38 protein-coding genes, 2 tRNA genes and 1 pseudogene are annotated in these 47,932 nt (G+C 19.4%); 24 read left to right on the top strand and 17 right to left on the bottom strand.

Annotated features, from left to right (window positions below; genetic code table 11):
• The 3 genes from rho to GJT95_RS01175 form a co-directional block, all read left to right on the top strand.
• Positions 1-815: transcription termination factor Rho (rho, locus tag GJT95_RS01185; RefSeq protein ID WP_169785960.1), on the top strand; the 815-nt coding region annotated here is incomplete at its 5' end.
• A 254-nt stretch (positions 816-1,069) separates the two neighbouring features.
• Positions 1,070-1,142 (top strand) — tRNA-His (locus tag GJT95_RS01180).
• Between the two features lie 10 nt (positions 1,143-1,152).
• A tRNA-Pro gene (locus GJT95_RS01175) sits at positions 1,153-1,226 on the top strand.
• Positions 1,227-1,239: 13 nt separating this feature from the next.
• On the opposite strand, the gene ribB is transcribed toward GJT95_RS01175, so the two are convergent.
• The gene (gene ribB / locus GJT95_RS01170) at positions 1,240-1,887 is read right to left on the bottom strand and encodes a 3,4-dihydroxy-2-butanone-4-phosphate synthase (protein ID WP_169785959.1); all 648 of its coding nucleotides are present in this window, start codon (positions 1,885-1,887) and stop codon (positions 1,240-1,242) included.
• A 121-nt stretch (positions 1,888-2,008) separates the two neighbouring features.
• On the opposite strand from ribB, the gene GJT95_RS01165 reads away from it, so the two are divergent.
• Positions 2,009-3,238 (top strand): multifunctional CCA addition/repair protein, encoded by a 1,230-nt coding sequence (locus tag GJT95_RS01165; RefSeq protein ID WP_169785958.1) that lies wholly within the window; start codon positions 2,009-2,011, stop codon positions 3,236-3,238.
• On the opposite strand, the gene uppP is transcribed toward GJT95_RS01165, so the two are convergent.
• Positions 3,235-4,044 carry an undecaprenyl-diphosphatase UppP gene (gene uppP, locus GJT95_RS01160; RefSeq protein ID WP_169785957.1) on the bottom strand — a complete coding sequence of 270 codons (810 nt, stop codon included), beginning with the start codon at positions 4,042-4,044 and terminating at the stop codon, positions 3,235-3,237. The genes GJT95_RS01165 and uppP overlap by 4 nt on opposite strands.
• Before the next feature lie 21 nt (positions 4,045-4,065).
• A complete protein-coding gene (gene tsaD, locus GJT95_RS01155) occupies positions 4,066-5,088 on the bottom strand; it encodes a tRNA (adenosine(37)-N6)-threonylcarbamoyltransferase complex transferase subunit TsaD (RefSeq protein ID WP_169785956.1) in 1,023 nt (340 codons plus the stop codon).
• A 135-nt stretch (positions 5,089-5,223) separates the two neighbouring features.
• Between tsaD and rpsU the strand changes: the two genes are divergently transcribed.
• From rpsU to rpoD, 3 genes are all read left to right on the top strand, one after another.
• Positions 5,224-5,439: a 30S ribosomal protein S21 gene (gene rpsU / locus GJT95_RS01150; protein ID WP_168821790.1), complete on the top strand. Its 216-nt coding sequence runs from the start codon at positions 5,224-5,226 to the stop codon at positions 5,437-5,439.
• Positions 5,440-5,484: 45 nt separating this feature from the next.
• The gene (gene dnaG / locus GJT95_RS01145) at positions 5,485-7,230 is read left to right on the top strand and encodes a DNA primase (protein ID WP_169785955.1); all 1,746 of its coding nucleotides are present in this window, start codon (positions 5,485-5,487) and stop codon (positions 7,228-7,230) included.
• 88 nt (positions 7,231-7,318) lie between these two features.
• On the top strand, positions 7,319-9,118 hold the full coding sequence (rpoD, locus tag GJT95_RS01140) for an RNA polymerase sigma factor RpoD (protein WP_169785954.1): 1,800 nt from the start codon (positions 7,319-7,321) through the stop codon (positions 9,116-9,118).
• A gap of 65 nt (positions 9,119-9,183) precedes the next feature.
• Here the strand turns inward: rpoD and map are convergent, their stop codons facing one another.
• Positions 9,184-9,963 carry a type I methionyl aminopeptidase gene (map, locus tag GJT95_RS01135; protein WP_169785953.1) on the bottom strand — a complete coding sequence of 260 codons (780 nt, stop codon included), beginning with the start codon at positions 9,961-9,963 and terminating at the stop codon, positions 9,184-9,186.
• 159 nt (positions 9,964-10,122) lie between these two features.
• On the opposite strand from map, the gene rpsB reads away from it, so the two are divergent.
• From rpsB to tilS, 11 genes are all read left to right on the top strand, one after another.
• Complete coding sequence (gene rpsB / locus GJT95_RS01130; protein ID WP_425482514.1) at positions 10,123-10,839, top strand: 30S ribosomal protein S2; 717 nt, start codon at positions 10,123-10,125, stop codon at positions 10,837-10,839.
• Between the two features lie 2 nt (positions 10,840-10,841).
• On the top strand, positions 10,842-11,648 hold the full coding sequence (tsf, locus tag GJT95_RS01125) for a translation elongation factor Ts (RefSeq protein ID WP_169785952.1): 807 nt from the start codon (positions 10,842-10,844) through the stop codon (positions 11,646-11,648).
• A 62-nt stretch (positions 11,649-11,710) separates the two neighbouring features.
• Entirely contained in the window at positions 11,711-12,439 is a 729-nt protein-coding gene (gene pyrH, locus GJT95_RS01120; RefSeq protein ID WP_169785951.1) for a UMP kinase, read from the top strand.
• 34 nt (positions 12,440-12,473) lie between these two features.
• Complete coding sequence (locus GJT95_RS01115) at positions 12,474-13,028, top strand: ribosome-recycling factor (RefSeq protein WP_169785950.1); 555 nt, start codon at positions 12,474-12,476, stop codon at positions 13,026-13,028.
• 67 nt (positions 13,029-13,095) lie between these two features.
• Positions 13,096-13,833: a polyprenyl diphosphate synthase gene (uppS, locus tag GJT95_RS01110; protein ID WP_169785949.1), complete on the top strand. Its 738-nt coding sequence runs from the start codon at positions 13,096-13,098 to the stop codon at positions 13,831-13,833.
• Between the two features lie 73 nt (positions 13,834-13,906).
• Positions 13,907-15,259 carry an RIP metalloprotease RseP gene (rseP, locus tag GJT95_RS01105; RefSeq protein ID WP_169785948.1) on the top strand — a complete coding sequence of 451 codons (1,353 nt, stop codon included), beginning with the start codon at positions 13,907-13,909 and terminating at the stop codon, positions 15,257-15,259.
• Positions 15,240-17,750 (top strand): outer membrane protein assembly factor BamA, encoded by a 2,511-nt coding sequence (gene bamA / locus GJT95_RS01100; RefSeq protein WP_169785947.1) that lies wholly within the window; start codon positions 15,240-15,242, stop codon positions 17,748-17,750. The genes rseP and bamA overlap by 20 nt, the downstream gene beginning before the upstream one ends.
• Positions 17,751-17,762: 12 nt before the next feature.
• A complete protein-coding gene (locus GJT95_RS01095; RefSeq protein ID WP_169785946.1) occupies positions 17,763-18,287 on the top strand; it encodes an OmpH family outer membrane protein in 525 nt (174 codons plus the stop codon).
• Between the two features lie 47 nt (positions 18,288-18,334).
• On the top strand, positions 18,335-18,766 hold the full coding sequence (fabZ, locus tag GJT95_RS01090; protein ID WP_169785945.1) for a 3-hydroxyacyl-ACP dehydratase FabZ: 432 nt from the start codon (positions 18,335-18,337) through the stop codon (positions 18,764-18,766).
• A gap of 66 nt (positions 18,767-18,832) precedes the next feature.
• Positions 18,833-22,351 (top strand): DNA polymerase III subunit alpha, encoded by a 3,519-nt coding sequence (dnaE, locus tag GJT95_RS01085; protein WP_169785944.1) that lies wholly within the window; start codon positions 18,833-18,835, stop codon positions 22,349-22,351.
• Positions 22,352-22,391: 40 nt separating this feature from the next.
• Complete coding sequence (gene tilS / locus GJT95_RS01080) at positions 22,392-23,726, top strand: tRNA lysidine(34) synthetase TilS (RefSeq protein WP_169785943.1); 1,335 nt, start codon at positions 22,392-22,394, stop codon at positions 23,724-23,726.
• Here tilS and GJT95_RS01075 read toward each other — a convergent pair.
• The 3 genes from GJT95_RS01075 to GJT95_RS01065 all read right to left on the bottom strand — a co-directional run bounded on the left by GJT95_RS01075 (position 23,701) and on the right by GJT95_RS01065 (position 27,075).
• Positions 23,701-25,455, bottom strand: a complete 1,755-nt coding sequence (locus tag GJT95_RS01075) for a proline--tRNA ligase (RefSeq protein WP_169785942.1) — start codon at positions 25,453-25,455, stop codon at positions 23,701-23,703. The two genes, tilS and GJT95_RS01075, sit on opposite strands and share 26 nt — an antisense overlap.
• A 26-nt stretch (positions 25,456-25,481) precedes the next feature.
• On the bottom strand, positions 25,482-26,396 hold the full coding sequence (locus GJT95_RS01070) for a homoserine O-succinyltransferase (RefSeq protein WP_169785941.1): 915 nt from the start codon (positions 26,394-26,396) through the stop codon (positions 25,482-25,484).
• Positions 26,397-26,502: 106 nt separating this feature from the next.
• Positions 26,503-27,075 (bottom strand): NifU family protein, encoded by a 573-nt coding sequence (locus tag GJT95_RS01065; RefSeq protein ID WP_169785940.1) that lies wholly within the window; start codon positions 27,073-27,075, stop codon positions 26,503-26,505.
• Positions 27,076-27,254: 179 nt separating this feature from the next.
• Here GJT95_RS01065 and GJT95_RS01060 point away from each other — a divergent pair, with 179 nt between their 5' ends.
• The 6 genes from GJT95_RS01060 (at position 27,255) to dapE (ending at position 34,022) form a co-directional block, all read left to right on the top strand.
• Positions 27,255-28,034, top strand: a complete 780-nt coding sequence (locus GJT95_RS01060; protein WP_169785939.1) for an inositol monophosphatase family protein — start codon at positions 27,255-27,257, stop codon at positions 28,032-28,034.
• 106 nt (positions 28,035-28,140) lie between these two features.
• Entirely contained in the window at positions 28,141-28,413 is a 273-nt protein-coding gene (locus GJT95_RS01055) for a BolA/IbaG family iron-sulfur metabolism protein (RefSeq protein WP_169785938.1), read from the top strand.
• Between the two features lie 60 nt (positions 28,414-28,473).
• Complete coding sequence (gene clpP / locus GJT95_RS01050) at positions 28,474-29,073, top strand: ATP-dependent Clp endopeptidase proteolytic subunit ClpP (protein WP_246225743.1); 600 nt, start codon at positions 28,474-28,476, stop codon at positions 29,071-29,073.
• A 74-nt stretch (positions 29,074-29,147) separates the two neighbouring features.
• On the top strand, positions 29,148-30,407 hold the full coding sequence (gene clpX, locus GJT95_RS01045) for an ATP-dependent Clp protease ATP-binding subunit ClpX (RefSeq protein ID WP_169785936.1): 1,260 nt from the start codon (positions 29,148-29,150) through the stop codon (positions 30,405-30,407).
• 79 nt (positions 30,408-30,486) lie between these two features.
• Positions 30,487-32,820: an endopeptidase La gene (gene lon, locus GJT95_RS01040; protein ID WP_169785935.1), complete on the top strand. Its 2,334-nt coding sequence runs from the start codon at positions 30,487-30,489 to the stop codon at positions 32,818-32,820.
• A gap of 38 nt (positions 32,821-32,858) precedes the next feature.
• Entirely contained in the window at positions 32,859-34,022 is a 1,164-nt protein-coding gene (gene dapE, locus GJT95_RS01035) for a succinyl-diaminopimelate desuccinylase (RefSeq protein ID WP_169785934.1), read from the top strand.
• Positions 34,023-34,045: 23 nt separating this feature from the next.
• Here the strand turns inward: dapE and GJT95_RS01030 are convergent, their stop codons facing one another.
• The 10 genes and pseudogenes from GJT95_RS01030 to GJT95_RS00985 form a co-directional block, all read right to left on the bottom strand.
• Positions 34,046-35,332, bottom strand: coding sequence for a glycoside hydrolase family 28 protein (locus tag GJT95_RS01030; protein WP_169785933.1), 1,287 nt, complete (start codon positions 35,330-35,332; stop codon positions 34,046-34,048).
• Between the two features lie 125 nt (positions 35,333-35,457).
• Positions 35,458-36,882, bottom strand: a complete 1,425-nt coding sequence (lpdA, locus tag GJT95_RS01025; RefSeq protein WP_169785932.1) for a dihydrolipoyl dehydrogenase — start codon at positions 36,880-36,882, stop codon at positions 35,458-35,460.
• A 52-nt stretch (positions 36,883-36,934) separates the two neighbouring features.
• The gene (locus GJT95_RS01020) at positions 36,935-38,407 is read right to left on the bottom strand and encodes a 2-oxo acid dehydrogenase subunit E2 (protein ID WP_169785931.1); all 1,473 of its coding nucleotides are present in this window, start codon (positions 38,405-38,407) and stop codon (positions 36,935-36,937) included.
• Between the two features lie 8 nt (positions 38,408-38,415).
• Positions 38,416-41,085: a pyruvate dehydrogenase (acetyl-transferring), homodimeric type gene (aceE, locus tag GJT95_RS01015; RefSeq protein ID WP_169785930.1), complete on the bottom strand. Its 2,670-nt coding sequence runs from the start codon at positions 41,083-41,085 to the stop codon at positions 38,416-38,418.
• A gap of 165 nt (positions 41,086-41,250) precedes the next feature.
• Complete coding sequence (parE, locus tag GJT95_RS01010) at positions 41,251-43,170, bottom strand: DNA topoisomerase IV subunit B (protein WP_169785929.1); 1,920 nt, start codon at positions 43,168-43,170, stop codon at positions 41,251-41,253.
• Positions 43,171-43,297: 127 nt separating this feature from the next.
• Complete coding sequence (locus GJT95_RS01005; protein ID WP_169785928.1) at positions 43,298-43,387, bottom strand: cytochrome bd oxidase small subunit, CydX/CbdX family; 90 nt, start codon at positions 43,385-43,387, stop codon at positions 43,298-43,300.
• A 17-nt stretch (positions 43,388-43,404) separates the two neighbouring features.
• Positions 43,405-44,553 carry a cytochrome d ubiquinol oxidase subunit II gene (cydB, locus tag GJT95_RS01000; protein ID WP_169785927.1) on the bottom strand — a complete coding sequence of 383 codons (1,149 nt, stop codon included), beginning with the start codon at positions 44,551-44,553 and terminating at the stop codon, positions 43,405-43,407.
• Between the two features lie 9 nt (positions 44,554-44,562).
• A complete protein-coding gene (locus tag GJT95_RS00995) occupies positions 44,563-46,143 on the bottom strand; it encodes a cytochrome ubiquinol oxidase subunit I (protein WP_169785926.1) in 1,581 nt (526 codons plus the stop codon).
• A gap of 87 nt (positions 46,144-46,230) precedes the next feature.
• Positions 46,231-47,406: a dihydrolipoyllysine-residue succinyltransferase gene (sucB, locus tag GJT95_RS00990; protein WP_169785925.1), complete on the bottom strand. Its 1,176-nt coding sequence runs from the start codon at positions 47,404-47,406 to the stop codon at positions 46,231-46,233.
• A gap of 29 nt (positions 47,407-47,435) precedes the next feature.
• Positions 47,436-47,932: pseudogene (locus GJT95_RS00985) on the bottom strand (2-oxoglutarate dehydrogenase E1 component); the annotation flags it as partial.

The raw sequence follows: 47,932 nt of genomic DNA, 5'->3' as shown, positions 1-47,932 counted from the left end.
GAGGTAATGGTTCTACAGAAGATTTAACTGCTCGTGTATTAGATTTAGCTTCACCTATAGGACGAGGACAAAGAGGTTTAATAGTAGCTCCTCCAAAAGCAGGAAAAACTATGTTATTACAAAATATTGCACAAAGCATTGCATATAATCATCCAGATTGTGTATTAATAGTTTTACTTATTGATGAACGTCCAGAAGAAGTTACTGAAATGCAACGATTAGTAAAAGGTGAAGTAATAGCATCAACTTTTGATGAACCTCCATCTAGACATGTTCAAGTTTCTGAGATGGTTATTGAAAAAGCAAAAAGATTAGTAGAACATAAAAAAGATGTTATTATTTTATTAGATTCTATGACTCGTTTAGCAAGAGCATATAATACTGTTGCACCTGCATCTGGTAAAGTTCTAACGGGGGGAGTAGATGCAAATGCATTACATCGTCCTAAACGATTTTTTGGAGCTGCAAGAAATGTTGAAGAAGGAGGAAGTTTGACAATTATAGCAACAGCATTAATTGATACAGGATCAAAAATGGATGATGTTATTTATGAAGAATTTAAAGGAACTGGTAATATGGAATTACATCTATCACGTAAAATAGCAGAAAAAAGGGTATTTCCTGCTATAGATTATAATAGATCTGGAACAAGAAAAGAGGAATTATTAAGTTCTACTGAAGAACTACAAAGGATGTGGATTTTAAGAAAAATAATTCATCCTATGAATGAAATAGATGCAATGGAATTTTTAATAAATAAATTATCAATGACAAAAACTAATTATGATTTTTTTAACATGATGAAACGATCTTAATTAATTATATTAATATTTTATTAAAATTTTTTTTAAACAAAAATTTTTAATATAAATAAATATTCATTTAAATATATTATTTAAAAAATTTTTATAAAAAAACTAGACATTTAAGAAATGAATTTGTAATATCAATATTATATAAATTACACTTATACTTAGTTAGATGAAGTACGTCTTCTTGAATAGAAATTTAAGGTTCAATTTTGTTAAAGTGTAAAAATGAATTATTAATTTTTATATTTAAAATTGTGGTGGTTATAGCTCAGTTGGTAGAGCACTGGATTGTGGTTCCTGTTGTCATGGGTTCAATTCCCATTAACCACCCAAAATTTTACGGCGAGTAGCGCAGTTTGGTAGCGCAACTGGTTTGGGACCAGTGGGTCGGAGGTTCAAATCCTCTCTCGCCGATAAAAATAATTTATTACTTATTAAAATTATTTTTAATAAAATATTTTTTTATATCATTAATTGTAATAACTATCATTTTATTTTTTTTTGCAAAAGATATAGCATCAAATTTATTTGCCATAGTTCCATTTTTATTAGTTAATTCACATAATACACCAACAGGTTTCATATTTGCAATTTTTAATAAATCTATTGTTGCTTCAGTATGTCCTTGTCTTTTTAAAAGTCCCCCATTCACAGCTCTTAATGGAAAAACATGTCCTGGTTTATTTAAATCTGTAGGAACTACATTATCAGCAATAGCAGTTTTTATAGTTGTAAATCTATCTTTTGCAGATACTCCAGTAGAAATACCTATTGCTGCTTCAATACTAACAGTAAATCCTGTTTTATAAAAACTAGTATTTTTTTTTACCATCATAGGTAATTTTAATTTTTTACGTAAATATTCTGTAATACATAAACAAATAATACCACTACCATTTCTAATAGAAAAGGCAATATTATCTATAGAAATATTTTCTGCTGCAAAAACAATATCACTTTCATTTTCTCTTTTTTCATCATCTAAAATTAAGATTCCTTTTCCCTTTTTTAATAAATTAATAGCATTTTTAATACGTGTTTCAATATCACCAAATTCTATATTAAGTAAATTCATAAAATAATATTCAAATTTTAATTTAATGATATTATATATTAATTTAATAAAATTAAAAAAATAATATATTTTGATAAACAATAAATTTTTTATATTTTAAAAAAATTTTAGGAGTCATAAATTGAAAATATACTTAGTTGGTGGAGCTATACGTGATCATTTATTAAAAATTAATGTAAAGGATAAAGATTGGGTTGTTGTAGGATCTAATATAAAATTAATGTTAAAATTAGGTTTTAAATTAGTTGGTAAAGATTTTCCTGTTTTTTTACATCCTAAAACATATGAAGAATATGCATTAGCTAGAACTGAACATAAATTTGGACATGGTTATAAAGGATTTAAATATTATGCTACGCCTACTATTACTTTAAAAGAAGATTTATTACGTAGAGATCTTACTATTAATGCTATTGCACAAAATAATTCAGGAAAATTTTATGATCCATATAATGGATTACAAGATATAAAAAATTGCATATTAAGACATGTCTCATCATCATTTAAAGATGATCCTTTAAGGGTTTTAAGAGTAGCTAGATTTGCTGCTAAATTAAAATATTTAAATTTTAAAATTCATGATAGTACATTAAAATTAATGAAAATTATGAGTAATTCTGGAGAATTATTATATTTAAAACCTGAAAGAATTTGGAAAGAAACATATAATGCACTTCAATCAAAAGATCCTCAAATATATTTTCAAGTATTAAAAAAATGCAATGCTTTATCTGTTATTTTCCCAGAAATAAATCAATTATATGGTGTACCTGCTCCATTAAAGTGGCATCCAGAAATTGATACTGGAGTACATACAATGCTTACATTAAAAATTATTTCTAAACTTACGAAAAATGTATCAACAAGATTTGCTGCATTATGTCATGATATAGGTAAAGGATTAACTCCTAAAAAATTATGGCCTAGACATCCAGGACATGGTGTAGCTGGCATACCATTAATTAAAAAATTATGTAAAACATTAAAAATACCTAATAATATTAAAAAATTATCTATATTAGCAGCTCAAATACATGATATTATTCATGATATACATAATCAAAAACCAGAAGATATATTAAATATATACAATATAATTGATGCTTGGCGTAAACCTGAAAGAGTAAAACAAATTGCATTAATAAGTGAAGCTGATGCAAGAGGTAGATTAACATTAGAATCAATAAAATATAAACAAGGTAAATATTTTATTGATATGTATCAATTTATTTCTACATTAAATATTAAAAATATAATTAATAATATTAATTTAAAAGGGATTAATATAAATAAAAAAATTCAAAATGAAAGATTAAAATTATTAAAATGTTTTTTAAAATCTAAATACTAATTAATATTTAATAATATAATTAATATTAAAAATATACGATATATACTAAACCATATTAAAGAAATATTATTTATTACATAAATAAATTTTTTTATTATAAATAAACTAATTATAAATGAAATAAAAAATCCTATAAATAATATTTTAAAATTATTAAAATCTATGATTAAATAATTTTTATATAATTCCAATAAATTGGCACTTAAAATAACAGGTATAGATATAATAAAACAAAAATTAATAGCAACAGAACGTTTTATTCCTAATAATAAACTTATAGATAATGTTGATCCTAATCTAGAAACACCAGGTAATAAAGCTAAACATTGGAAACATCCAATTATAAAATTTAAATCATATGAAATATGATCTATATTATCAATATTATATATTTTAGGTTTATATATTTCAGAAATTAATAATAACATTCCTCCTAAAAATAATCCATATATTATATATATAATATTATTAATTGCTATAATTTTATAATAAAAAATTAATCCTATAAAAATTACTGGTAAAGTAGATATTACTATATTAAATATATTAATTGTTTTTTTATTATAATTCTTATAATAAATTGTATTTAATATAATTTTAATAATTTTTTTCCAAAAAATAATTATAATTGCTAATATTGATCCTAATTGTATTATAATTTCAAAAATTTGTAAATTTTTATTATTAACAATATTTAATATTTTAGAAAAAATAATTACATGAGCACTTGAAGATATTGGTAAAAATTCAGTTAAACTTTGTACTATGCTTAATATTATAACAGAAAAATAATTTAATGTTATCATAATAATTTTAAATATTAAAATTTATAATAAAAAATTATCATCTAAGGATAATTTAGGATTAATAATAATATTATTAAGTATATACTTTTTTTTCTTTAAAAAAAGTTTTTTTGATCCTATATAAGCAATCATTCCTGCATTGTCTGTACATAATTTTTTATTACTATAAAATAATTTAATATTATATTTTTGAAAATTTTGATAAAAAATTTTTCTTAATTTTTTATTTGCACTAACTCCTCCAGCAATAACTAACTGATTTATATGATATTTTTTTAAAGCCCATAAGCTTTTTATATATAGAGTGTCTATAATAGCATCTTCAAATGCGTATGCAATATTTGCTTTAACTTGAAAATTATTTAAATTTTGTTTTTTTATAAAATTTTGTACAAAAGTTTTTAATCCAGAAAAACTAAAATCCAAATTATTTTTTTTAGATATCATTGGTCTAGGAAAAAAAATTTTTTGGGGTATACCATGTTTAGATAATTTAAATAAATTTTTACCCCCAGGATAATCTAATCCTAATAATTTAGATATTTTATCTAAAGTTTCACCTACTGCATTATCTATGTGTTTTCCTAAAATTTTATATTTTCCAAATTTATATACATATATTAATTGTGTATGTCCACCAGAAATTAATAAACCAATAAAAGGAAAACATGGTTTTTTTTTTTGTAACATTATTGAAAATAAATGACCTTCTATATGATTTACTGGAATAATAGGAATATTTAATGCAAATGCTAAAGTATGAGAAACAATTGCTCCTATTATTAAAGAATTTATTTGTCCTGGTCCAGCAGTATAAGCTATAGCATCAATATTTTTCAAATTTTTTTTAATTTTGAATAAAGATTTTTTAATTAGTGGAATAATTTTTTTTAAATGATTCCTAGCGGCTAATTCAGGTACTATACCTCCATATTTAGAATGAATTTTTTGTGTATAAATATTATTACATAATATACCTTTTTTATCATCATAAATAGATACTGATGTATCATCACATGATGTTTCTATACCCATAAAAAGCATATTTCTCCTTAAAATTATAATTTTTTTTATGAATAAAATAAAAAATTATTTATATAATTTAAATTATATATTATAATGTGTTGTTAAAACAATATAAAATTATAATATTGTAATCATAAAATAAAAGGATATTATATGCCGGTTATTAAAATACGTGATAATGAACCATTTGATTTAGCTTTAAGACGTTTTAAACGTTCATGTGAAAAAGCAGGAATTTTATCAGAAGTTAGACGTAGAGAATTTTATGAAAAACCAACAACAGCAAGAAAAAGAGCAAAAGCTTCTGCAATAAAAAGACATATAAAAAAAATATTAAGAGAAAATTCTAAAAGAATTCGTTTATATTAAAAATTATTTATTTTTATAAAAAATAAAAAATTAAAAATTATTTTTATGGTTAAATATATATCTCGTATATTTATTAATAATCTATTAGATCAAGTTGATATTGTAAAATTAATTATAAATAAAATTAAATTAAAAAAAAAAGGTAAAAATTTTTTTGGAATTTGTCCCTTTCATATAGAAAAAAATCCTTCATTTGTTGTTAATTCTGAAAAACAATTATATCACTGTTTTGGTTGTGGTGCACATGGTAATATTATTGATTTTGTTATGAATTATGAAAACTTATCTTTTCTTGAAAGTATAAAATTATTATCAGATATATTTAATATACCAATTAAAAATGATAAAAAATCTTTTCTCTTTAAAAAAGAAATTAAAAATAATATTTATTATCAAATAATGTTCAATTTAAGTTTTTTTTATAAAAATTATTTACTTAAACCTTTGGGTAAAACAGCATTAAAATATTTATTAAATAGAGGATTTAGTTTATATATTATAGAATATTTTTCTATTGGTTTTTCTCCTTTATATTGGGCTAATAAAATATTTCATAATACAAAAAACACAGAAATTTTATTGAATAAATTAAAAATTTTAAAATTAAATAAAAGTAATCATAATTACTATGACATTTTTTATAATCGTATCATATTTCCTATCAGAAATATACATGGATTTGTAGTCGGTTTTGGTGGTAGAGTTCTTAATAATAAAGAACCTAAATATTTAAATTCTTCAGAAAATAATATTTTTTATAAAAGTAATGAATTATATGGATTATTCGAAATAAAGAAAGAAAATAATATTATAAAAAAAATAATGGTAGTAGAAGGTTATATTGATGTAATTAGTCTATTTCAATTTAATATAAAATACGCAGTTGCCGTATTAGGAACTGTAATAACTAATTTTCATATACAAAAATTATTTAACATAACAAATAAAATTATTTATTGTTTTGACGGAGATAAAGCAGGTATAGAAGCACAATGGAACTCTTTAAAAAAGAGTTTACCTTTTTTAATAAAAGGGAAACAAGTACATTTTATGATATTACCTGAGGGAGAAGATCCTGATAGTTTAATTAGAAAAGAAGGGAAAAATCTTTTTGAAAAAAGAATTAACAATACTTTATCATTTTCAAAATTTTTTTTTAAAAGATTATTTTTAAAATCTGTTTTTTCTTCTTGTGAAGAAAAAACAGATTTTGTATATAAAGCTTTATCATTTATAAAATTAATTCCTGATAATTTTTTTCAAATTAATTTAATACAAAAATTAGGAGAAAAAATAGGAATATTAAATTTTCTAGATATATATAATTTATTAGGTAATAAAAAAAAAAAAATTATAAATAATAATTTTAAAAAAACTACTATTCGTAGATTATTAAGTTTATTAATACAAAATCCTAAATTAATTAAATTAGTACCTGAATTTAAATATTTTAAAAATTCGAATATAAATGGTTTATTTTTTTTTATAAAATTTGTAAATTATTATAAAAATCAACATATAACAACTACTGAAATAGTAGAACAATATAGAGGGACAAAATTAAATAAAATTATTAAAATTTTAATAACATGGAATCATATGATTCCTAATCATCAAATAGAAACATTTTTTATATATTTAATAAAGAAATTAAAAATAAATATTTTAGAAAATAGACAAGATTATTTAATATCTTTAGATAGAAAACAAGGATTAAATAATAAAAAAAAACAAGAATTATGGTCTTTAAATAAAATTTTAATTAAAAAAAAAAATAATTTAAAAATTTAAATAAAAAATAATTAAAATATTATAAATAATATATTTTTTAAATAAATAATTTATTTAAATTTTAATAAATAATATTATGGAACTATTTATGGATTATAACTCAAAATTACAGTTTAAACTTCTCGTAACTAGAGGTAAAGAACAAGGTTATTTAACTTTTTCAGAAATTAATGATCATTTACCTGATAGAATAATTAATTCTGATCAAATAAAAAATATTATTCAAATGATAAATGATATAGGTATTCAAGTAATGGAAAAAGCTCCTGATGATGATGATTTAATTTTAAATAATAATAGAAATAATACGACAGAAACAGAAGATGCAGTACAAGTATTATCTAATGTAGAATTAGAAATGGGTAAAACTACAGATCCAATAAGAATATATATGCGTGAAATGGGTACTGTAGAATTATTAACAAGAGAAGGAGAAATTAGTATTGCGAAACGCATAGAAGAAGGTATTAATCAAATACAATTTTCAATAGCTGAATATCCTAAATCTGTTGAATATTTATTAAAACAATATAAAAAAGTTAAATCTGGAGATATTCGTTTATCAGATTTAATACATGGTTTTATTAATGATAATTTTGAACAAAATATTATATCTTCTCATAAAAAATTATCTAATAATATACAAACAGAAAATAATGAAAATATTATAAATAATCAATTAGCTAAAAAAAAATTTTCAAAATTAAAAAAACAATATTATAAAACATTAATTTTTATAAAAAAAAAAGGTAAATATCATAATAAATCATTAAATGAAATTAAAAATCTTTCAAAAATTTTTAAACAATTTCGTTTAGTATCTAAAGAATTTAATTATTTAGTAAATAAAATACGTTCTATAATATCTAAAATACATATAGAAGAACGTAACATAATGAATATTATATTTAAATACTATCATATATCAAAAAAAAATTTTATTTCAATATTTTATTGTAATGAAATAAATAAAAAATTATTTTTTAATAAATTAAAACATTTTCAATATAAAAAAAAATATAATATATATGAAAAAAAATTATTTTTAACTAAATTTAATAATTATATAACTAAATTAATAAATATTGAAAAAAAAACTGGATTAACTATTTTACAAATCAAGAATATTAATAAAAAAATTATTATAGGTGAAACAAAAGCTAAAAAAGCAAAAAAAGAAATGATTGAAGCTAATTTAAGGTTAGTAATTTCTATAGCTAAAAAATATACAAATAGAGGATTACAATTTCTTGATTTAATTCAAGAAGGTAACATAGGCTTAATGAAAGCAGTTGATAAATTTGAATATAGAAGAGGATATAAATTTTCTACATATGCCACATGGTGGATCAGGCAAGCTATAACACGATCCATTGCAGATCAAGCAAGAACTATAAGAATTCCTGTACATATGATTGAAACTATTAATAAACTTAATCGAGTTTCTAGAAAAATATTACAAGAATTAGGTAGAGAACCTACACCAGAAGAACTATCAAAACATATGTTTCTTCCTGAAGATAAAATTAGAAAAGTATTAAAAATAGCAAAAGAACCTATTTCAATGGAAACTCCTATAGGAGATGATGAAGAATCACATTTAAGTGATTTTATTGAAGATAATACTCTAGAATTACCCTTAGATTCTGCAACTTCAGAAAGCTTAAAAGTAGCTACATATAATATTCTTGCTAGTTTAACTCCTAGAGAAGCAAAAGTATTAAGAATGAGATTTGGTATTGATATGAATACAGATCATACTTTAGAAGAAGTAGGTAAACAATTTGATGTCACTAGAGAAAGAATCAGACAAATAGAAGCAAAAGCATTAAGAAAATTACGACATCCTAGTCGATCTGAAATATTAAAAAGTTTTTTAGATAATTAACTAATATAATTTATATATGATTAAGTAATTAATATCTTAATTACTTAATTATATCAAATTTTTTTTTAAAAATATATTTTTTCTTTTTTTCTAATAGTTAATACTTTACTACCGATATCAGTAATAAGTACTGTATGTTCATATTGAGCTGAATTAGTTTTATCTATAGTTTTTACTGTCCAATTGTCATTTGTTAGATATACGTCATGATTTCCAATATTAATCATAGGTTCAATTGTAAATACCATGCCAGGTCTTAGTATGATACCATAATCATATGATTTATAATGTAAAATTTGGGGATCTTCGTGAAAATTTTTACCTATACCATGTCCACAATAATTTTTAACAACAGAAAATTTTTTAGATTCTACATATTTTTGTATTATTTGACCAATTTTATATAATCTAATACCAGGTTTTAAAATATTAATAGCTTTATATAAACTTTTTTTAGCAGTTAAACATAATAATTTAGATATTTTAGAAACATTATTTCCTACCAAAAACATTTTTGATGTATCTCCATAGTAATTATTATATAATACTGTTACATCTATATTTACAATATCTCCATTTTTTAAAATTTCTTTTTTACTTGGTATGCCATGACATACAACATCATTTATAGAAATACATACAGATTTAGGAAATCCTTTATATCCTAAAGTAGCTGATTTAGCTTTTTGAGTTTTTGTAATATAGTTATGACATATATTGTTTATTTCTTCAGTACTAATTCCTGGTATTATATAAGTTTTAATCATTTCTAATACTTTAGCTGCTAATTGACAAGATGTATAAATTTTTTTTATCTCTTTAGAATTTTTAATGAATATTTTCATTATTTTCTTTTATAAAATATTAATTATATAAAATATTATATTATATACTTAAATCTAATAATTATGAAAATAATTAAATTAAGTTTATTTAAGAATAATTTTGTATAAATATTAATTATGTAATATTATTTTAGTTATATATAAAATAAGGATAATATAATGTCTATATCTGTTGATGAAATGTTTAAAGTAGGAGCTCATTTTGGTCACCAAACACGTTATTGGAATCCAAAAATGAAAAAATTTATTTTTAATTATAAAAATAAAATACATATTATTAATTTAGATAAAACTATTCAAATGTTTAATATTGCATTAAAAGAATTAAAAAAAATTACTTCTCGTAAAGGCAAAATTCTATTTATTGGAACAAAAAAAGCAGCATCTAATCTTATAAAGGAGACAGCTATTAATTGTAATCAATTTTTTATTAATCATCGTTGGTTAGGAGGAATGTTAACTAATTGGAAAACTGTTAAAAAATCTATTAAAACATTAAAAGAATTAGAATTACAAAGTAAAGATGGAACATTTAAAAAATTAACAAAAAAAGAAGCTTTAATACGTAATAGAAAACTACTAAAATTAGAAAAAAGTTTAGGTGGTATAAAAAATATGGGAGGATTACCAGATGCTATATTTGTTATTGATATAAATCATGAAAAAATTGCAATAAATGAAGCTAAAAAATTAAATATTCCTATATTTGCTATAGTAGATACTAATTCTAATCCTGAAGGGATTAATTTTGTTATTCCTGCTAATGATGATGCTATTCGTGCTATAAAATTATATTTATATTATGTAACTAAAACTATATTAAAAAATAAATTTAAATTAAATAATAATTTAAAATTAAAATTAATTAGGAGATAATATTGAAAATTGATATTAATAAAATTAAAGAATTAAGAAATATAACAGGTATTAGTATTATAGAATGTAAAAAAGCATTAATAGAAACAAAAGGTAATATACATAATGCAATAAATTATATAAAAAAATATCTTAAAATAGAATCTATTAAAAAATTAAATAATGAAACGAAAGAAGGATTAATTTTAGATTATGTAGTAAAAGATTTCGGAATATTATTAGAAATAAATTGTCAAACAGATTTTGTTACAAAATCAACACATTTTATTAATTTTGGTAATGAAATTTTAAACTATGTTATAAAAAATAATCAAAAAAATATAAATACAATAAAAAAAATTTTTGATCAAAAAAGAATAGAATTAATTGGTCTTTTAAAGGAAAATATATTTATTAATCGTTTAGAATATATTAAAGGTAATTTTATAGGAAAATATATACATCATAGTAGACGTATTGGTATTATTATTAAATCTGATATTAATAATCAATTACTAATGAAAAAAATTTCTATGCATATAGCTATGTTAAAACCAGAATATATACAAGAAAAAGATATTCCTTCTACTATTATAAATAAAGAATATGAATTACAAAAAAATATTGCAATTAAAAAAAATAAACCTAAAATAATTATTAAAAAAATTATAGAAGGACGTATAAAAAAATTTATAAATAATATTACATTATATAATCAAAAATTTTTATTAGATAATAATAAAACAATATTTAATGTTTTAAATGAAAATAAAATGAAAATTTTAAGTTTTTTGTGTTTAGAAATTGGTACAGATTTAATTAAAAATTAATTATTTTATTTATATAAATTAATTAATTATATTTTATAAAATATATAATAAATAAGTGTCTTATGAATACTAAAAAAAAAATAGTTTATAATCGTATTATATTAAAAATTAGTGGAGAATTTTTACAAGGTAAAAATCTATCGGGTATAGATAATAAATTATTAGATTATATTATACAAGAAATAAAAAGTGTTTTACCTTTAGGTATTGAAATTGGCATAGTAATAGGAGGTGGAAATTTATTTAGAGGTAGATATTGTAATGAAAATAATAATGTAAAAAGAGTTTTAGGTGATCAAATTGGTATGATATCAACTATAATTAATGGTTTATTATTATATCATTCTATTAAAAATAAATTAATAAATGTATATTTAATGTCTTCTTTACCAATACAAGGTATTTGTGAAGAATATAATGCTTTTAAAGCAATTGACTTAATCAAAAATAACATAATTATATTAACCGGGGGTATTGGTAATCCATTATTTACTACAGATACTACAGCATGTTTAAAAGCTATAGAATTAGAAGCTGATGCTGTATTAAAAGCAACTAAAGTTGATGGAGTATATTCTAAAGATCCTGCAAATTATTCAAATGCTAAATTTTTTAATATAATAAATTATGATTATGTAATAAAAAAAAAAATAAAAATTATGGATAATACTGCGTTTCTTTTAGCGCGTGATTATAATATACCTATACACATTTTTAATATTCGAAAACCTGGTTCTCTTTATAAAATTTTAACTGGTAACATTATAGGAACAATAATAAAAAATTATTAAATAAATAAATTTAGTTTAAATAAAGGATAATTATATGGATAACAATATTATTATTGATAATAAAAAAAATATGCAAAAATGTTTAGATGCATTTATAAAAAAAGTTAACATTTTATCACAAAATAGATTATCTCCTTACTTATTAAATCATATTTGTTTAAAATTAAATAAAAAATTAATACCTATTAATCATATATCTTCTATAGTTTTAAAAAATAATTTTACTCTTAAAATTACACCATTTGATTCTACAATAAAAAAAAATATAGAAAAAAGCATTATACTTTCAAATTTAGATGTAACAACTAAAATTATCGGGAATAATATATATGTATATATACCTTCTATTACAGAATCTAGAAAGATAAAAATTATTAAAAATCTAAAAATAGAAGCTGAACAAAATAAAATTAATATTAGAAATATACGTAGAAAATCTAACCATAAAATTAAAAATTTATTAAAAAATAAACAAATTGATGAAAATCAAGAAAAAATTTTGTATAATAAAATTCAAAAACAAACAGTATCTTATACTAAAGATATTCAAGAATTTTTAAAAAAAATAGAAAAAAAACTATTATGTTAGTTTTTTTTTATTAAAATATAAATTATTTTTTATTTATTTATTAAATAAAATTTTAAATTTCAAAAAAATGAAAAAAAAATTTTTAAAAAAAAATATTGATCATATTTATTATTATCCTAAACATGTTGCTATTATTATGGATGGTAATAGAAGATGGGCAAAAAAAAATAAAAAATTAAAATTTTTAGGACATAAAGAAGGAATAAAAACTGTAAAGAAAATTATTAGTTTATCTTTAAAATATAAAATTAAAGTATTAACTTTATATGCTTTTAGCAGTGAAAATTGGAAAAGATCTGATCAAGAAATTAAATTTTTAATGAATTTATTCCAAAGAATTTTAGATATAGAAACAATAAATTTAAAAAAACAAGATATATGTTTAAAAATTATTGGTAATATAAATCAATTAAATTTTTCTTTACAAAAATCTATTACTAAAGCAGAACTTTTAACAAAAAATAATCATAAGTTACTATTAAATATAGCCATAAATTATGGTGGTCGTTGGGATATAATTAATAGTGTAAAAAAAATAGCTTTTAAAATTTATAAAAAAATATTACATCCTAATGATATTAATGAAAATATGATAAGTAATTATCTTTGTTTAAATAATATTTTTCCTGTAGATCTAGTAATCAGAACTGGAGGTGAATATCGCATTAGTAATTTTTTAATCTGGCAAATTGCCTATTCAGAATTATATTTTACTCAAACATTATGGCCTGATTTTAATGAATATGATTTTAAACAAGCACTTAATTCTTTTAAAAAAAGAAATCGCCGTTTTGGTGGAAATTAAATAAGTTATTTTTTATTAAAAATTTTATATATCATTATTAGAAAAATTAATATTAATTTTAGGAGTTATGATTTTGATAAATATTTTATATAATATTATAATATTTTGTATTACTATAAGTAGTCTAATTATAATTCATGAATATGGACATTTTTTTATAGCACGTTTTTTTAATACTTATGTCGAATGCTTTTCGTTAGGTTTTGGTAAAAAAATATTTCAGTATCGTGATAAATATGGAACAAATTATATAATAAGATTATTACCTTTTGGTGGGTATGTAAAAATGCCTGAATCGGTAAAAAATAATAATATAAAATATATTAAAAAATTTAAGTTATTATTTTTTTATCAATTAAATTTTTTTAAACAAATACTTATTATATTAGCAGGACCTTTTGCAAATATTTTTTTTGCAATATTTATTTATTTTATAATTTTTTTAATAGGATTACCCATAAAAAAAAATATTATTAATGAAATTAATTATATGTCTGTTGGAAATCTAATTAATTTAGAATCTAATATTGAAATTAAAAAAATTAATAATACTAAAATTAGTAACTGGAATAAGTTAAATATAAAATTAATTAAAAATATTCGTCAAAAAAATAAAATAAATATAGAATTTCATAAAATAAATTCTTCTTTGATTAAAAAAAAAGAATTAAATTTTGATAAAAATTTTCTTAGTTTTATTAATGAAAAAAATTTAATTACAATATTAGGAATATTACCTCAAGAATTAAAAATTTATCCTATTATTAATTATATAATACCAGGATCACCTGCAGAAAAAGCTAATTTAAAAATTGGAGATAAAATTATAAGTATAGAAAATATAAAATTTATAAATTGGTATAATTTTCAAAAAATTATTTATAATAATCCTAATAAAATAATTCATTTAAATATTAAAAGAAAAAATAATAATATAAATTTAAATATTTTATCTTTAACTAAAAAAAATCATGTTGGTTTTTTAGGATTTCTACCCAAAGTAGATAGAAATAAAAATAAATTATATTTTCAATATAAAATAAATTTTACCAAAGCCCTAATAAAATCATTAAATCAAACTTTCAAAATAGTAAAATTAATTCTTAATACTTTTTTATTTTATAATAAAAATAATATTTCTAAATTAAGTGGACCTATTTCTATAGGACATATTGCAAGTATATTATTTCGAAATAAAATTTTATATTATTTCGTATTTTTAGCAATAATCAGTATTAATTTAAGTATAATTAATTTATTTCCTTTACCAATATTAGATGGTGGACAATTATTATTTTTAATTTTTGAAAAAATAATTAATAAAAAAATACCAAATAAAATTAAACAATTAATATATATTTTTAGTATAATTACTTTAATAATAATTATGGGGATTGCATTTATAAATGATTTTCATCGATTTTAAAAAAAAAATTTTAATAAACATTATTTATTATTATAAATTTCTATTTATTTTTTTCTTTATTTTTAATACAAATATTTTTTGTTATGCAAATAGTTTAAATAGAAAAAATAATTGTGTTAATCAAGTTATTTTTTTTGGTTTAAATAAAATAAAATTACAAAATGATGAAATATATTCATATATAACAAAAAATTGTTTTTCTGTAAAAGAAATATTTAATATATTACAAGTAACGTATTTACATAAAATAATAAATAGTATTAATATTATTCAATACAAAAATTTCATATTTGTTAAAATTTTAGAAAAACCAATTATTAATAATATTAAAATTAAAAATAATAAAATTATTAATAATAATCTTATTTTTTTTTTATTAGATAAATTAAACATAAAAAAGAATAATACATTAAATAATGATTCATTATTCCTATTTAAGAAAAATATAAAATTAATTTTTTTAAAAAATTCTATATTTTTTACTTATATAAAAATAAAAATAAAAAAATATTTAAATAATAAAGTTGATATAGAAATTTTATTTAAAAAGTTTAATTATATAAATATTAATACAATTAATTTTGTAGGTAATAAAATTTATAAAACTAATTTTTTATTAAACTATTTAAATATTAATAATAAATTTTTCTTTTTTTTTACAAAAAAAAAGAAATATAAAATTAATAATATTAATCATATTTTAGATCAATTAAATAATTTTTATATAAATCAAGGATATTTAAGATTTGAGATACAAGATATTATACAAAACTCATCATATGATAAAAAAAAATTTTTTTTAACGATAAAAATTAAAGAAAACCAACCGTTTTATTTTAAAAAAATATTAATAAAACTCGATACAAATAAGTATTTAAAAAAACCAATAAAAAATATAATTAATATTATTCCAGGAAAAATTTATAAGACTGATACAGTTATAGGATTAAAATATAAAATAAAAAAATTTTTAAAAGAAAATGGATTTTTAAATCCTAAAGTAATGATACAATCTATTATAGATAGAAAAAAAAACACAGTAAATATTATAGTTTATATAAAAACTAATAATAAATATTATATAAGAAAAATAGATTTTGTAGGGAATAATTATACTAAAGATTTTCTTTTAAGAAATGAATTATTACAATCAGAAGGTGATTTATTAAATATTAAATTAATAAAAAAAACAAGAGAGAAATTATTATCTTTGGGATACTTTAATAGAGTAGAAATTTTTTTATATAAAAATAATGATTTAAAAAATACATTAAATGTAATATTTAAAGTTGATGAAAAAAATGAAGGTTTTTTAAGAACAGGATTAGGCATAATTAAAGGTGGATCATTAGGATTAAATACTATTTTACAACAAAATAATTTTATAGGTACTGGATATGATATAGATATTGATTTTCATAAAGATTTTTATCACTATTATTTAGAAATATTTATTATGAAAAATCATGCTTTTTTTAAAAAAATTAATTCTGGTATAAAAATATTTTTGAATTCTATAAACGAAAACGATAATTTTTTTTATAATTATATAAATAAAAATAAAGGATTTTTAGGAATATTTAAATTACCAATTAATCATAAATTTTTTATAGAAAGTAATATTGGATTTATTAAAAATAAAATTAGTAATATTGAACCACAATTATCATTATGGAATTATCTTAGATATATAGGATATCAAAAATATAATAAATCATATAAATATTATTTATTAGATGAATTCGTAATTCATTATAAATTTATATTTAAAAATTTAGATAATTTTAATTATCCATCAAATGGTATTTTAAGTTCTTTAGATACTTATTTTTCCATTCCATGGTATAGTAAAAATCGTTATTATAAAATTATTTTTAATTATTTACAATATTTTCCTTTATTTCATTTACAAAAATTACAAAATAATTTACAAAATAATGATTTTATTATTTTTTTATTTAAAAGTAATTTTAGTTATGGTAATGGTTTTTTAGGTGGTAAATATCCTTTTTACAAAAATTTTTATTTAGGTGGATCTAATTCTATTAGAGGTTTTCAAATCAATACTATTGGTCCTAAAGGTGTATATTATTCTTCAACAGAATATAATTGTAGTGATAAAAAAACTATTTGTTTATCGAATATGCCAATAGGTGGTAATGTTTTATTTTATATAAATAATGAATTAATTATTCCTTTATCTTTTATAAAAAATAAATTTATAAAACAGATAAGATCTTCTATTTTTTTAGATATAGGTAATTTAATTGATACTACATGGAAAAATAATTATTTATTTAAATTATATAAAATTCCTAAATTTAATCTTTTTTTTCAAATAAGATCTTCTATAGGTTTATCTTTTCAATTTCATACTTCATTTGGTGATATAATTATTTCTTTTGCATATCCAATTAAAAAATATAAAATGGATAAAATTCAATTTTTTCAATTTAATTTTACTCAAAATGGGAATAATTATTTAAAATAGGAATATTTAAATATGAAAAATTTTTTTAAATTTACATTATTAATTTTAATTTTTTTTAATTTAACTAACAATCAAGCTTATTGTTGTACAAAAATAGTAGTAGTTAATATTGCTAAAATTTTTGATATAATACCTCAAAAAGAAAAGATAACCAAAAAATTAGAAAAAGAATTATATTCTGATTTTTTAGTTGTTAAAAAAATGAAAAAATTATTTTTATCTAAAATAAAACGATTAGAAAATAAAAATTTATCTAAAAAATCAAGAGAAAATTTAGAAAAAGAAATAAAATATGAAAAAAAAATTTTAATGAAAAAAATAAAATTTTATACAAAAAAGAATCATCAAAAACAAGAAAATGCACGTAATAAAATATTAATTTTTATTCATAAATTAATAAATATTATTGCTGAAAAGGATAATTATAATATTGTTTTAGATATTTCTTCAATAGCATATATTAAAAATATTAAAGATATAACAAATGATGTAATTAATTTAGCAATTCAACAAAATAATATTTTATTTATATTATAAATATAATAAAATTAAATTAAAAATTTATATGTATAATAAGAATTATTATGTTGAATATTAATGAAATTTTATCTATTTTACCACATAGGTATCCATTTATTTTAGTAGATAAAATTATAGCATTCAAAAAATTTAAATATTTGAATGCTATAAAAAATATTTCTATTAATGAGCCTTTTTTTCAAGGACATTTTCCTAAAAATCCTATTTATCCCGGAACATTGTTATTAGAATCTATGATTCAAACTACAGGATTATTAATTTATAAAAGTAATAAAAATCAAAAAAAATTTATGTATTATGTAGCTGGTATTGATCAAGTTCGTTTTAAAAAATTTATTTTTCCAGGAGATCAAATAATAATAGAAAGTTTTTTAAAAAAAAAAAAAAACTCTTTTATATTTTTTAATAGCATAGCTAAAATTAATAATAAAATTATTTGTAAAGCAAAATTTATATGTACATATATTCAAAAATAAAATTTTATTTTTATAAAAAAATAAAATTTAAATTTAATTAAAAATTTTTGTGAATTAACATAAAATATGAATTATCCTAAATTTGTACATTTACATGTACATAGTGACTATTCTATTAGAGATGGTCTTGCTAAAATAGAACAAATTATAAATAAAGCTAAAATATTTAATATGCCTGCTATAGCTGTTACAGATTTTAATAATATATTTGGTTTAGTTAAATTTTATAAAAAATCACATAATTTAGGATTAAAAGCTATAACTGGAGCTGATTTTAAAATTAAAAATTTAAATACTTATAATAATTGTAAATATTCCAAAATAACCATATTAGTAATAAATAATACTGGTTATCAAAATTTAAAATTATTAATATTTAATAGCTATCAAAATGGTTATGATAATAACTTAGGTCCTATAATAACTTATAATTTACTTGCAAAATATAATAAAGGATTAATTGTATTATCTGGTGGAATAAAAGGAGAAATAGGGAAAAATCTTTTACAAAAAAATAATTTTTCAATAAAAAATTTAATTTTTTTTTATAAAAAATATTTTAATAATCGTTTTTATTTTGAAATTATACGTACAAATCGTATGTATGAAGAAGATTATATTAATTTAATTATAGATTTATCAAGTTATTTTGCTATTCCTTTAGTTGCTACTAACGATGTACGTTTTTTAAATAAAGAAGATTATTATGCGCATGAAATTCGTATTGCAATTAATAAAGGTTTTACTATAAATAAAAATCATAAAAATTCTCATTATAGTAAAGAACAATTTTTAAAAAGTACAGAAGAAATGTGTATTTTATTTAAAGATATACCTGAAGCATTATTTAATAGTGTAGAAATAGCAAAAAGATGTAATCTATTTTTGTCATTAGGTAAATATTTTTTACCAAAATTTATAATTAATAAAAATATAACACCAGAAAATTATATTATTAAAAAAGCTTATATAGGTTTAAAAAATAAATTAAATATTTTATATTCTAATGTAAATGATTTCAAAAAAAAATATATAAAATATCAAAAAAGATTAAATCAAGAATTAAAAGTTATTAATCAAATGGGTTTTCCTAGTTATTTTCTTATAGTTATGGAATTTGTTCAGTGGGCTAAAAAAAATAATATTCCTGTAGGACCAGCAAGAGGTTCAGGCGCAGGTTCTTTAACAGCTTATGTTTTAAATATTACTAATTTAGATCCTATAAAATTTGATTTAATTTTTGAAAGATTTTTAAATAAAGAAAGAATATCTTTACCAGATTTTGATATTGATTTTTGTATGGAAAAACGTGATTTAGTTATTAATCATGTAAAAAAAATATATGGATATAAATCAGTATTTCAAATTATAACATTTGGAACAATGACTGCAAAATCTGTTATTAGAGATGTTGGAAGAGTTTTAGGTTATCCATATGATTTTATTAATCGTATTTCAAAATTAATTCCTTTAGATATAGGTATTAATTTAAAAAAAGCTTTTTTAAAAAATAAAATATTATTTAATTTATATAAATCAGATAATAATATTAAAGAATTAGTAAATACATCTTTAAAATTAGAAGGTACAATTAGAAATATCGGAAAACATGCTGGAGGTGTTGTTATTTCTCCTGATAATATTATAAAATATACAACTATATATTGTGATTGTAATGGTAATAATAGAGTTACTCAATTTGATAAAAATGATATAGAAGATATTGGTTTAGTAAAATTTGACTTTTTAGGTTTAAGAACTTTGACTGTTATTCATTATGCAGTAAAAATGATTAATACAAAACTTATTAAAAATAATAAAAAATTATTAGAAATTAATAATCTTGTTTTAAATGATAAAAATATTTATAATTTTTTACAAACAGCTCAAACTACAGGAATTTTCCAATTAGAATCAAAAGGTATTAAAGAACTAATTATACAATTAAAACCTGATAATTTTGAAGATTTAATAGCATTATTAGCTTTATATAGACCAGGTCCATTACAATCAGGAATGGTTGAAAATTTTATTAATAGAAAACATGGTAGAGAAATTATTTCATATCCTGATAAAAATTGGCAACATGAAAAATTAAAACCAATATTAAAATCTACTTATGGTATTATTTTATATCAAGAACAAGTAATGAAAATTGCTCAAGTATTAGCAAATTATAGTTTAGGAGAAGCAGATATTTTAAGAAGAGTAATTAGTAAAAAACAACATAAAGAAATGTCAAAACAAAGAAAACGTTTTTTACAAGGTTCTAAAAAATTAAATATTGATAATACTTTATCTATGAAAATTTTTGATTACTTAGAAAAATTTTCATCATATGGATTTAATAAATCTCATTCTGCTGGATATGCTTTAATATCTTATCAAACTTTATGGTTAAAAGTATATCATCCATCAGAATTCATGGCAGCAGTGTTAACATCAGAAATGGATAATAAAAATAAAATTATTCATTTAATACATGAATGTAAAAAAATGAAAATTAAAATTTTATCACCTAATATTAATACTAGTTTATACAAATTTCATGTTAATGAAAATGGATATATTATTTATGGATTAGGAGCTATTAAAGGTATTGGCCAACAATTAGCATTTAATATATTAGATGCTAGAAAAAAAATAGGTTATTTTAAATCCATATTTCATTTTTTTACAAAAATTAATTTTTCTAAACTTAATAAAAAAATTATAGAAACATTAATATTATCTGGATCATTAGATTCATTTAAATTTAATAGAGGAGTATTAATAAATAACTTGGAAAAAATTATAAAATTAACAAATAAATATTTAGAAGAAAAACAAACCAAGCAAATAGATTTTTTTAATAAAAAAAATACTTTTTTATTAAAAGATGATAATTATATTTATAATGATATTAATTTATCATGGATAAATAAAGATATTCTTATAAAAGAAAAAAATATTTTAGGTTTTTATTTAACAGGACATCCACTAGATGGGTTTTTAAAAGAAATTTTTTTTTATACTAAAAAAAATAATATACAATATTTTTTAAAAAATTATAAAAAACCAATAAGAGTTACAATAGGTGGAATAATTAATAATATTCGTACTACTTATAATAAAAAAAAACAAAAAATATTATTATTTAATTTGGATGATAATTCTGCTGTATTAGAAATACATTTATTTTTAGATATATTAAGTAATAAAAATGATTTAATTACATTAAATAATATAGTTATTATAAATGGAATATTATATTTTAATAACTTTTTAAAATTATTTATATGTGACGTAAATCATATTACAGATATAACAACTGCTAGAGAAAAATATTTAAATAAAATAAATATTATTTTTAAAACTAAAAAAGTTTTATATAATATTTCTTTTTTAAAAAATTTAAAAAAAATACTTTTTCTTGAAAAAAAAAATTATAAAAAGAATATACAAATATATTTTTTTTATGAAAAACTAAATTTTAGAAAAAAGATTTATTTTAACAAATCTTATTTTATTTCAACTGAAATAAATATTTTTAATAAATTTATTAATTTACTAAATCAAAAATATATTAAATTAGAATTTAATTAAAACTAATATTTTCAATTAAAAAATTATAAATAAACATATAATGATATTAATAAAAAAAGAAATACAATCAATATTATATAATTTTAAAAATATTTTATTAGCATATAGTGGAGGAATAGATTCTACTGTATTATTATATAATTTAGTAAAATTAAGAAAAAAATATCCTCTTATAATAAGAGCTATCCATATTAATCATAATTTAAATAAAAGATCTAATGATTGGATGAAATTTTGTTTTTCAGAATGTAAAAAATTAAATGTATTATTTATACATAAAAATATTTATATAAATAAAAAAAATAATATAGAAGAATATGCACGTAAAAAAAGATATCAAATTTTTAAAAAAATTATAAAAAATGATGAAATTTTAGTTACTGCTCATAATTTAGATGAACAATGTGAAACTTTTTTTTTATCTTTAAAAAGAGGAAGTGGACCTAAAGGATTATCAGGTATATCTATAATTAGAATTATAAATGATTTTAAAATATTCCGTCCTTTTTTAAATATAAGTAAAAATAATATAATTAATTATGCTATAAAAAAAAAAATAAATTGGATAGAAGATCCTAGTAACAAAAATATAAAATATGATCGTAATTTTTTACGTAATATTATTTTACCAAAAATGATTGATAGATGGCCATCTTTTCAAATAACTCTTGCTAGATCAATTAAAAATTATAATGAACAAGAAAAATTATTACATGATTTAATTAAACCTATATTAATAAGATTAATTCAAAAAGATAAAAGTTTGTTTATTTCTCCTTTATATCATTTTAATATAATTAAAAGAAACTTTATTATTAGAAAATGGATAGAGTATAATAAATATTATTATATGCCATCTAGAAAATTATTAAATATTATATGGAATGAAGTTATTTGTTGTAAAAATAATAATAATCCTCAAGTTAAAATAGGGGAATATATTATTAGAAAATATAAAAATTATTTATTTTGTATAAAATATTTTCCTGATTTAAAAAAAAAAATTTTAGTATGGAATAATTTAAAAAAACCTTTAATTTTACCTAATAAATTAGGTAAAATAATAATTTTTTATTATAAAAACTATAAAAAAAAATTAATATGTATTAGAAAACCAAAAAATAATGAAATTATATATATAAAATTTAATAATTCAACAGAAAAATATTATTTTAACAATGCTAAATATAAAAAAAATATTAATAATATATGGAAAAATTTAAATATTCCTAAATGGAAAAGAGAGCAAATTCCATTATTATTTTATAATAAAAAATTAATTGTTGAATTAGAAAATCAATTAATTACACAATATGGACAAACTGATATTACAGAAAAAAATAATTGGTTTATTTATTTCCAAAAAAAATATTAAAACATTTATTCATTTTTATCTTTTTTAAAATAAAATCAATAATTAAATTTATAGATAAAATTTTTGTAAACCCTGTTTTTCTACATTTATATTCAATATTATTATTTATAATATTAAAATTATTAATTATAATAATATGAGGAATCCCAATAAGATCAATATCAGCAAACATTACTCCTGGATTTTCTCTTCTATCATCTATTATAACTTCTATACCTAATAATTTAAATTTTTTATAAAGTAAAAGAGCATTTTTTTTAACTATAGTAAATTTATACATATTAATTGGGATAATAGCTACTAAAAAAGGTGCTAAAAATTCATTTGGCCAATATATTCCTTTAGAATCATGATATTTTTCTATAATAGCAGCAATTAATCTTGATATACCAATACCATAACAACCCATATATATTAATTGTTTTAATTTTTCTTTATTATATATATAATTATTCATTAGTTTAGAATATTTTGTGCCAATTTGAAAAATATGTGCTATTTCTATACTATGTTTAATTTTTATTATACTTTTACCATCTGGTGTAATATCATTATTATTTACATAACGAATATCTTGAATATTATTTGGTAAAGGTAAATTAATATTCCAATTTGTATTTATAGAATATTGATTTTTAATATTAGTTCTTATAACAAAATTATACATATTTATTATAGAATAATCTCCAATAACAGGTATTTTTAAAAAAAATGGATCTATGAAATTTATATTAATTTCAAAAATTTTTTCTATTTCTTTATCTGATAAAATTTTCATTATATTAATATTCATTTTTTTTATTTTATAAATGTTTAATTTATGATCTGCTCTAATCATTAGGGAAATAAAAGGATTTTTTTTATTTGATACTTTAATAATAATTACTTGAATAATATTTTTTATTGATATATTAATTCTTTTAGCTAATTCTTTATAAGAGAAACAGTTATCTACTATTAATAATTTTTTTTTTAAAAATTTTTTTTGATTTATGTTTAATTTTTTAGATAACAAAAAATTTCCTAATTCCATATTCATAATATATTTTTTATCTTTAGATAAAGCAAGTAAATTTTCTCCATTTTTAGATAAAATATGAAATTCATGAGAAATATTACCTCCGATAATGTTATTATCGGCTTTAACTATAACATAATCAATATTTAAAAAATTAAATATTTTTTTATAAGTTTTTAATACAACATTATACGTTTCTTTTAAAGAAATTTTATTCATATGAAATGAATAACTATCTTTCATTAAAAATTCTTTTGCACGTATAACTCCTAAACGAGATCTAATTTCATCTCTAAATTTAGTTTGAATTTGATAAAAATGAACTGGTAAAGATTTATATGATATAATTTCATTATTTATTAAATAGGTAATAACTTCTTCATGTGTTGGGCCTAAAACAAAATTATGTTTTTTACGATCTATAATTTTCAATAATTCTTTACCATAATCATTTATACGACCACTTTGATTCCATATATTAATAGGATGTAATGTTGGTAATATTAATTCAATAGCATTAATATTATTCATGAAATAACGTATAATTTTTTTCAAATTATTAATAATTCTTAATCCAGTTGGTAACCAAATATATATTCCTGAAGATAATTTTCTAATTATTCCTGATTTAATCATTAAAGTAAAACTATTGAGATTATTATTACATATTTTGTTTTTAGATGTAAAAAATACATATTTTGTTGATAACATTATTATTCCTTTAAATTTTTAATATTTTAAAATTTATTTATATAAATAAATTTTTTTTGATAAAATAAATAATTTAACCAATTTAAAAATAATAAATTACCATGACTTCTCCAATTAATTTTAGGTTTTAATTTTGGATTATTTAAAGGATAATAATTATATGGTATATTAATTAATTTAAATTTATTTTTTAAATCATTTAAATATTCTTCATTTATTGTTAAAGCGTCGTATTCTGGATGACCAGTAATAAATATATATTTATTTTTTTGACTAGTAAAAAGATATACACCTGCTTTTTTAGAAGTAGCAATTATGTTTAAATCAGTATAATTTTTAATAATATCTAATGAAAAATTAGAATATCTAGAATGAGGGACAAAAAAATAATCATCGAATCCTTGAATTAAACAATTATTTTTTAATAAAATTTTATGTTTAAATATACCTAATAATTTTGATTGATTAATTTTTTTAGGAATTTTATATAAAATATTTAATATTGCTTGTACAGACCAACATATAGATAAAATAGAATTTACATGTTCATGAGCCCAATGTATAATTTTTACAAATTCTTTCCAATATCTAATATCAGTAAAATTAATTAATCCTAAAGGTGCTCCTGTAATAATTAAACCATCATAATATTTATTATTAATTTGATCTAAATGAGAATAATATTTATTAATGTGATGAATAGATAAATAATTTGATGATTTATTATCACTTACTGCTAACAATGATAAATCTATTAGTAATGAAGAATTAGATAATAATCTAATTATTTGATTTTCTGTATCAATTTTTTTAAACATTAAATTTAAAAAAAGAATTTTAAGTTGACTAGGATATTTTTTTTTTGTTTTTTTTAATAAAAATATATTTTCTTGTTTTAAAATATTAATTGCTGGTAATTCTTTATGTACTATAACTGGCATATATTTTTATTCCTTATTTAAATATAAAATAATTTTTTTTTAAAATATTAAATATACACTACTAAAAAATTAGTAAAACATTTAAATAAAATAATTATATATTTAATTAATAGTAAGAAAATTTATTTTTTTTATGTAAAGTTACATCATGAACACCTTTTATATTTGGAAAATTATTTAATATTTCTTTTTCGATCCAATTCTTTAAAGTTTGTTTACTCATTATACATCCTTGACAACCACCATGGAATTCTAATAATACAATATGATTTACAGTAATATTTTTTAATATAACTGAACCTCCATGATTTAATAATTTAGGATTAATTATATTTTCTAAAAATATGTTAATATTATTTTTTAAATGATTTATACTATTAGTATTTTGTATATTTTTATTTAAAACGATAAAATCTATTTTTTTAGATAAATTATGTTGAATTATATCTATTTTAATATTTTCTAAAAAAATAAAACTATTTTTTTCTATAAATATTTTTAGTTTATGAAAATTTAATTTAATATCATCTTTTTTTATTGTCGTAATATTACAAAAGGTAACTTTTCCTTTAAATATATTTTTTTTAAAAAAAACTGAAATTTTAATAAATGTATTTTTATTTTTTTTAGATAATAATTCTAAAAAATATTCTTGAGCTAATTTTGTAATTTGTAACATAATAAATTTAATTTTTACAATATTTATATTAAATAATAAGTATTTTTTTTAAAAAAACAATATTATTTACATAAAATATCTTTTAAAAAAAAATATTTAAAATATTTATTTTTTATTATAAAATAAATATAAATCTATTATTTAATTATTTAATTCATAATATATATGAGAAATAATATATGCAACCAATGCTTAATATTGCTATACGTATAATTCGTAATATTGGTAATATAATTGTTAAAAATTATGAAATTCATAATATTAATATACATTATAATAATAATTATTATGATAATAATGTTTTTATAAAAAAAATTCATAAAAATTTAAATAATATGATTACTAGAACATTTTATAATATATATGCACAAAATATTGTTATTGTATGTAAAAAAAATTTTTTAATTTTTAATTATAAAAAAACTGTATGGATTATAAATCCTTTAGATGGGATTATGAATTATTTTAAAAAATTACCTCATTTTTCAATATCTATTGCTATTTGTATAAAAGAAAAAACAATAATTTCTTTAATATATGATCCTTTTAAAAATGATTTATTTACAGCTATAAGAGGTCGAAATGCTCAATTAAATGGCTATAAATTACGTTGTAATAATTATATAAAGCAAAAAAATTTATTATTTGCTTTAAATAATAGCTATTTTTTTTCTAATAAACAAAATATTAATTTAAATTATTTATTTAAAAATAATTTAATTTCATTAAGAATTAGTGGTTGTATATCTTTAGATTTAGCATATTTAGCTGCAAATAGAATTGATTGTTATATAAATAACAATGTAAAAAATTTTTATTATTTACTTGCCGGAGAGTTAATAATTCAAGAAGCTGGAGGATTAATAACTGATTTTATTGGTAATTATAATTATAAAAATTCTTCAAATATATTAGTTACTAATTCCATTATTAGAAAATTAATAATATCTAAATCTTAAAATTTGTTTTATAAAATATAATTAATTTTATTAAAATTAAAATATTTTATTATTAATAAAAAATATATTTTAAATTATAAAAATTATAAATTTTGGATATATAATAATGATTATAAAAAGTATAAAAAATGAAATAATACTTCAATTACAACCTATATATTTTAAAATTAATGATAATAATCAATCTAAAATAGAAAAAATAATAAATCATTTAGAAATTATTATTGTAAGCGATAATTTTATCAAACAATCATTAATTACTCGTCATAAATTAATATATCATATTATAGGAAATAGAATAAATAATATACATTCACTTTCATTATATACTTATACATTAAGTGAATGGCAAAAAATTAAAAAAAATAAAATTTTGTAAAATTATAAAATTATTTTTTATTAAAGGATAATAATGTTATATAAAAAAAATAATCAAATTATGAAAAATCATTATTTTAATACAATCCCAATTGTAATTGAAAATACTCCTCAAGGAGAACGATCATATGATATTTTTTCTAGACTTTTAAAAGAACGTATTATTTTTCTTACAGGTCCTATTGAAGATAATATGGCTAATTTAATAGTTGCTCAAATTTTATTTTTAGATTCAGAAGATTCAAATAAAGATATTTTTATTTATATAAATAGTCCTGGAGGTGTTATTACATCAGGAATGTCTATTTATGACACTATACAATTTGTAAAACCAGATGTTAGTACTTTGTGTATAGGACAAGCATGTTCCATGGCTGCTTTTTTATTAGCTTCTGGTAAAAAAAATAAAAGATTTTGTTTACCTAATGCTAGAATAATGATACATCAACCTATAGGAAATTATCAAGGACAAGTAACTGATATTGAAATTCAAACTCAAGAAATTTTAAGAATTAAAAATTATATAAATAAACTTATGTCATTACATACAGGAAAGTCTATTGAAACTATTGAAAAAGATACAAATAGAGATAAATTTTTATCAGCTAATGAAGCAATAAAATATGGTTTAGTAGATGATATTATTTGTAATAAAAAATAATAGTTATTTTAACTATAAAAATATAGATTTAAAATTATAAAATATATTATCATAAATAATGAATGAGGTTTGTAATGACAAATAATAAGGAGATTTTTAATAAAATTTTATGTTGTTCTTTTTGTAAAAGAAATCAAAATGAAATTAATAAACTTATATCAGAAAATAATTCTATATTTATTTGTGACAAATGTATTATATTATATAGTAATATTTTACAAAAAAAAGATCAAAACAAATTTAAAAATATTTTTAATAATACAAAAATAAATTTATTAACACCACATAAAATTTTTAATTATTTAAATGATTATATTATTAGTCAAACAAAAGCTAAAAAAATACTTGCAGTATCAGTATATAATCATTATAAAAAATTAAATTTTTATGTGGAACATTGTTCTATAATAGAAAAAAGTAATATTCTTTTACTAGGTCCTTCTGGAAGTGGTAAAACATTATTAGCTGAAACATTAGCACGTTTTCTTAATGTACCTTTTGTTATTACAGATGCTACTACTTTGACAGAAGCTGGTTATGTTGGTGAAGATGTTGAAAATATTATTCAAAAGCTATTACAAAATGCTAATTATAATATAGAAAAAACAGAACATGGAATAGTATATATTGATGAGATTGATAAAATTGCACGTAAATCAGAAAATATTTCTATAACTAGAGATGTTTCTGGAGAAGGGGTCCAACAAGCTTTATTAAAATTAATTGAAGGTACAATAGCTTCTATTCCACCACTAGGTGGACGCAAACATCCTCAACAGGAATTTATTAAAATAAATACTAAAAATATTTTATTTATTTGTGCAGGATCTTTTTATGGTTTAGAAAATATAATTTTAAATAGACTTAATCATACTGGAAGTATAGGATTCCATACAAAAGTAAATAATAATCAAAATAAAATTTTAAATAAATATAATATTTTAAAAAAAGTATTACCTGAAGATTTAATAAAATTTGGATTAATACCTGAATTTATAGGACGTTTGCCAATTATAACAGCATTAAAAGAATTAAATGAAGAACAACTAGTAAAAATTTTATTAAAACCTAAAAATTCTCTTATTAAACAATATCAAATTTTATTTGAATATGAAAACATTAAATTAGAATTTGATAATAATGCTATAAAAGCAATAGTAAAAAAAGCCATGATGTTAAATATCGGAGCAAGAGGATTAAGATCCATTTTAGAAAAATCATTGTTAAATATAATGTATAATACACCTTCAATGAAAAATATTTATAAAATAAAAATTAATAATAAAGTAATTAATAACTTATCTAATCCTATTTTTGAATACAAAAAAAATTAATTATTATTTTATAATAATTAATTTTTTTATATATAAATCATATATTTTAAATATTTTATGATACTAAAGAGAGAAATTTATGAATTCTAAGAATTCAGAACATGTTATAATTTCAGTTTTACCATTACGTGATGTAGTTGTATATCCTCATATGATAATTCCCTTATTTATTGGAAGAGAAAAATCTATTCGTTGTTTAGAAGCTGCTATGAATAAAGATAAAAAAGTTATGTTAGTAGCACAAAAAGAAGCATCTAATGATAATCCTAATATTAACGATTTATTTAATGTAGGTACAATTACATCTATATTACAAATGTTAAAATTACCAGATGGTACTATAAAAATTTTAGTAGAAGGTTTAAATAGAGCAAAAATAGTAACCTTATCAAATAATGAAAATTATTTTACTGCACAAATAAAATATTTATCTTCTCCAATTTTAAAAATTAAAGAACAAAAAGTATTAGTAAGAACAGCAATTAATCAATTTGAAAATTATATTAAGCTAAATAAAAAAATTCCTCCAGAAGTTTTAAGTTCTTTAAATAATATTGAAGATGCTGCTAAATTAGCTGATACTATTGCTGCTCATATGCCTTTAAAATTACCTAATAAACAATTAATATTAGAAATGTCTAATGTTGATGAAAGACTAGAATATTTAATGGCTATAATGGAATCTGAAATTGATTTATTACAGGTAGAAAAAAAAATTCGTAATAGAGTAAAAAAACAAATGGAAAAAAGTCAAAGGGAATATTATTTAAATGAACAAATGAAAGCTATACAAAAAGAATTAGGAGAAATAGATGATCATCTTGATGAAAATGAAATTTTCAAACAAAAAATAGAATTAATAAAGATGCCAAAAGAAGTAAAAGAAAAAATATTTTCTGAGTTAAAAAAATTAAAAATGATGTCTCCTATATCAGCAGAAGCAACAGTTGTTAGAGGATATATAGAATGGATAATACAAATTCCATGGAATATAAAAAGTAGATTAAAAAAAGATTTATGTAAAGCAAAAAAAATATTAGATCAAGATCATTATGGATTAGAATCTGTTAAAGAACATATTTTAGAATATTTAGCAGTTCAAAATAGATCTAATAAAATTAGAGGTCCTATTTTATGTTTAGTAGGTCCTCCTGGTGTAGGAAAAACTTCATTAGGAAAATCTATAGCTAGAGCTACAGGTCGGAAATTTATTAAAATAGCATTAGGAGGTATTAGAGATGAAGGAGAAATAAGAGGACATCGTAGAACATATATTGGTTCAATGCCGGGAAAAATTATACAAAAAATAGTTAAAGCAGGTGTAAAAAATCCATTATTATTATTAGATGAAATAGATAAAATATCATATGACATGAGGGGAGACCCAGCATCAGCATTATTAGAAGTATTAGATCCAGAACAAAATATTGCATTTAATGATCATTATCTTGAAATAGATTATGATTTATCAGCAGTTATGTTTGTTGCAACCTCAAATTCTTCTATGCATATACCTCTTCCTTTATTAGATAGAATGGAAGTTATTAAAATTTCTGGTTATACAGAAGATGAAAAATTAAGTATAGCTAAAAAATATTTATTACCTAAACAAATTAATCGTAATGCTTTAAAAGAAAAAGAATTAATTATAAATGATAAAATAATTATTGATATAATCAGATATTATACTAGAGAATCAGGTGTTAGGGGTTTAGAAAGAGAATTGTCTACATTATGTAGAAAAACAGTAAAAACTATTTTAATAGAACAAAATATTAAATCTATAAAAATAGATAATACAAATTTAAAAAATTATTTAGGTGTTCAAAAATTTGATTATGGTAAAGCAGAAAATGAAAATTTAATTGGTCAGGTTACTGGGTTAGCATGGACAGAAGTTGGTGGAGAATTATTAACTATTGAAACTGTATGTATACCTGGCAAAGGAAAACTAACATATACAGGATCTTTAGGTGAAGTAATGCAAGAATCTATACAAACAGCTTTAACTGTAGTAAAAGCAAGAACAAAAAAATTAAATATTAATACTGAATTTTATCAAAATATAGATATTCATGTCCATGCCTTAGAAGGAGCAACTCCTAAAGACGGGCCTAGCGCAGGGATATCTATATGTACTGCTCTAGTTTCTAGTTTAACTAATAATCCTGTAAAAGCTAATGTTGCTATGACTGGAGAAATTACTTTAAGAGGACAAATATTAGCTATTGGGGGATTAAAAGAAAAATTACTAGCTGCTCATAGAGGAGGAATTAATATTGTTCTTATTCCAGAACAAAATAAAAGAAATTTAGAAGATATACCTAAAAATATTGTTACAGATTTAAAAATTTTAACAGTAAAAAATATTGAAGAAGTATTATTACTAGCTTTACAAAATAAACCGTTTTAATAATTAAAAATGATTTTATTTAATAAAAGTATACTTTTATGTTACAAAAAATAATTAATTTAACTAAAAAACTTGTCAAATGTCCTTCTATTAGTCCTTTTGATGCAGGATGTCAAAATATTTTAATTGAAATACTTAAAAAATTAAAATTCCATATTGATTTAATCAATATTAAAGATACAAATAATTTTTGGGCAATTCATAACTTTAAATATAAAAATATATATAATACTCTGGTCTTTGCAGGTCATACTGATGTTGTCCCACCTGGAAATATAAAAAAATGGCAATTTGATCCTTTTAAACCTATTATATACAAAAATATTTTATATGGTAGAGGAGTTTGTGATATGAAAGGAGCTTTAGCTGCAATGATTTTTGCGGCTAAAAAATTTATTTTAAATTATCCTTATTATCACGGTTGTTTAGCTTTTGTTATTACTTCAGATGAAGAAAGTAATGCAAAAAATGGGACTATAAAAGTTATTCAAAAATTATTAATAAATAAAGAAAAAATAGATTTTTGTATTATAGGAGAACCTACAAGTAATAAAATTATTGGAGATAATATTAAAAATGGAAGAAGAGGATCTTTAAATGTTCAATTAGAAATTATAGGCATACAAGGACATGTAGCATATCATAAGTTAGCTAAAAATCCTATTCATATGGTAATCCCTTTACTAAATGAATTAATTTTAAAAAAATGGAGTAAAAATAATAGTTTATTTCCTGAAACTAGTATGCAAATTACAAAAATTAAGTCTAATATAGAAAATGATAATATAATTCCAGGAAATATTATAATTTATATAAATTTTCGTTTTAATAATGAAACAAATCATCAAAATATTTTAAAAAAATTAAATAATATTATTAAAAAATATATTTTAAATTTTAAAATAAAATGGGAATTATCTGGAAATTTTTTTTTAAGCAATCAATACTATAAAAATAAAAAAAAAAATTTAATAAATATAGTCAAGAAAAGTATTTATTCTATTAATAATTTTAATCCAACATTAATTAATAATGGAGGTACTTCTGATGGTCGTTTTATTATAAAAACAGGAGCACAAATTATTGAATTAGGTTTAAATAATTCAACTATTCATAAAATTAATGAACATGTTCATGTTAATGATTTATATATTTTATATAAAATATATTATCAGATAATAAAAAATATTTTTTTAACTTAATAAAAAAAATAATTTAATATTGTTTAAGAAATAAATTTTGTATTAATAATGTTAATATTATATTTATTATAAATTAATATTTTTTCTGGTTTTTTTAATCCTTTAAAAATACAATTTTTAAAAAAAACATTATCTACAATAGATTTTTTAAATGTATTAATATTAAATACTTGTAAACAATTTTCTGCATTTATATCAGAAATAAAAATATTTTTAACAATAGGTATAAAGTTACCCTTATCTCCTTCATCATATAAGTAATTTATATTAAAAAAATTATTTTGAATAAATTTAATATTTATATTTTTAATATAAATATTATTTATATTTCCTCCTCGTTCTGCATTATTTTTAATTTTAAAAAAAGATTGAATTGTATCATTAATAGTACAATTTTCTATAAAAATATTTTTTATTCCACCTGAACACTCACTTCCTAATGTAATAGCACCATGTCCATTATACATTTGACATTTTTTTATTATAATATTTTTGGAAGGAACATTTATTTTTCTTCCATCATTATTTGTTCCTGATTTTATTGCTATACAATCATCTCCTGTATAAAAAATATTATTTTTAATTAAAACATTATTACAAGATTCAGGATTGCACCCGTCATTATTAGGTCCTAAACTATTAATTTTAATATTTTGAATAATAACATTTTTACTCAAAACTGGATTTATTTCCCACATAGGAGAATTAATAATATTAATATCTGAAATAAAAATATTCTTGCACAAATATAATTGAATAAAATTTGGTCTAAGAAAATGATTAATACCAAAAACCCTATTTTTAATAGGGATATTATTTTTATTCATATCTTTAAGTATTTTAACATCATTATTTTGTAAATGATTACCATTTATATCATTTTTCCAAGACCACCAATTATAAAAATTAGCTTGTCCATCTAATGTACCTTTACCTGTTATAGCAATATTTTTTTGGTTATAAGCATAAATTAATGAAACATAGTTAATACATTCTGTTCCCTCCCATCTAGTAAATACATTATAATATTTATTAGGATCAGTATAAAATTTTAATATAGTATCATTTTGCAAATGTAAATTGACATTACTTTTTAAAATAATTGTACTTGTATAAAATTCTCCATTAGGAATAATAACAATTCCACCTCCGTTACTATGACAATCACTAATTGCATTATTTATAGCATATGAAATATCATTTTTTTTATTAAAAAATTTTATATATTCTATAACAAAATATTTTTTTTTGTTAAAAAATGGAATTTTTATCTGATCTAAAATATAATTTTTTTTTTTAGAATTATACATAATTTATTTATATAAATTAATATATTTAATTAAATATATTATAATTGTAAATAAAATAATAATATTTGATATTAATCATTTTTTACTAAAAAATATTTATATTAATAAAAAATTAAACTTTTAGTTTAATAAAAATTTTTTGTATTGATAATATCTGTTGCTGTTCCTGTATATACTTCTGCTGCTATACCAATAGATTCGTAAAAAGTAGGATGTGCATGCATAGTTAATGAAATATCTTCTATATCACATCCCATTTCAATTGCTAAACTTATTTCTCCTAATAATTCTCCTGCATTATATCCAACAATACTTCCTCCTATAATTCTATTAGAATCTTTTTCTATAATTAATTTTGTTAAACCATTTTCTGCATTAGAAGATATAGCTCTTCCTAATCCTTTCCAAGAAAAAATAGAACTCTTATAATTTAAATTATTTTTTATTGCATTTTTTTCTGTTATTCCTATCCAAGCTATTTCTGGATGAGTATAAGCAATAGATGGAATTACTTTAGGAACAAAATAATGTTTTTTACCTGAAATTACTTCTGCAGCTAAACGTCCTTCATGTATTCCTTTATGAGCTAACATAGGATATCCAGTAACATCTCCTACTGCATATATATTAGATATATTAGTTCTCATTTGATTATCTACATTAATAAATCCAGAATTATTAATTAAAATCTTATTAAATTTTTTATTTATAAAATTAGAATTAGGTTTTCTACCAATTGCAACAAGAATTATATCATATTGTTTTGAATAAATTGATTTATGATTATCACTGGTCATTTGTACTTGTAATAAATCATGATTAATATTTACTGATATAATTTCAGTTCCTAGTATAAAATTAAATTTATTTTTTATATTTTTTTTATAAACATCAATAATATCATTATCTACTTCTGATAAAAAAGTATTCGAAATATCTACTATATCTATTTTAGAACCAAAAGATTGATAAATTGTTGCCATTTCTAAACCAATAATTCCACTTCCTATAATCATCATTTTTTTAGGAATTTTTTTTAATTTTAATGCATCTGTAGAATTCCAAATTCTTTTATCTTCATAGGGAAGACATGGTAAAATTATTGGTTGAGATCCAGTTGCTATTATTGCATTTTTAAATAAAATTTGTAAATTATTATTATTGTTAATGACATTTAAACAATTTTCTGTTTCTAAAAAACTCATACCATTTATAATATTAATATTACGTTTTTTTGCTAAAAAATGTAATCCATTAGTTAATTTATTAATTACATCTTGTTTCCAACTTAAAATATTATTTAAATTTATTTTAATATTATTATTAAATATACCTTTTTGAAAAAAAAAATTTTGTTCTTTTATAATCTTAGCTATATTTAATAATGTTTTAGATGGTATGCAACCTACATTTAAACAAACTCCACCTAAATTTTTAAAATTTTCTACTATTATGGTTTTTAACCCTAAATCACTACAACGAAAAGCTGCAGCATATCCTGCAGGACCTCCACCAATTACAACTACTTCAGTTTTTATTGTATTATTCATATTAGTCTCTATTATTAATAATTTTTATTATATATGATATTTTTTTAAAAAATTATATTAATAAATTTCTAATATCAGATATTAAAAAACAAATATAATTTAAAAAATTAATACCTTCTACTCCATTAATGACACGATGATCATATGATAAAGATAATGGTAACATAAGTTTTGGTAAAAATTTATTTTCTTCCCATATAGGTTTTATACTAGCTTGTGAAATTCCTAAAATTGCTACTTCTGGAGAATTAATTATAGGTGTAAAAAAACTTCCTTTAAATTGACCAAGATTAGATATTGTAAAACATCCTCCTTGCATATCATTTGGATGAAGTTTGTTATTTTTTGCTTTATAAGAAAGATTAATTATTATTTGAGATAAATCATTAATATTTTTATTTAAAACATCAAAAATTACTGGAACTAATAAACCTTGTTTTGTATTAATAGCTATACCAATATTAAAATATTTCTTTATGATTAAAGTATTATTATTTTGTGATAAAGAAGAATTAAAATTAGGATATTTTTTTAAAGCATATGCACAAATTTTAATTATAAAACTTAATAAAGTTAATTTGATATTTTTTTGTTGTTGATTAAAATATTTATTTTTTTCAACTCTAAATTTTTCTAAATCAGTAATATCAGTTTCTATATGTTGTGTAACATGAGGAATGTTTTTCCAATAATTAGATAAATTTTTACTAGAAATTTTTTGTATATTATTTAAATTAATTTCTTCACAATCACCAAATTTTTTATAAACAAAAAGTAAATTTTGAATATCATCATTTTTTAAATTATTTTTATTTTTAATATATTTTAAAATATCTTCTTTAAGAATTCTATTTTTTAATCCACTTGGTTTAATTTCTTTTAAATCAATATTAAATTTTCTTGCCATTTTTCTTATAATAGGAGAGGCATGTATATATGTTTGTATATTATTTTTTAAATTTTTTTTTTTAATAAATGTTTTTACTATATTTTGTTTCCCTTCTTTAAGGGAAGGATTAATGTACATAAATATATCATTTTTATATATATAATCATTAATTTTAACATTAATTTTATAAATAAAACCTGAACATGTAGAAGCTATTTCAAATGTATTTACATTATTATTAATAATAATTAAAGTTTGATTTTCTATAAAAAAATCATTTTTTTTTACTAAAATATCAAAAATTTTCATTTTATTAATACCAATGTCGGGAATAATTAATTTTTTAAATTTTAATTCTTTTAGATCTAATATTTCTTTATTATTTTTAATAATATTATTATTTTGATTATTTAATAATTCTAAGATAATATCTCCTTTATGAATTATATCACCTATAGATATTAAAATTTTTTTAATTATACCTTCATGATTAGAAGGTATTTCTATCGAAGTTTTATCACTTTCTACTGTAATAATTGATTGTTCTTTTTTAATAATATCTCCTTCTTTAACTAAAATATCAGTTACTTTCATTTCTTTTATTCCTGTATCAGGAAGTATTATTTTTGTATACATATTTACCTTTAGGAATTTCTCGGATTATTTTTATTAATATCAATATTATTTTTTTTAATAAAATGTAAAATTAATTTTAAATTAATAAATTTTAAATCAAATAATATATTTAGTATAGTTAATACTATATATATTTCATTAATTTCAAAAAAATCACGTAAATTTTTTCTACTATCAGAACGACCAAATCCATCTGTTCCTAATACAAAATAATTATTTGTTGGTATATATTTACGAATTTGTTCTGCAAAAATTTTCATGTAATCTGTAGCAGCTACTGTTGGATAATTTTTCATTATACTTGTAATGTATGGAATACGACGTTTTTCACAAGGATGTAATAAATTCCAATGATCACAATCTTGTCCTTCTCTAGCAACTTCAGTAAAAGAAGTAACACTAAAAATATCTGAATTAATATTATATTCTTGATATAATATACTTGCAGCTTTAAACATGTTACGTAATATTGCACCAGAACCTAATAATTGAACAGTTATTTTATTTTTATTATTATTTATAGAAGTAAGTTTATATATACCTTTACAAATACCATATTCATGTAATGAATTTATAGATGGCATATCATAATTTTCATTCATAGTAGTAATATAATAATAGATATTTTCTTGTTTTTCTCCATACATTCTTTGTATGCCATTATTAATAATAACAGCTAATTCATAAGCATAAGTAGGATCATATGATATACAATTAGGAATTGTTAAAGAATAAACATGACTATGGCCATCTTCATGCTGTAATCCTTCCCCATTTAAAGTAGTACGTCCTGAAGTTGCCCCAATTAAAAAACCTCTTGCTTGTTGGTCTCCTGCTGCCCAACAAAAATCTCCAATCCTTTGAAAACCGAACATGGAATAATAAATATAAAATGGTATCATGGGAAAATTATTAGTTGAATAAGAAGTAGCAGCTGCTAACCATGATGCAAAAGCTCCAGATTCATTTATTCCTTCTTGTATAATTTGTCCTTTTATATCTTCTTTATAATATGTAAATAATGATTTATCTTGTGGAGTATATTGTAATCCATTTGAATTATATATTCCTATTTGTCTAAATAATCCTTCCATACCAAATGTACGTGCCTCATCAGCTATGATAGGAACTATTCTATTATTAATATTTTTATTTCTTAATAAGATATTTAATATCCGTAAAAATGCAATTGTTGTAGATATTTTTTCTTGCTGTTTTAATAAAATTTTAAAATCATTTAAATTAGGTAATATTAATTTTTCTGTAAAATTAATTCTTCTATATGGAATATATCCACCTAATTTTTTACGTTGATTATGTAGATAATTATATTCTAATGAATTTTTACTAAAAGTAATATAAGGTAATTTATATAAATCTTTATCGTTTATAGGAATATTTAAATTATTACGTATATATTTTATTGTATTAATATCAATTTTTTTGATTTGATGAGCAATATTTTTACTTTCAGCTATTTCTCCTAAACCAAATCCTTTGATTGTATGAAATAATATAACTATAGGTTTATCATGAATAAGATATGCTTTTTTAAAAGCTGTGTAAATTTTTTTTGGATCATGACCACCATATTTTAATTTTTCTATATCTTTATCAGTAAAATTTTTAACTAAATCTAATGTTTCTGGAAATTTTCCAAAAAAATTTTTTCGGATATAAGATCCATTTTTAGAATTAAAATTTTGAAAATCTCCATCTGAAGTATTGTTAATTAATTCAATTAATTTACCAGTTTTATCTTTAATTAATAAATTTTCCCAACTATTTCCCCATATAACTTTTATAACTTCCCATCCTGATCCTTGAAAAATATTTTCTAATTCATTAATAATTTTGCCATTACCATATACAGGACCATCTAATCTTTGTAAGTTACAATTTATAACAAAAATTAAATTATTTAATTTTTCTCTTGAAGCAATATTTAGAACTCCTTTAGATTCTGGTTCATCCATTTCACCATCTCCTAAAAATGCAAAAATTTTTCTATTTTTAGTTTTATATAATTCTCTATTTTCTAAATATTTAAGAAATTTAGCTTGATAAATTGCAGCTATTGGTCCAAGCCCCATAGATACAGTAGGAAATTGCCAAAAATTAGGCATTAGTTTAGGATGTGGATAAGAAGATAATCCTTTACCTGATATTTCTTGACGAAAATTATCTAGATGATAAACATTTATTCTTCCTTCTAAAAAAGATCTAGCATAAATTCCTGGTGAAATATGTCCTTGAAAATAAATAATATCTCCATTATTTTTATCACTAGATGCTTTAAAAATATGATTAAAACAAACTTCATAAATATATGAAGAAGATTGATAAGATGCAATATGACCACCTAAATCTAAATTTTTTTTAGAAGTTCTTAAAATAATCATTATTGCATTCCATCTAATAAAAGACCTAATTTTTTTCTCTAATATCAGATTTCCAGGATATGTTAATTCTTCTTCTTTAGAAAAAGAGTTAACATAATTTTTATTATTATAATTTAAAATAGTTCCATCTTTATTAAGATGTGTTAATGTTGTTTTTATTAAAAATTTAGCTCTTTCAATGCCTTCTTCTTTTATGACAGAATCTATTGATTGTATCCAATCATTGGTTTCAATTGGATCCACGTCATTATAATATAATAGATACTTATCTGACATGGTCATTATTCCTTATTGTAATGAAAAATTATAAAATATTATTAAAATTATAATTTAAAATTTGTAATTATATTTATTAAAATTTAAATGTAAATAAATTATTATTATTTTATAAATTTTAATAATTTTTATTAGATTAATAAAATAAATTTTAAAAAAAAATTTTTAAAAATTTATCATTGTTGTTATATCACCTTTTTTTTGTAACCATTTACGACGATCTTCTGATCTTTTTTTAGCTAATAACATATCCATTATTGAAAACGTTTTATTAATTTCTTTTTCGTTATTATTAATAACTAATTGTACTAGTCTACGACTAGTAGGATTAAAGGTTGTTTCTCTTAATTGAGTTGGATTCATTTCACCTAATCCTTTAAATCTTTGTATATTTATTTTTTGTTTATTATTTTTATAATTATATTGTTTTAATATTTTTATTTTTTCATTTTCATTTAAAGCATAAAAAATTTGTTTATCTAAATCTATACGATATAGAGGAGGCATGGCTACATAAATATGTCCATTTTTTACTAATGGTAAAAAATGTTTTATAAATAAAGCACATAATAAAGTAGCAATGTGTAATCCATCTGAATCTGCATCTGATAAAATACAAATTTTATTGTATCTTAATTTTTTTAAATCTTCATTATTAGGATAAATACCTATAGCTAAAGAAATATCATATATTTCTTGTGAAGATAAAATTTCTTCAGAATTTACTTCCCAAGTATTTAAAATTTTTCCTTTTAATGGCATAACAGCTTGAAAATTTTTATTTCGTGCTTGTTTTGCTGATCCTCCCGCAGAATCTCCTTCTACTAAAAAAAGTTCTGTTTGTTCTGTATTATGGAAAATACAATCTGATAACTTACCAGGTAATATTGAACTTGTATTATAATTTTTTTTTTTAATAAATTTTTTAGATGCTCTAATACGTTTCTGTGCATTAACTATAAAAATATCAATAAGAAGCATTCCTATTTTAAAATTTTGATTTAACCATAAAATAAAAGCATCTCTTACTATATTTGCTACAAAAATAGTACATTGTCTAGAAGCCAGACGTTCTTTTGTTTGTCCTGTAAATTGAGGATCTTGAATTTTTACAGATAAAACATATGAACATTTATCCCAAATATCTTCTCCTAAGAGTTTTATATTTCTAGGTAACATATTATGAAAATTACAAAAATGACGTATTGCATCTAATAAACCTAAACGTAATCCATTAACATGTGTTCCCCCAGAAGTAGTAGGAATTAAATTAACATAACTTTCTGTAATAAAATTATGATTATTTTCTAATACCCAAAATAATGCCCAATTTAATTGTTTTATATCATCAATATATGTTCCTATAAAAGGAGTATTAGGGATAGTATTAATATTTTTTATTGAATTAGTTAAATATTCTAATAAACCATTTTTATAATTCCAACAGTAATTATCTTCAGTATTTTTATTTTTAAAATATACAGTTAAACCTGAACATAAAACTGCTTTAGCTTTTAATAAATTTATTAAATGAGTACTTAAAAAAGTATGATGTTCAAAAAAATATTTATTTGGCCAAAATCTAATTTTTGTTCCTGTTTTTTGTTGGTTTAAATTTTTACAAAATTTAAGATTTTGAATTTTATACCCATTTTCAAAAATAATTGTATAAATTTTTTTTTGTCGAAAAATACTTACTTCCATTCTTTTCGATAATGCATTAACAACAGAAATACCAACACCGTGTAAACCACCAGAAAAATTATAATTTTTATTAGAGAATTTTCCTCCTGCATGTAAACGACTTAAAATAAGTTCAATAGCAGGAATACCTTCTTGAGAATGTATATCAATAGGCATTCCTCTCCCATCATCAATAACTTCTAATGATTGATCTTGATATAAAGTTACAAAAATATTATTAGCATATCCAGCTAATGCTTCATCTACACTATTATCTATTACTTCTTGCGCTAAATGATTAGGTCTAGTAAGATCTGTATACATTCCTGGACGACGTCTTACTGGATCTAAACCCTCTAAAACTTCTATAGAATCTGCGTTGTATTGATTTAAATGGTTCATTTTTTATTAATTATATAATAATTTTATATTTTAAATATAAAAAAAATCCATTTTTAGTCAATTAGTTTTAATCATTTTTTTATTATTTATCTAACATGCTTAATAAATAATCATATCAAATAAATTTTTATATGTTTTTATTTTCTTTACTTAAAGTTATAAAAATAGTTAAAATACATGAAAATAATATTCCTATTAACCATATTAAGTACCACATGTTTTATCCATTGTTCATTAATAATAAAAATTAGATTTTTTTTTAATTTCTTTTTTATTAATACTAAAAAACATTTTTTTATAACACCAGATAGTATACATCAAAATAATAGGCATAAATATAATAACTATATAAAACATTATTGTTAATGTTAATGTACTTGATGTAGAATTCCAAATAGTTAAACTTTGCATAGATTTTATACTTGAAGGAATAATAAAAGGAAAAATTATAATTCCTACAGTTATAACAATACTAATAATATTTAATATTGAACAAACAAAAGTAACTATTAATTTTTTATATATAGATGATAATATCATTAATAAAGAAAAAATTATACTTAATAAAGGTATTATATACAAATATGTATTTTTTCTAAAATTATTAATCCATGCATATTTTTCATAAGTAATATTACTATTATTTATAAGAAAATTATCTATATTACTATTAGATAGTAATGAATGAATTTTATAACCTTTTGTATACATTGTAATATTAATAAATGATAATATAAAAAAAACTATTAATAATATAGAAAATAATTTTAAAATTATATTTAATCGATAATTTATATTGTTTTCTTTAACTCTTATTTGTAAATAAGATGCAGCATGATTAATAAAAATTATTATTATAGTTGAACTAATTAATATACTAGATAAATTAAATAAATCTAAAAAATATCCTTTAGAAAAAATATGATAATATTTATCCACCCAAAATGGAATACCTTTAAATATATTACCTAATATTATACCAAAAATGAAAGGAGGTATAAAACTTCCTATTGATATAAATATATCACAAATTTTTTGCCATATTTTATTTTTAATTTTAGAACGATATTCAAATCCTATAGGACGTAAAAATAAAGATATTAATAATAATATTATTGGAATATAAAGACAAGAAAATATTGTTGCATAAACGATAGGCCATGCTGCAAATAAAGCAGCAGCAGTTGTAATTAACCATACTTGATTGCCATCCCAATGAGGAGCAATAGTATTTATCATAATTCTACGTTCAATATTATTTTTTCCAACGATAAATAATAATATACCTACTCCCATATCTAATCCATTAGTAATTATAGAACCTGTCATTAATACACTAATTATAAGTGACCAAATTATACACAAAATTTTATGATTTAACATTAAAATAACCTAATTTATTTTTTTATGTAAAACATTTTTTTGTAATTTTTTTTCAAAAAAATATTTACCAGTACCTAAAATACTAGGTCCTATACTAGATATTTTATATATTAAAAATAATTCTATTATTAATAAAATAGTATAAAAAATAGAAATTACAATTATTGAAAATAATACTTCTATTAATTGTAATGAAGACCCAGCCATATATGTTGGTAATATTTCTTTAATAGCCCATGGTTGTCTACCATATTCAGCAACAAACCACCCAGATTCAGATGCAATCCATGGTAATGGAATTGAATATAAACATATTTTTAATAAATATATTTTTTTTTCAATATTATTTTTTATAATACTAAATATAAAAACTAACGTTAATATAATAAATATTAGTATACTGGATAATACCATAATTCTAAAAGAAAAAAATAAAGGACTTACTAATGGTATGGATTTTTTAGCTACCTTTTTAATTTGAGTATAATTTATATTATTAATATTTTTATAATATTGTTTAATTAAAAATCCATATCCTAAAAATTTTTTATTTTTATTAAAAATTTTTATATTATCTAATTGTAAATTCCCATTTTTAATTTTTTCAAGAGCAATTAAGGCTTTTAAACCATTTTTAATTTTTAATTCGTTTTCTTTAATTAAATCTTTTATACCTAAAACAGGTAAATTAAAAGATCTTGTAGCTATTATACCTAATAAATAAGGAATTTTTATAGAATATTTGTTTAATTGTTTTTTTTGATTAGGAAAACTTATTAAATTAAATGATGTTGGAGGTTTATGTGTATCCCATTCTGCTTCAATAGCAGCTAATTTAATTTTTTGTGTATTACCTAATTGATATCCTGATTCATCTCCTAAAATTATTACAGATAGAATAGAAATTAAACCAAAACAAGAAGCAATAACAATAGATTTTTTTGCAAATTTAATATCTCTTTTTTTTAAAAGATAGTAAGAACTAATTCCAATAATAAACATTGAGCCTGTTGTATATCCAGCTGTTATAGTATGTACAAATTTAACTTGTGCTGTAGAATTTAAAATTAAATGCCAAAAATTATTTATTTCCATACGCATGTTATGATAGTTAAAAAAGGATGAAATTGGATTTTGCATCCATCCATTAGCAATTAAAATCCAGAGAGCAGAAAGATTAGAACCTATAGCAACACACCATGTTACAAATAAATGTTGTATTTTATTTAAACGATCCCATCCTAGAAAAAATAAACCAACAAATGTGGATTCCAAAAAAAACGCCATTAAACCTTCTATAGCTAATGGTGCTCCAAAAATATCACCAACATAATGTGAATAATACGCCCAATTTGTTCCAAATTGGAATTCCATTGTTAACCCTGTAACTATTCCTAATGCAAAATTAATACCAAATAATTTACCCCAAAATTTAGTCATATCTCTATATATTTTCTTTTTAGATAAAATATATATTGTTTCCATAATAGCTATTAAAAAAGATAATCCTAATGTTAATGGTACGAATAAAAAATGATACATTGCTGTTAATGCAAATTGTAATCTTGATAAGTCAATAATATTTAACATTATTAATCCTTGTTTAATTTGAATATTATTATTTATTTTATTATTTTATCCAAATATTTATATACATTTTTTTAAAAAAATTAAAGTTTATAAAAATAAACACATAGGATCTTCTAAAAATGTTTTTACTAACATTAAAAAACCTATAGCATCTTTACCATCTATTAAACGATGGTCATATGATAAAGCTAAATACATCATAGGCATAATACATATTTTATGATTTATAACAATAGGTCTTTCTTTAATAGAATGCATTCCTAAAATAGCACTTTGTGGTGGATTTATAATTGGAGTTGACATTAAAGATCCAAAAACACCCCCATTTGTAATGGTAAAAGTTCCACTTTTTAAATCTTCAAGAGATAATTGATTATGATTATTTTTTTTAACTAATTCTTTTATTTTTCTTTCAATATTTAATAATGATAATTGATCAGTATTATATATAATAGGAGTTATTAGACCTCTTTTTGTTGCAATAGCAATATTAATGTTATAACATTTATTATAGATAATATTGTCTTCATTAATAAATGCATTAATTTCTTTAAATGATTTTAATGCTTTAGTAACAGCTTTAATATGAAAAGAAGTAAATCCTAATTTTAAATCATAATTTTTTAATATAAAATTTTTATAATTATTTTTTATATCAATAATTTTTTTCATATTAACTTCATTAAAAGTTGTTAACATAACGGTATTTTTTTTAGAATCCATTAATTTATTAGAAATATATTTTCTAATTGGACTCATTTTTTTTATTTCAAAATTATTTGTTTTATAAAATTTTTCTTTGTTTTTTTTAATTTTATTAAAATTTTTCAAATTTATATCATTTAATTTTTTATTTAAAACATCATTTAATTTAAAATTATTTTTTTTTATTTTTCTTCTTATTGAAGGACTATAATTATTTAATTTATCAAAAAATGATATTTGATTATTTATAGTATTATTAAAACTATTTTTATTTTTTACTATATTTTTATCATTTTCTATTTTATTTTTTAAATTTTTATTTATTTTTAATAAACCAATAATTTGTTGTGATTGTACTTTTTCTCCTTTATTAACTAAAATTTTTTCTAAAATACCATTAATTGTTGATGGTATTTCTAATACTATTTTATCTGTTTCTAGTTCTAGAAGAATATCATCAATATTTACTATTTCACCTGGTTTTTTATACCATTGAATAATTATTGCATTATTTATTGATTCGGGTAATTCAGGAACAATAATATTAATACTATCCATTTTTTATCCTTATAAACTCATTTTTTATTTTAAATGTTGAAAACAGAGAATATTATTTTTTGTTGTTGTTTTTTATGAATACTAAAATGTCCTGTAGAAGGAGATGAAGATGATTTTCTTCCTATATAACTAATATTTAAATTTAATTTATTTTTAAAATAATTTTGGATATATATCCATGCTCCTTGGTTTTTAGGTTCTTCCTGACACCAAAAAAAATTATTTATTTTTAAATATTTTATAATTATTTTTTTTATATTATTATATGGAAATGGATATAATTGTTCTATTCTAATTAAAATTATGTTTTTTTCTTTTACAGAATTTCTATATTCTAATAAATCATAATATATTTTACCTGAACAAAAAATAATACGTTTAATATTCTCTATATTAATTTTTTTATCTAATTCATCTATAACAGTTTTAAACTTATTTACAAAATATTTCAATGATGAACATGCTAAAGTATGTCTTAGAAGAGATTTAGGCGTAAATATAACAAGTGGTTTTTTTACATAATTAA

It is taken from the genome of Enterobacteriaceae endosymbiont of Donacia crassipes (genome assembly GCF_012569785.1).
GTDB lineage: Bacteria > Pseudomonadota > Gammaproteobacteria > Enterobacterales > Enterobacteriaceae.
The sequence above is the reverse complement of the archived record's forward strand: the minus strand, read 5'-3'. Positions and strand labels throughout refer to the sequence as shown.

Coding starts and splice junctions, on each gene's coding strand:
- GJT95_RS00995 (WP_169785926.1), bottom strand. CDS start 46,143: ATGTTAAATATTATTGACTTATCAAGATTACAATTTGCATTAACAGCA.
- lon (WP_169785935.1), top strand. CDS start 30,487: ATGAATTCTAAGAATTCAGAACATGTTATAATTTCAGTTTTACCATTA.
- GJT95_RS01060 (WP_169785939.1), top strand. CDS start 27,255: ATGCAACCAATGCTTAATATTGCTATACGTATAATTCGTAATATTGGT.
- uppP (WP_169785957.1), bottom strand. CDS start 4,044: ATGATAACATTAAATTATTTTTCTGTTATAATATTAAGCATAGTACAA.
- GJT95_RS01075 (WP_169785942.1), bottom strand. CDS start 25,455: ATGTTATCAACAAAATATGTATTTTTTACATCTAAAAACAAAATATGT.
- rpoD (WP_169785954.1), top strand. CDS start 7,319: ATGGATTATAACTCAAAATTACAGTTTAAACTTCTCGTAACTAGAGGT.
- aceE (WP_169785930.1), bottom strand. CDS start 41,085: ATGTCAGATAAGTATCTATTATATTATAATGACGTGGATCCAATTGAA.
- GJT95_RS01065 (WP_169785940.1), bottom strand. CDS start 27,075: ATGTTACAAATTACAAAATTAGCTCAAGAATATTTTTTAGAATTATTA.
- tilS (WP_169785943.1), top strand. CDS start 22,392: ATGATATTAATAAAAAAAGAAATACAATCAATATTATATAATTTTAAA.
- dnaE (WP_169785944.1), top strand. CDS start 18,833: ATGAATTATCCTAAATTTGTACATTTACATGTACATAGTGACTATTCT.
- parE (WP_169785929.1), bottom strand. CDS start 43,170: ATGAACCATTTAAATCAATACAACGCAGATTCTATAGAAGTTTTAGAG.
- clpX (WP_169785936.1), top strand. CDS start 29,148: ATGACAAATAATAAGGAGATTTTTAATAAAATTTTATGTTGTTCTTTT.
- GJT95_RS01005 (WP_169785928.1), bottom strand. CDS start 43,387: ATGTGGTACTTAATATGGTTAATAGGAATATTATTTTCATGTATTTTA.
- GJT95_RS01095 (WP_169785946.1), top strand. CDS start 17,763: ATGAAAAATTTTTTTAAATTTACATTATTAATTTTAATTTTTTTTAAT.
- sucB (WP_169785925.1), bottom strand. CDS start 47,406: ATGGATAGTATTAATATTATTGTTCCTGAATTACCCGAATCAATAAAT.
- rpsB (WP_425482514.1), top strand. CDS start 10,123: ATGTCTATATCTGTTGATGAAATGTTTAAAGTAGGAGCTCATTTTGGT.
- lpdA (WP_169785932.1), bottom strand. CDS start 36,882: ATGAATAATACAATAAAAACTGAAGTAGTTGTAATTGGTGGAGGTCCT.
- uppS (WP_169785949.1), top strand. CDS start 13,096: ATGAAAAAAAAATTTTTAAAAAAAAATATTGATCATATTTATTATTAT.
- fabZ (WP_169785945.1), top strand. CDS start 18,335: ATGTTGAATATTAATGAAATTTTATCTATTTTACCACATAGGTATCCA.
- GJT95_RS01055 (WP_169785938.1), top strand. CDS start 28,141: ATGATTATAAAAAGTATAAAAAATGAAATAATACTTCAATTACAACCT.
- ribB (WP_169785959.1), bottom strand. CDS start 1,887: ATGAATTTACTTAATATAGAATTTGGTGATATTGAAACACGTATTAAA.
- GJT95_RS01070 (WP_169785941.1), bottom strand. CDS start 26,396: ATGCCAGTTATAGTACATAAAGAATTACCAGCAATTAATATTTTAAAA.
- GJT95_RS01115 (WP_169785950.1), top strand. CDS start 12,474: ATGGATAACAATATTATTATTGATAATAAAAAAAATATGCAAAAATGT.
- bamA (WP_169785947.1), top strand. CDS start 15,240: ATGATTTTCATCGATTTTAAAAAAAAAATTTTAATAAACATTATTTAT.
- pyrH (WP_169785951.1), top strand. CDS start 11,711: ATGAATACTAAAAAAAAAATAGTTTATAATCGTATTATATTAAAAATT.
- rpsU (WP_168821790.1), top strand. CDS start 5,224: ATGCCGGTTATTAAAATACGTGATAATGAACCATTTGATTTAGCTTTA.
- tsaD (WP_169785956.1), bottom strand. CDS start 5,088: ATGCTTTTTATGGGTATAGAAACATCATGTGATGATACATCAGTATCT.
- cydB (WP_169785927.1), bottom strand. CDS start 44,553: ATGTTAAATCATAAAATTTTGTGTATAATTTGGTCACTTATAATTAGT.
- clpP (WP_246225743.1), top strand. CDS start 28,474: ATGAAAAATCATTATTTTAATACAATCCCAATTGTAATTGAAAATACT.
- GJT95_RS01030 (WP_169785933.1), bottom strand. CDS start 35,332: ATGTATAATTCTAAAAAAAAAAATTATATTTTAGATCAGATAAAAATT.
- dnaG (WP_169785955.1), top strand. CDS start 5,485: ATGGTTAAATATATATCTCGTATATTTATTAATAATCTATTAGATCAA.
- map (WP_169785953.1), bottom strand. CDS start 9,963: ATGAAAATATTCATTAAAAATTCTAAAGAGATAAAAAAAATTTATACA.
- dapE (WP_169785934.1), top strand. CDS start 32,859: ATGTTACAAAAAATAATTAATTTAACTAAAAAACTTGTCAAATGTCCT.
- GJT95_RS01020 (WP_169785931.1), bottom strand. CDS start 38,407: ATGTATACAAAAATAATACTTCCTGATACAGGAATAAAAGAAATGAAA.